This is a genomic window from Sporosarcina sp. P18a (assembly GCF_002743135.1).
In the GTDB taxonomy this organism is placed as follows: Bacteria; Bacillota; Bacilli; order Bacillales_A; family Planococcaceae; genus Sporosarcina.
On sequence record NZ_PDYQ01000004.1, the window covers coordinates 171703 to 212395 of the forward strand.

Below are 40693 nucleotides of genomic sequence, written 5' to 3' on the forward strand. Positions count from 1 at the left end.
AATCGGCTCGTAAAAGAAAGTGTCTGTTGAGCGAAGCGAAAAATTATCAGAAACAACGTATCGTAGTCGCACGCATCCAAGAAACTATCGCCAATAAAAGAACAGATTACTTGCATAAACGATCAACCGAAATCATCAAAAACCACGATGTCATCGGAATCGAGGATTTGCAAGTAGCGAATCTGCTGAAAAATCCCCAATTGGCGAAAGCAATCAGCGAAGTGAGCTGGTCACAGTTTCGTTCCATGCTTGAATATAAGGCGAAATGGTATGGCAAACACGTGGTAGTCGTTGGAAAAACATTTCCTTCCAGCCAGCTTTGTTCGGGATGTGGGGCTAGAAATCAAGACGTGAAGCATCTTGCCTTGCGTGAATGGGACTGTCCGAATTGTGGATGCCATCATGACCGGGATCTGAACGCGAGTATAAACCTTAAAAACGAAGCCATAAGACTTCGAACCGCAGGGACTGCGGGGATCGCCTAATCCATAACTAGTGGTTACGCTGGTGTTCTTAGGAATCTCCTTCTTCTAAACGCAGTGAAAGTGGGAGTAGTTCAAGGATGTAGTCTGTAGATAGCGTATCATCTTCAAAAGTGAATGTATAATCTCCGCAAGAATAATCTCATAAAAAGAAGTTGCCGTTCAACATATACCGCAGCTTCTTTTTCGTATGTAGTTTTCATGTTATTTAAGAAGTAATTGAACATGTATATTTTATTTGAATAAACTCTCTATATGTATATTGAGAAACTAATTAACATGAATGAACAGGGGACAGATATAGGTAGTAGAGGATTGTCTGTAATAACTCTGTTTATGTGTATTTCATTAGACTGCTATAATAACAAAGAAATCGTTCATAAAATTGAAGAATTTCAAGACTACCTAGGCATTTCGAACATTTTCATAGACATAATCAGATGGAGTGCTTGGGTATTCGTTAAGTTACACTCTATTTAAGCACTTATCAAAAAAAGACTAGCCACACCCCGCTAGTCTTCTGGTACCGCCCTATTTCCCATTACTACAAATAACTTCCGCAACTGCTTTTGCCGCAACGAGTAAGGCATCTTCATCAATATCCCATTTCGGATGGTGGTTGAAATAAGCCTTTTCCACGCCTTTCGGCTTGCTGCCAATAAAGAAAAAGCAAGCCGGGAATTTTGCCGCGTAGTACGCAAAATCCTCTGAGCCTGAAAATGGTGGAAATTCAACAATCTTTTTGATTTCCGGTTCACTCGAACTTTCAATCGCCCTAACAACACCGGCTGTAATTTCAGGATTGTTGTAAAGTGGAGGATAATCCGGAACATACTCCAGTTCGCATGTAACGCCGAATTCCGCTTCAATGCCCTTTACAATACGATGGACTTCCTTGTCGATCAATTCCTGTATCTCAGAAGTCATATAGCGCACATCACCCTCAATCTCAATAGAATCTTTGATGACGTTAAATTGACCTTTACCATCGAATGATCCAATTGTAATCACGCCCATGTCAAACGGGTTCAATCGACGGCTGACCACCGTTTGAACGGCCGTCACGAAATACGCACCCGCTATAATAGCATCATTCGCTAAATGCGGAGACGACCCATGACCACCGACACCTTGTATCGTTAATTTGAAATAGGTTCGGCCTGCCATTGCATAGCCGCTACGATAACCCACATCGCCAGCAGGATTTGTTGGAAAAAGATGAATACCATATACCGCATCCAGATCATCAAGAAGTCCGGATTCAACAATACTTTTTGCTCCACCAGGCGGTACTTCCTCCGCATGCTGATGAATTACTTTATATGTCCCCGATAATTCTGATTTTAGTTGAATCAAGCAATCCGCAAGAATGAGTAAATACGCTGTATGTCCATCATGTCCGCAAGCATGCATAACGCCTTCATTTTTCGATTTGAACGGTACATCCGTTTCCTCATGGATGGGCAGTGCGTCAAAGTCCGCACGAAGACCAATTGTTTTACCGGGCTTTCCACCTTTGATCGTAACGATGATTCCGTAGCCATTCCCAACATTCGTTTGAATTTCAACGTCTTTCCCTTTGTAAAAATCGATAATATATTGCGCTGTCTTGTCCTCTTTAAAGGATAACTCCGGGTTTTCATGCAAATAACGTCGGATTTGAATCATTTCTTCTTTTCTTTCCCCAAGCATTTTCATTAGCTGATTTTTCATCATAAATCGCCCCTTCGTTTACTGGTTCGCTTCTTCTTTTGTTCCTGTTTTATTCGGGATAAGAAAAATTATGGAGAGTAATGCAACGACAGCGAAAATAACATTTACAACAATCCCCGCAGATGCCCCTAACGAGACATTGCTCACTGCGGATATTGTAGCGTAGGCAGTTGCGGAAATGGCCACGCCAAATGCACCTCCAAGGGAACTTGCCATTTTATATATTCCTGAAGCTGCACCAATTTTATCATCCGGCGCATTCGTAACAGCTGTATCCGTAGATGGCGTCGCATACATCCCCAATCCGACGCCGAACAAAGCAAAACCGAGAAATACGACAATTGTATAGAAGATCCCGGGTAAGAAAGTGAGTCCCATGATACCGACACCAATTATCGTTAATACCGTTCCCCATACCATCGGTTTCTTTGCTCCTATTTTTTGCAAAATTTTCTCACCTACGCGAATCATCCCAAGAACAGCAACTAAATAACCAAGTGATAATATACCCGATTGGAAAGCTGTGAAACCTCTCCCGACTTGGACATACGTATTTGCAACGACAAGTGTTCCCGCGACCGCATTCAGGAAGAAGTTTGAAACGGTAGCTCCTGTATACGCCCTATTTTTGAATAAATCAAATTCAATCAATGCGCCGGCTTTTCCTTTTTCTATTTTAATGAACAGGATGATCCCGGCGATGGCCACTACAAGAAGCGTCAAAGTGAGCAAACTCGTCCACCCAAGATCAGCGCCCTGTGTGATGAAAATATTTAACGCCACCATAGTAATGATAAAAACGATCAAACCACTGACATCAAACTTCGTTTTTGATTTCTCACCTTTACTTTCAGGAACATCTTTGATTAACAACATGGCAAGTAGCGCAAAAATAATCGAAAAGATGAAAATCCACTTCCACCCCAAATAGGTTGCAATTGCGCCACCCGCAAATGAACAGACACCCGATCCGCCCCAAGAACCAATGGACCAATAACTCAGTGCACGTTGCCGTTCTGCACCTTCGAAATATGCTTTGACTAAAGCAATGGTTGCCGGCATAATACTAGCTGCTGAAAGACCCTGGATAATTCGACCGACGATGAGTAAAAATGCACCAGTTGCAAAAACTAAACATAAAGAACCGATGATGCTTAACACTAAACCGATAAATGTCATTTTTTTACGACCGATCTGGTCAGCAAGGCCGCCCGCTGCTACAATGAAAATACCTGAAAATAAGGCGGTTAAACTAATGGCGATGTTCAAAGTTCCCGCCGAAACACCCAAATCGGATTGCACTGCTGGAACAACGTTAACCATAGCTTGTGCGAAAAGCCAAAATGTAATGACACTAAAGACAATACCAGTAAGCATCTTATTGGTACCTTTGTATGTTGTCGCGTCCATTGTAAACCTCCCTCACAACCAAAATTGTAATCAGTCATAAGTATCCAACAAAAGCGACCTTTTATACGAAATCGGTGGAGGGAAATTTTACCGTGCAATCATTTCTGGGATATACTCAGAGTATTAACAATTATCCCCGAACTAACCTATCACCAATAAACCTAGACAAATCAAAATAAAATAGTTTAAATCTATAAACGGTAATAATAGATTTATACGTTCAACTGTAGAACCTTTCTCCACGTTTTTATCAACTTTGATATTACTAGACCTCCAGAACTTAATTTGTATCCATCCATCGACTCTAACCAATCGTAAATAGTGATAGTCGTAATATCATCTAGATACTTTGCAGCAGTAACCTTTTGGTAATGACTCCTATGCCTTTCATAGTCATCAATTGTCCTCCGTCTGAACCTAGTTACCTTCATCTGTCTGCCATAGGATTGTTTTACTATTTGAATAGGAGTACACACTGTAGAAACATTTCCTTGTGTAGGTCTAATAAATTCTGGCATCAGTAACTGGTAGCTATTAATTTTTTATTTGAATCAATTTCATAATGCGTACTTTTAAAAAATCTGAATTACGCCATCTAATTGGAAGGATTGGAGAATTGTATTGCGCCATGATGACAGACGGACATCTCGCCCGCGAGACGAACCAATATGGTTTCGACGTAGTGAGCCAAGGACGTATGATTAGTGTTTAAACGACTGCGCAACAGAGTAATGGTTGTATAGTGTTTAATAAGAACACATTTGAGAAGTTCGATGACGAGTTCGTTGTCCACTACCGCGATGATAATTTCCACATTCTGTACTGTGGATCGAAAACACCTGTTGTAGAAATTTCGCGAACTTATAAAAATACGTATGAAGTGGATGTAGGGCAATTGAAAAGTTGAATTCGGGAAGAGGCTACAATAGGTTGGGAAGTACAATTTAAAAACTCATCTAAAACGTTAATTTAAAAGAGAAAGGCACTGTTCCTAATTAGAATAGTGCCTTTTTATATAAAAAATTATCATTACATATTGAAAGTGTCGGACCTGGAACCAGTTCTCAAATGTTTAATTTGTTTCACAACAAGGAAAGTTAGAAAGAAAAGGGGGGAGTCCGATGATGGAACCTGTACTTGCATATAACAATTGGACATGGGTCCGTATTGATGCAGCCACTCAACAGGAGATTAACGAGTTCCCAAATATTCCATCTTCTAGTAAGCGCTGGGCCATGTCGTTGGCTGAACATCAAAATAGTAATCTGGAAATGGACGGAAGTGAAGATGGAAAGGAATCGATGTGAGGCTCCTTTGTCTATTCCCAGAACGTTGAAATTCGCAGCGAAAAGACCATCCTTCATTATTATCTTACAAGAGATACCCTTCTGACATCCGGCATTGATCCGACGTTTTTTACGGGGGCTGCTGAACAGGAAGTACTTAAAATACATGGACAAAGCAGAGAATGCAATTGAAGGATTCATGGTTCTCATCGGAGAAATTACGAGCGTGTTCCTACAAGAAATTGATGGCTTTGAAGACCGGATGCATGATTTACTGTGGAGCGTCAAAGCAAAGAATGATGAGCCAGTCTTTGAACAGATTATGGATAACCGGTATGAAATTCTAGTTTGGAAAAAAAACATCATTCAGTTCATGGAAATTCAGGAAGCTACAGTGGAGGCATTCGGGGACAACATCTTGGAAGGGGATTTCTACAAACGAACCTGTCGGCGTATCCGACGATGCTGCCAGACGATCCAAGAATACAACGAAGAAATAGGGCAACTGATCGATCTTGAATCTATTATCTCCTCCTATCGAGGCAATGAAATCGTCAAAACGTTGACTGTCATCACGATGCTTTTTACGCCAGTAGCGGCTTGGGGTGCCTTATGGGGAATGAACTTCAAATTCATGCCGGAACTCAATTGGAAATACGGCTATTTGGGAGCGATCCTCGTCATTGTTCTTTCTACGCGGGGTTTATATTACTACTTAAGAAAGAAAAAATGGATCGGAAACGTATTGAAAAGCTCGAAGGATAAGAACTTTTAATTTGCTAGGAAACAAGCTAGTAATCTGCCGATCCAAAAGGGAAAAGTGCTATCCTAGAACGGAACAGCACTTTTAATCATTTGATATTTAGGTAAATCAATTATTTGTATTTTGTCGTTATACATACGTGGATTCAATTAAATCCACAGTTGCATCTCCAACCTCAATAGTTGAAGCTGTACCACCTAAATCCAGTGTCAATGCATTGGCTTTACCAATACTAGTCAACGTCTTCCTAAGGTCTGAAGCTGTCTCAAATGCATAGCGAATAATCCGCACCGTTCCTTTACGAGAGAACACACCTGTCTGCAACACCACTTCCTCCGGCTTGCCCTTAAACAGCCAATCACCGGCTCCCGCATATTTACCTTCGCTATTTTCCCTAATATAATAACATATCAATCGTTTCTTTTGTCTCATTCTCAATAGGACACGGCGCACCGTTCAACAACTGAATCGGTCGGATATTGACATATTGATCAAACTGCTCTCGAATGATTAACAGTAAATCCCACAATGAAATATGGTCAGGCACTTCAGGGAAACCCCATTGGGCCTAAATAGATTGCATCAAACTTCGTCAGTTGTTCCATTCCGTCACTCGCTTCATGACTTTGACGCCTTAATCGATTACTTCTGAGCCGATACCGTCTATTTGAATGGTTTTATTTGGTCAATATTTTCTGTGTAGTGTTGATTCTGTTTCAAGGTTATCATCAAAGTGAGTGTTTGCACATTCGGGGTGATAGTATGCAAATATACATAGATGTTACGAGTGAAATACCTTTACGACTAGGTTGTTTCAAAATCTGTAATAAATTTGGTCATTTCAATAACATCATAAAAAAAGATGTTGTTGTCTTCAAGTTATAAGATAAGTGCCTCAGAAAAATTAGTGAGCCAATGATGAGGGTTCCTAATTTGTATATTCATCAGGTACAACTTCTTACTGTTTGTAAAATTTCATTCTATACGAGTAAACCTGAAAACATCCTAATGAGTGGGAGTTATTTGAAAAGTACAATTCACTACCAATCTTTAGGTGAATTTGGAACAACTCTTTTCGCAACACATGATCACATCTTCGGATGAATAACAAATGCAATTGGTGTTCACGCTGAAAAAGCAGAATTGAATAGATGATTTATTGAAGAGCGCTAAGAATTTGAAGTGCCACAGGGAGATAGTATCAATATTATAAATGATTGAGGATGATTCCCAAGTTATGTGGGATCTAATGCTTTCTTTAATATTTACGTAATGAAAGCTTGTTAGATTAGTTTTCGTGTTCTTGTTAGAGAAAAAAGTATGTATTTGGCAGTAGAAGATAGGAAAGGATTGTTAGCTTAAATATATTACCGAATCCTAAAAAAACACATGATATTAATTATGAACAAGTTATCACTAATTACAATTTAAGAAAAGGAATTTTGAATGGGAGAGCCATATAATGTTCATAGTGGGAGTTATGCTAGACTAAATATTAGAAGCTATTTTATTGCAGAGAGGGATATAACATGTGAAATCATGAAGAAATGGAATCTTAATATCATGGCTAAATACTGACCGTTATAATCTTCAGCTTATAGAAATATTAAAGAATGCGAAGCAGAGTTAAATCAAGAGAGACAACATGTGATTACGCAAATGGAAAGATAGTAAGTTAATTATACGCTATTTACCGAAAAGGTTGTAATGAAGCAAAATCTTGTATAGATAAAAATGAGATTATTGTATATTCCATGTACGTTAACCACATTAAAGGATGAGAGTATTCCTGTTGTGAAAAAAATGGAGATAGAAGAGTGAATCAGACAGGATTTCGTGAAGCATTTAAGTGAATTTTCGCTGTACAATATTCTTATCAGGTATTTCAATAGATAATTGAAAGTAAAGCCTAATTCGTCGTATGTAAGATGTATCACAAATATGCTGAACTATGGACAATAATAACTATTAATAAAAATCATATTACTTACTGATGTTTGAAGTGAATATAAGTGTGTGTAATGATATAAGGAGAATTTAAATTCGGCTTGTTGAAATATGTATATATTAATTAGACGTATTATAAATTAATTGTTATCTTTAATAATATCCCATATTTTTTTCAGTTTAATAAGATCTTTTTCATTATGATTATACAAATCTGAAATCCAGGTATTTAAATCAGGACAATGTGTGCTATTTACAATTTTTGAATCAGAAGGATTGTTGGTGTTTTCGAGAAGGTAATCAATTGAAACATTGAAAAAATTCGCCAACTTTCTCGTGGTTTTGTGGTCGGTTTCCCTTTGATTATTTGTGCTTTCATAATAACCATATGCTTGCCTTGTTATACCTAACATTGCTGCCATATCTTCTTGTGTTAAACCTTTATTTAATCTTAGCATTTTTAATCTGAGCTGAAAACTCATAAAGCATCTCCTTCCAAATCTCCTATTTATTATATAGTAACAAGATGTTGCGATATATTCATAGAAACAATTTGTTTCATTTGCTGTTGACAGAAACGTAATGTTGCTATATTATAGTATTTAATATAGTGGTTTTGAAGAAAAAATCACACAATGTTTTCACATAAAGGAGATAACTATGGAGAATATAGGAACTCAAATCAGAAAATCGAGGAAGAAAATAAACCTAAGTCAAGCAAAGTTGGCAAAAGAAGCTGGAATTGTTCAATCGTTACTTTCTCAATGGGAACTTGGAAAAAGGCTACCGAGTGATGATGAATACAATTTGCTTATGAAAACGATAGAAGACTTGGAAGATAGCGTTAAGAATGGAAAGATTAGACTCAATGAAAAGAAGTTTATTAATACAGTATATAAACGTAATAATAAGGCAGTAATTAAAACACCTGAAGAATATTATGAGCAATTGAAAAATATAAAACATGATTATTCCCATGAAGAAAATGAAAAATATGTAAAAACGCTTGGTGAACTGAATAAAAGTAGAAGATTTAAAAGTAATGAAGAAGCAGCTAAACTCAATGCTATTGCATTATTTTCTGGATGTGGTGGGTTTTCCCTAGGTTTCAAGGCTGCCGGTGTGAATATCTTAGGGCATGTAGAAATTAATCCAGCAGCTAGAGCGGTTTATAGCGCTAACTTTCCTGATAGCATTTGTTTAGGAACAGATATTACTGAATTAAAGTCAGACGATATCGTTGATTGGAAAGAAAGATTCGGACATATAAATATTTTATACGGTGGGCCACCATGCCAAGGTTTTAGTCTTGCTGGAAAAAGAGATCCAGAAGATGAAAGGAATATTTTGTTTGAAAATTATTTAGAAATTGCTAAAATAATTCAGCCAGATGTTTTAGTATTTGAAAATGTAAGAGTTATGACCTCACTTAAAACAAAATCAGGGGAACTATTTATTGATCAATTACTACTTCAATTGGAGGAAATTGGATATTCATCCGAAGTTGCAGAATTAAATGCTAAAGATTTTGGCGTTGCGCAATCTCGTGAAAGAGTGATACTAATAGCAGTAAATAAAAAACTAGGAGTTAGCAGTCCTGGAATGCCACATAAAACGAATGGTAGAGAAGAAGAAAAAAACTTGTTTACGGCTCAATTAGAAAAACACGTCTCTTTCAGGGATGCCGTAGGAGATTTAAAGGGAATAGAAATGGGAGAAATAGATAGAGATGATCCTTTACATTGGTCGATAACTCATCCAGATCACGTAGTGGAATGGTTGAAGGTAACCCCTGAAGGCAAGAGTGCTCATGAGAATGAAGATATTACTAAGAGGCCAAAGAGTGGTTATAATACTACTTATAAGAGGATTTTTTGGGATGAACCATGTTCTACTATAGGAACAAACTTTAGTATGATTTCCGGCAGTAGAAATGTACACCCTGAAAAGACTAGATCTTTTACTGTAAGAGAAGCGGCGCGGTGCCAGTCATTCCCTGACGACTTTGCATTTTTTGGATCTTGGGGAGAAATTAGAAGTATGATTGGAAATGCAGTTCCGCCATTGCTTGCGTATAAATTAGCTGACTATATAGTTGTTAATATTCTAAAAGAGAAAGTGAAAAAGGTAGGGGGCTAAGAACCTACCTTTTCGGTTATATTAACTCCTAGATTGAAAAAGAAATGTTTAAGTAATTATTCAATAAGTCTTACCGAGAATTGTAAATCATGTGTAGTGAAATAAAATATTACAATTTTAAATACAACATTTGACATCGGTTTGGAAGGAAAACTACAAAGGTCTTAGTTACACTTTCTAAAATATCCAGCTTGTAGATTAAATTGTAATTGTGTTGGATGTTGCTTATTTCCGGCTCTTTGAAATTGAACAAAACCAAACCTTGGTGCATCGTGAGAATGAGGATCATTTTTAAAGCTACCTTTTCTAATTTTATAAGGTTTTATATGAAATCCTTTGAAATCTCTAGAATAATTAATTAACTCATCCATTGTAAATAGAGCTATTTCACAGTTATTTATATCATCATATTTACATGTTTGATGTAAGACGAAATTTGGTGGATAAGGATCATTGAGATAAGCTTTTTGTAATAAAATTCGTGTTATTTCATCTTGGTATTGATGAAATAGATTCTCTAGATCCTCTAAGCTTTCTTTAGGAATTTCCTCCCAGAAAAATCGCGTCGGATCTGAAAGCCTGCTATCCAAATTTTCTAAAAGGTCAATAGGTCTAAATCCGTTGTCACCGCAAAACATTTTTAATCCTACTTCGGCTTGCTCACTAACGCTAATTTCATTCTCACGTAGTATTCTTGAGAATGAAGAAGCTGTAGTGAAGTAGAGTTGAGCATTTCCCGGTTTTTTAGAGTTACAAGTTTTGACGGAAATTCCCCTACTGATTATCCCTGTCGAAGTTTCGAATTTAATAACCACGTCAGACTTGCATTTAGTTATAATATTTTCTGATTCGTCATATAAAACATCACCTGCACCGGAAGTCGCTAGTCCTCCAACCCACCAAGCTTTAAAGCTAATTATATCAGTAATGTTTTCTTTTTGTATTATATATTTCATTAGGTTTATTGCTGGGTTACCAATTACAACATTCTGATTAATTGTAGGTAAATCCATAACAACATTAATATCAATCGAATTAATCATTTTAGTGATTGTTTCTTCAAATTTATGTCCCGCATTTCTTCCAGCAATACCAGCTAGTTTTTGTAATTCCAAAGTTTCCCTGAGTGATTCAGATAACATATTAAACCTCCTATAATATACATGTAATAAGCCAATAATACCTATTATTTATTTTATTGTAAACCTAATTTACAATTCATGTGAAATACAGATTGATTTATATAAAACATTGATTTTAAAGACCAAAAGATGAGATGAACTTGTAAATTCTGAGAGTTTTATATATATTATGTGGAATTCAATTTAGACAGCATTAAAAAATTATTTACGAAATTTAAGAACAACAATTCGTGACTATATACTCGGTTGAATTAGAGTTTAAGAACTACTTGATGAATTTAATTTAAATCTAAAGAAAGTATCCTGGTCTAACGCCAAGTGATGTAAACATAAAATCAAGCGCAGACATTGATGATAAATTCTCGATGAACCCCTTAGCCTCTTTTGAGTTATTAAAAGCTAGTGTTTCAAGACCGTGCTCTACTTCTCCATTTATAGATAAGTATAGGTATAGGAATGTTAAGCCTTCTTTACTACCATCTATGTTATCACCTAAGATTAAAATCATAATATCATCATCTATTGGATTAAATATAGTTGTCACGAATTCTTTACCATCCAATTTAAAATTTCTTTCATTTTCCTTTAAATACTTTAAGAAACCTCGAGTGTCGTTATAATTTCTATATTTCCAGTAATTCCAATTACCCATCTAACATACCTCCTTATAAAGTAGTGTATTCGACATAAATATACAAAACCCTTTATCGAAGTTCTGAATCCCTAATAATTTTTAAGCTGAAAAAATTTAAATCAGTAGGGAATTAATTGAAAAATTATGATCAAATAAAATTGATGCTTGAAGGAAGAGAGAGATCATTACCGCAAGTGATTTGAGACATCAACTTCAATTATTGCATGGTACAAAACCGGGAAGCGTGATTCCATCAGACTTTTGCTATAACCGCTTTAATAATGGTATTACATTTACTAAACATCTATTCGAGTATCTTACAAAGAGTACATATAAGTATCTGGGAGAAAATATTAAATACACAGGGCTGATTTTTCATAAGGCGAAAAGTACACAAGATGAAGTAGTTATTGGGGAATGGCGTGATGGGTGAAAACCATTTATCCATCAGAAATGCAGGACAACGATACTATTAGTGCCGATCAGATTAAACATCTGTATGAAGAATATATTCGAGTGCTGCGTTTTGAGTTACATGTTTTGTCATGCCAACCAACAGAGTTACGCCATCTAATTGGAAGGATTGGAGAATTGTATTGTGCCATTATGACAAACGGACATCTCGCTCGCGAGACGAACCAGCATGGTTTCGACGTAGTGAGCCAAGGACGTATGATTAGTGTTAAAACGACTGCGCAACAGAGTAATGGTTTTATAGTATTTAATAAGAACACATTTGAGAAGTTCGATGACGTGTTCGTTGTCCACTACCGCAATGACGATTTCCACATTCTGTACTATGGATCGAAAACACCTGTTGAAGAAATTGCGCGGACTTATAAAAATACGTATGAAGTGGATTTAGGACAATTGAAAAAGTTGAATTCGGGAAAAAACTGTAGCTCGTTAGTAAGTACAATTTAGTAGTGGCGTATGGTGTAATTTGGATAAATAAAAAGAATACTATTTAGCATCGCTGTCACTCTAATTTCTTAAGTGTGGAGATTGAAAAAAGATTCTTATTTAGAAACTTAAACATTACAAATACAACTCTTTGCGTAAGTAGTTAAAGAGTTGTAGCATATATCCGACTCACACAAAAAAGTTGCGCAATAGCCACAACTTTTTTGTGTGTTAAACAGAACTCTTCCTCTCAAAATACCAATGCAACCGATACTCACAAATCTCCCGTACCCAGACAAACAAAACATCCTCATGCTGCTCCTCAATTTCTATCTGCGTACCAAATACATCCCCCTCAAACACAAACAACTCTTTCGAAGATCCACTCCACTTCGTCATCGGCATACTAGCAATCAACTTCGCCGCTTTACCTTCATCGTATTCCCGAAGTAACTGACCTGCCTTATCCGATAGGTCCGTATCACGGCGATAAGGCTTCTTCATCAAGTACGCATGGAAGAAGGGGGCGACTTCATTCGGTGTCACAGGTTGATACCAGTTAGATGCTCCTCTTGTCAGCATGTACTTCAGTAGAATCATCTTATAGCTTTTATTCATTAGGGTTTTATTGATATCAATGAGTAGGTCTCTATATTGCGTGAGTACTTCTTTCTCCAAGTCACTCAGTTCATCCGCATACTCCAACAGAATCGGATATGTTTTGAATTTCTGCTGGATTGCTTTGGCATCTTCATTTGCTTTTAAGTGATATTCGAGATACGTCGGGCGGTGTCCTAATTCTGCTTTTAAGTCGAAATAGGCGTTAATCAGTCGCTGTTGAATCGGTTCATTTTGTTTCATTGCTTCGAGTAGGTCAATTATAGCTGTTTCGAAATGGAACTCGAAATAGCCTGATTCGGTAAATGTTTCACTGCTAATCTTTGTAGGTAATTCTTGGTTCTCGTTAAAGACTTCGAACTTTTTCCGTGCGTTGCGGTAGTTTCCGATTAAGTCGATGATTACGCAATGGGTTTTGCCGTTTGCCAGGCGCAAGCCGCGTCCGATTTGTTGGGTGAAGACAGTCAATGATTCGGTAGGACGAGCGAATAAGAGTGTGTCTACACTCGGGATATCGACACCTTCGTTGAATAGATCGACAGTGAAGATGATGTCGAGTTGGCCTGTTTCCAGCAAGTTGCGTGCATTGATGCGTGTCTGCCGATCCGTGCTGCCGTGTAAGGCAAGTGAGTGGTAGCCGGCTTTTGTGAAATAGTTGCTCAGGTATATGGCTTGCTTAATGGAAGAACAGAATCCGATCGTGCGGATCTTTTTGTGTTCGTTCCATGCATCGAGTACTGCTTCTGCATAACTGTCTCGTGCTTGCAAGCGTAATAGTTCTTCTTCGTCATAGCGGTTATTGCGCCACTTCAGTTGGCTATAATCGGTTTCGTCCAGTACGCCGTAGTAGACGAAAAGGGAGAGCCAGTTTTGCCGGATAGCGTCAAGGAAGTGAATCGAGATCGCTTCGTTGCCTTCGCATAGACTGTAGACGTCTTTATTATCGAGTCGGTCTGGTGTTGCGGTTAGGCCGAGCAGGAATTCCGGTTTGAAGTAGTCCAGTACTCGTTCGTATGTCGTAGCGGCCGCATGATGGAATTCGTCCACGACGATTAAGTCAAACGCAGTCGGAGAAAATTTGTGCAAGTGGTATTGTCTCGCGAGTGTCTGGATCGATGCGAAGACAAATTCCGTGTCTGCTTCCTTTTGCTGGCTGTTGAAGATTCCGCTTGTACGATTCGGGAAGACGCGTGCGAATGAAGCTTGCGCTTGAGTGAGTAGTTCTTCACGATGCGCGATGAATAGTACGCGTTTATATGATTCTGCAAAGAAAGCGGCTAGATACGTTTTTCCGAGCCCTGTCGCTAGGACGACAAGTGCTTTTTCATAGCCGGCTTCAACGGTTTGATAGAGCGCAGTGAGAGCCAGTTGTTGTGCTGGTCGTGGATCCAAAACAGATGATTGATAAGGTGCTGTTGGATCGACGGTGCTACTTTCTTCTTGTTCGGTTGCACCAAATGTCATTTCGATTTCAGTTTTAGGTTCCCATACTGAACTAAATGGTAGTTTACGATTCGTTTCTTCGTATCGTGTTCTATACAACTCTATTTGTTCACTGTTGATCGGTACCGTGTTCGGAGATAAGAACATCTTCATAAATTCATCCGCAGACGTTTCGAAGATTTCTTCATCTACTGTCGATGGTGCGTAGAGGTTCCATTCGATTCCTTTCGTTAAAGCGGAACGTGATAAGTTAGACGATCCTATAATGACAGTGGAGCAATTTTGTGATTTGAATAGATACGCTTTCGGATGAAAAGAAGTACCTCCGCTTTCAATCATGCGAAGTTCGGCAGTGGGAAGTCCGTCCCTTAATAATTGCAGTGCATCCGGTTGTGTAATCGATAAATAATCACCGGTCAGAATTTTGATATCAGCACCACGCATAGAGGCGTCGCGTAAAGCGGGAAGTACTTCGTTCACCCCGGACTTCATCATGAACGCTGTCACCCAGTAAATCGTATCCGCCTCCGCCGTCAGCCGCTTCAAGTCATCCAGCAAATTTTCCGTCAGTAGGCGCAGTTTAGTCATCCGCCACTTCCACCAGATAGATCCTTTCATTAAATCCACCTCGTGCGTTCGCTTTTTCCGCGCGTACGGTTTCTAGCTCATCTACTGTCACACCGTGATAGGCAGCTGCTGCATGAATCAGTTCTAGTAAATCCGATAGTTCTTCGACGGCATCTTCCGCAGTATTTGCTTCTTCGTACTCCGCCAACTCTTCGTGCATCTTGCTATTTAGTTCTACTATATATTGTGAATCATTCAATATGCGGGTCACGCAAGTTTTTCCGTCGGCCTCGATGATCTCTGGGATGAGGTCACGGACGAGTTTATTATAGATGGGCATCAGTATCTCTCCTCTAGTTTTGTAATTTGCTTTATTCTACCATACCCCACCAGTAGCAGTGATAGCCCAATAGAGTTTGTCATTGGATTAATAAAAATATTGTATTCCAATCTCATTACTAGTAGATTAAATTGCCAAATGTCCAGAATACATTCAAAATTGATTGACTAGCATAGTCGAATAGTAAATAATAAGTAGTAAGCAACTCGTTTTATGTAATGTTAGCTGTAAGTACTTAGAATCATGATAAAGTATGAATTTCCCTTTCTACTAGGGTAAGGAGGTGGGACGGATGTTTTCGACACCAGACTACCAAGACTATACACAATTGATGGGTTCCTTTTCACCGAAAATGATACTCGCATCATTTCTAGTGATAGCTTTCGCTTCCTATACCACACTCGTATTATATGATCGTATGCTAAAGCCTAGTTTCTTTAAGCGGGAAGTATGGCTTTTATTGGCTTCACTGGCATTGTCGTTTGGGATTTGGGCGACCCATTTTCTTGCGATGAATTCACTCTTGTTACCGATTGAAATGCATGTGCATTATGGGTGGGCATTCGTTTGTATATTACCCATTTTCTTTGCGGCATTACTTGCGTTCCAGCTTGTATGTAGCCCGATGAAAGCTTGTTGGCGTCATGCAGTAGGGGCAGCGTTGATTGCGCAAGGTACGACCGCTATGCACTTTGTAGGCATGAAAGCGATGAAGGTGGATGCTGTAATCGTCTACGATTGGAAATTACTTATAGCGGGGAACGTGATTGCTGGATTGCTTGCCTATCTGGCATTGCGAGAAATCAGCAATCTAGAACGTATTTCGGCATCAAAAGTGCTGGCGACGTTTTTCCTGACTGTCGGGACACTTTCTATGCATTATCTAGGCATACTCGCTACTACGTATTATGTAGAAGAAGGACAAGCAGTAAGTGAGTCTGTTATGCATATGCAAGTGATGAATATTTTGATCGGTGTTGGCTCTGGGCTTTTGCTTCTCGGCATGTTATTGATCTCCTATATTGACGGCTATCTCGATTATTGGCTGAAGTATTTTGATGTCTTGACAAAACTACCGAATCGCCGGAATTGGGAACGTTGTTTGACCGATGAAGTCGCAGCGGGAGATGTCGCGATTTGGAATTTCCCTGATTTGCCGCGTATCAATCAATTATACGGGTACTCAGAAGGCGATAGAATCTTGCAGCAAATCGGTGAGTTGCTTGCGAAGTGGAAACCTTCCTATGCACAGTTGTATCGTGTCAGCGGAAATCGTTATCTATTTTGTGTGGAATCTACGGGACGCACCGCAGATTTTTATAAAAACTTGGTAGTCATGCAGCGCGATATGGATCAACTATTACCTATTAAAAACCAAGAGATGCGCTATGCATGTGGATTAGCTAAGGCTGATCAAAACAAATCTGTGAAGACGTTATATAAGGAAGCGTTGATGGTTGTGGAACAAGCGGCAGCTTCACATGAGTGGGGATTGGTGACGTTCGATCCAGTGACCCACGGAATGTCGTATGAGCAAGATGTCTTGCGCGATATTTCCAAAGCGTTGGATGAAAGACATATCTATCTCGTCTATCAACCGAAAGTAAAAGGGGCTAGCCATGAGTTTGTCGGTGTGGAAGCATTGCTTCGTTGGACGCATCCAAAACTTGGCGCGATCCCCCCAACGACATTCATTCCGATCCTAGAGCAAGAAGGGCGAATGGGAGAAGTGACGGACTGGGTTATTCGCGAAGTGTGCAGACAGATTCATAACTGGGATTCGCAAAGTATTCATGTACCGCAAGTAGCCATTAACATTCCAGGCGAATACGTGACAGAACCACATTTACTCGATCTGTTATGGAAAGAAACCACTGCGTATCGATTCGATCCAAGTCGTATTGAACTGGAGCTAACGGAAACGAGTACGGCGAAGTCCACTAACCAGGCTATTGCGGCTATGAAACGATTCAGGCGCTATGGATTCTCAATCGCGCTTGACGATTTCGGGACTGGCGTGTCGTCGTTGTCCTTTTTACAGCAGATGCCGATTACGACGCTAAAAATCGATAAGTCCTTTACAGACAGAGTACCCGCGCCAGCGAAGAACAGTGCAGTGCTAAATGCCATCATAGCGATCGGATGCTCGATGGATCTGACAATCGTCGTTGAAGGAGTAGAGAAGGTAGAGCAAGTGGAATTTCTGCTTGGTTTGAAGTCTGATTTGACTTTCCAAGGATACTATTTCTCGAAACCCTTGACCGTTCCACAACTCGAAAGCTGGCTAGCAGAGTCAAATACGCGAGGTTTCGTACATCCTTAACTCGAACTCATTACTAGATTTATTTATATACCCATAGATTGATAGTCAATTGGTGTGATATACTAGTTCTATCGCACCAATGAATTATATATTCTTGAAATACATATATTAGCAATTGATCATATCGTCTGAGAGGGTGGAAGAGCGTGTCCAATGATTCAGGAATTTTATTGGAAAGTGGCACAAATGAGCTGGAGATTGTCGGATTTGAGATGCAAGGGAACCGTTATGGCATTAACGTGATCAAAGTGAAGGAAATTATCATGCCATTGAAAATCACGCCGATTCCCCATGCACATTTTGCGGTGGAAGGAATTATTCAGTTGCGTGGTGAAGTATTGCCCGTCGTCAGTATGGAGAAAATTTTAGGAATGGCTCCATCAAGCCATCCAGAAGATGCAAAGTATATCGTCGCATCATTCAATAAACAAACGGTCGTTTTCCGCGTACATAACGTGACGCAAATCCACCGCATTTCTTGGAATCAAATTGAGAAACCTTCTGGCATTTATGCAGCAGAAAACTCTCAAGTGATTGGCGTCATCAAGCTCGATGGCGATATGTTGCTGTTGCTGGATTTCGAAAAGATCATTGTAGATATTAATCCGGAAGCAGGTATTAACGTGGAGCAAGTGAAGAAGCTTGGGAAGCGTGAACGATCAAATAAACGCATTTTGATTGCGGAAGATTCCCCGTTATTGCGTAAGTTATTGTATGATACACTCAGTGAAGCAGGCTACGCGAATCTCGACTTCTATGAAAACGGTAAAGATGCGTTTGATTATTTGGAGACGCTAGTGGCGGATGGTGTTGATGTGAAGGAGGAAGTCCAGTTGGTCATCACGGATATCGAGATGCCTCAAATGGACGGACACCATTTCACAAAACGAATTCGTGAAACGCCTCAACTTGCGGGACTGCCGATTATCATCTTCTCTTCACTCATCACAGATGACTTGAAGCATAAAGGAGATAGTGTTGGAGCTGACGATCAAGTCAGTAAGCCGGAAATCGCAGAATTGGTATTGAAGATCGATAAGTATATATTGTAAAAAAGACTTACGTGTACTGCTAACGGGTTCGGAACACGGGGAGAAAGCAGTAAATAGCATACCAATTGGGGACGCGATTCGCATATGAATTAGCGTCCTTATTTTTGTACCTATATCCATGCTTAAAGCGGTTATCAGCAAAAAAATAACAACGCAATGGGTAAACCAATAAACAGCAACACGTAAATTTATGTCGCTCTGCTAATTGCACGGCTGATAGGAGTTTCGGACATGGTATTTAAAATAACTGATACCATTGAAGAGAATAAATGATTTTATGAAAAAATAGAGATATAAGAGGTCGGCTTATTCAACAAACGGGCCTGATTGTGAAGTTAAGGATGTGACATGTGATGCTCTTCAGAAAAATGAATGATAGACAAGTATTCAACTCTAAAAAAGGGTTGGTTTTTGGTTTTTTTACGTACATGTTAGTTTCGGCAATCGATTATTTTTATTATTTATTTACATCAACTGGCTTGTTTTCTCCAGTTTTTATTTTTTGGAGTGGATTGTTAGCTTTTTTCATGTTTGAATTGGTTTTAAATTGTAAAGATAGATTAGCTGGAAAAATGTAAGCAATTGAGCGTTACAATTCCAGAATCGGGCGCAATTCTTGACGAAGGATTTGCATCCTTTCCACAATAGGACCATTTTCTAGTAAAGGGAGGTAGTCAATTGTTCAAGTGTACGTTATATTGTTCTACTTGCAATCGAGAGGTTAAACCTGGTGAAGAAATCTATGTGGAAATGAAAGTTCCACAATATGTTGGCATGGTAGAAATAAAAGCGTATTTGAAAAATGAGGGCAAAATTCATTGTACAGATTGTTCTACACACAATTAAATAATGGTAAGTTAATTCAACAATCGGTCCAGAATGTGGAGCAACTCCTTTAAGGAATATTTGATCTCTTTGCAATATTTTAAAGGGGATTGTGAAATTATGTACTTAAAGTAACGAGGCAGTTTAGTTGAACAAGCATAGTATGAATAATGTGAAATGCTTACCATAATTGAGAGGAATCTAGATATGTCTAAATTTTTTTATAATGGAGAGAATTTTTGGAATGAAAAGGTACCACCTGTTAGTGTTGAAGTAATAGTAAAAGCAGAGAAAATGTTGGGAATAAAGTTTCCCGAAGAATATACTTCATTACTGAAAGAGAGTAATGGAGGTACATTATGTTATTATTATGTGGATAAAGAAGGTTTTGAAGAATATAGAATGCAAGAAATGGCAGGAATTGATTTTGAAAATCCAGAAGAGGGAATATTCTCCTTTTGCGATGATATAAAAGAATATTCACTTCCTGAAAGCATTGTAATACTAGCTTGGGAAACTTATCCTCATTCTTGTTTTGCACTTGATTATACGCATTGTACAGAAAATCCACCAGTAGTGTATTTTTATGAAAACTATCCTGAAGAGGGGATAGTATACTCTAAAACAATCGTTGCACCTACTTTTAAAGAATTTTTGAAGTTATTATTTTATCGACCATTATTACCCCCTTCGCAACTAAAGACAAGTTGGAAAAGAGCAAATAAGACAGAGTAATCTACTTCAACTAACGGGTAGCTTTACTTTAAGAACATTGGGCTACTGAGACGGCTCAATGTTCTTATTGAACTAACGGGGCAGGTTAGTTGAAGATGAGAATGAGGGGGTATGTCGCATTGGACACATACTGTGCAACTACTTATTAAATAAAAAGCCTCTACTTCAGGAGAAATAGAGGCAGTAAAATCAATCTGTTTTTAGTTTAGAGAAAATTTTTATGTCAACAAATTTCCCTTTAGATTTTTCACTTTGTCTTAATGTCCCTTCTAAAGTGAAATTTAATTTTTCAAGGACTTTTATAGAACTTATGTTTTCAGGTTCTACTTTGGCTTCAACTCGATTGAGATTTAGAGAATCAAATGCGTAATTCAATAAAGTCGATACAGCTTCTGTTGCGAAACCATTGCCCCAATACTTTTTAGCTATATCGTATCCAATTTCGGCTTTAGCATTCTCAAAATCTAATGAATTATATCCGCATGAACCAATCACTTCATTAGTCTTTAACTCAACTATGGAGAATCGATTCGCTTTATTATCATTAGCGAGTTTATTAATGTGATTAATCATTTCTTTAGCTTGTTCTTCATCCGTAAAATAATCGACGTTCATGAATCTAACAACATCGGGATCAGACCATATTTTGAATAAGCTAGCTGAATCAGCGGTTGTAATTTTTCTTAAATGTATTCGTTCTGTAAATAAATCTTTAATCAATACTTTTACCTCCCAATTAGTGATTTATGGTGGATTAAAAATACTGACATCTATCTGCGCATAGTTCAGTCCTTTCCATGTTTAGGAACAACCTGATTATAAAATATACTCATAATAATGTAAATGTAAAATAAACGTTTCAGTACGAAGATGAGAACTACAAGACAGATTAGGCGTTATAAAGAAAGGGTGATGAATCTTAAAGTATTAGGAGTAACAGATAATCAAACATACTTTGCAACGATATATCCTAAGACTAATTGCATTGGAAACAGATATAGCAGGGGAGAATCGACTATTAGATAAAATTACGAATGAAATCGGAGAAATGAAAGAAAAACACGGAATTCGTTAATGCATATTTCGACGATAATATGTAATAAAGAGAATTGCCTTATTCAACTAACGGGTGCTTTACTTCAAGAAGGAGTAAAGCATTTTTTCTTATTGAACTAAAGGAGCAGGTTCATTCAATAAATATTTTATTTGTTACACCCCATATATAAAAACGTACAAAATAAATTTTTTAGGAGGCATTAGATGAAACCACGGATTTCGGTTATAACATTGGGTGTAGATGATTTGGAAAGGTCATTGAAGTTCTATCAGGATGGACTCGGATTACCAACAGAAGGAATAGTAGGCCAAGAATTTGAGTATGGTGCAGTTGCATTTTTCAATTTACAATCAGGCGTAAAACTCGCCATTTGGAATCGTAAGAATATAGCCTATGACACAAGCATAAATCAGACACCAAAAAGTCCTACCGAATTTACGATTGGTCATAATGTTGGAAGTAAAGAAGAGGTCGATAGGGTAATGGAACAGGCGGAGAAAGCTGGTGCATTTATTACTGTTCCGGCACACGATACCTTTTGGGGAGGGTACTCCGGATACTTCCAAGACCCAGACGGGCATTTGTGGGAAGTAGTTTGGAATCCAGCTTGGGAATTAACAGAATAAGGTTTTATATCACTTCATTTTCAACTAAGGTTGCTTTAGTTCAATATCGATCTTCAACAATCGGGCGCAATTCTTGACGAAGGATTTGCGTCCTTTCCACAATAGGAGCATTTTGTAGTAAAGGGAGGTAGTCAATTGTTCAAGCGTACGTTATATTGTTCTACTTGCAATCGAGAGGTTAAACCTGGTGAAGAAATCTATGTAAAAATGAAAGTTCCACAATATGTCGGCATAGTAGAAATAAAAGCGTATTTGAAAAATGAGAGCCGAATTTATTGTACAGATTGTTCTAAACGCAATTAAATACTGGAAATTATTCAACAATCGGGCGTGGTAATCGAATAACGGCATGCTGAAAATTGGGTCAGATCGTGAAATATTTAAAGTAGCGAATCCGTGATTGTACGAGGAGCGATAATATGAAAAACAGCACTAAAGGAATTATACTACTAAGCACTTTGTCTTTTGTAATGATGGCAATTTTAATTACTACCCAATCGTATTTCAACAATAAGGAAATACGTCTTGCGAGCGAAGGATGTTATGAAGTAGATGGGATACCTGAATTACAAGGGGGCTTTTTGAATTTAAATTATTCGTTTTCTTGCCAAAAAAACGAATGAAAGTATAAAGTATTCGTTTTTCAATTAACGGGCGTGATAACTGAATAAGGATTTCCCACAATCGAGTCGGATTGTTGAATTTGACCGAAAGAAGGGGGCATTACCTGATGATTTTTTATTCAAAAATGGGTGTATTTCGTCGTAATTTTTTATTGATATTGATATTAATAGTTAGTGTAGTGTAGCAATCAATTATGGGGGTGAACAAAGTGGCTGATGAAAAAGTTATTATAGGTTCAGAAACTGCACATCAATTGAACGGAATCTTGACCATTCCTAAAGAAATAAACGGATTATTTCCTGCTGTTGTATTGGTTCATGGTTCTGGTCCAAGCAATATGGATGAAAAAATCGGGAACGTCTATCCATTTAAGGATCTTGCTGTGGGTTTGTCGGAAAAAGGAATTGCAGTATTGCGATATGATAAAAGAACATTTGTATATGGAAAAGAAATGAGAAGTGATAGTACACTGTCGGTAAAAGAAGAATGCATAGATGATGCTATTCTCGCTGCTGATCTTTTGCGAAGGGACTCACGTATTGATTCAAATAAAATTTTTATTATTGGTCATAGTTTAGGAGGAATGCTAGCCCCGAGAATAGATGCAGAGGGCGGGTACTTTGCTGGAATCATTATTATGGGCGGGTCTCCACGCAAATTTGAAGATATTCTAATGGACCAAAATAACGAAGTTTTGAATTCCTTGAATAAGTTTTTGAAAGGCATTGCCAGAAAACAAATTGCAGCATTATCATCAAAGTTTGAGAACATATACAATCTAAGTGATGAAGATGCAAAATCAACTAAAGTTTTGGGGAAACATGTTAGAGCCTACTATTTCAAAGAAATGGGCGAACATCCTTCTACTAATTATCTGAGGGCATTAAATAAACCCCTATTCATTCTGCAAGGAGAGAAAGATTTTCATCTCTCGGTGCAAAAGGATTTTAATGGGTATAAAAAAATATTGGAAGATAAGCCAAACGTTTCGTATAAACTTTATCCAAACCTAAATCATGCCTTTATGCCTTCTGTTTATGGTGAGATACGAAAGGCGAAAAAAGAGTATAAAGTCTCTCAACATGTCGATAGGCAAGTCATATATGACATTGCTGATTGGATCTTTCAACAAGGAGATCTTGATAAAAGTGTAAAAAACAAAAAGGATAAAGTTTAATGGTTAAGAAAATTCGATCAAACGATGCTTATGTAATTAATCAAGAAGAGGCAGTAGATTTTCGGGCGCTATTCTGTAATAAAGGATAGCGCTTATTTTTCTTTTAAAGGGACATTTGATGAAGGAAGAAACCTAGGCAAAGTTGCGTATTTACGTGAATACTAATATGTTGCATGTGAGATATTGCACGTATACTACGGGGAGAAAATAGTAAATAGATACCAATAGGGGACACAATTCGCATATGAATTGGTGTCCTTATTTTTGTACCTATAACACTGCTTAAAGCGGTTATCAGCAAAAAATAACAACGCATTTGGTAAACCAATAAATAGCAACACAGAAATTTATGTGTCTCTGCTAATTGCACGGCTAATAGAAGTATCGAACATTGTATTTGAAATAACTGATACCATTGAAGAGGAAAAATGATTTTGTGAAAAAATAGAGATATTAGAAGTCGGCTTTTTCAACATTCGGTCCAGATTGTGGAAATAAGGCTTATTAAAGCCTTTCTATGGCGAGAGATACAGCAAATTAATAAGGGAGCACCTGTTAATTGCTGTGGAAGCTGTAATGTTTAATCAAGTATTGCTGTGTTTAACAAAATTGAGGCGCAAGCTTTACAAATGGCGGACACAATAACTGATGCGATTGTGAAACAATCCCGAAAAAGTTTCAAATTAAAAGTTGCTGATTTACGAAAGTGAATCATTCAACTAGTAAAGACAAACACCTAATTGAATGATATTACATATAGTAAATTTATAAGAACTAAAGTTTTTGGAGGGATGAATGATGTGGCAAAATAAACAGTGGTATTACGGTGGTTACCCTTATTATCAACGTAGTTGTTTAAACCCGGCATGTTTAAACCCTTATTGTCAATGTGGAGCGAATTGTAAATTTGACCATAATCCTCAATGTCATGAGGGATGGGGTGACAAACCTATTTATAATCAACGGAAAGATAGTTTAAATAATTCCATGCGTTTAGTTTGGTTACAACACGTATACTGGACAAGAATGATAATAAATAGCATTGCTTTTAATTCACCTGATATAGATGCTGTTACCGCACGTCTACTCCAAAACGCTACAGATAATGGAAATTTATTGAGACCTTACTATGGAGATAAAATAGCCGACATGTACAGCAAATTAATAAGGGAGCACCTGGTAATTGCCGCGGAACTTGTCAAAGCTGCAAAAGCCGGTGATCAGAGAGCTGTAGCAGCTATAGATCGAAGATGGCACGAAAATGGAGAAGAAATTGCTGAATTTCTAAGTAAAATAAATCCTTTTATTTCAAAAGATAAATTCCAAGCAATGTTTTTCGAGCATCTGGCTCTTACTAAACAGGAAGCAGTACTTATACTCCAAAACAATATTCAATCAAGTATTGATGTGTTTAACAAAATTGAGGCGCAAGCTTTACAAATGGCGGACACACTAACTAATGCGATTGTGAAACAATTCCCCCAATTTTTTTCAGGATAAGAGTTGTTGATTGCACAATCAGGTATTAAATGGAACTAATTATAATTTCAGTGCCTTATTAATTTAGTTTAACAATGGCAAGAATGTATGCACATAAGAAATATTAACGCTTGTAAGTTAATATCAGTTAATAAAAGCTCATTAGTTATTCAACAAACGAGCGCTATTCTGTAATAAAGAATAGCGCTTATTTTTCTTTTAAAGGGACATTTGATGAAGAAAGAAACCTAAGCAAAGTTGCGTATTTACGTGAATGCTAACATCTCCCAATACACTAAGGAGGCTAGCCGGACCCTTGCAATGAATAATTACATGCCTTTGAATACCCTTTACCATGTTGATCGTGGATAGTTGGCTAGAATTCAGAACCATCAACTGTTTGGTTGAATCTTTTTCTGAAAGGCCGTTTAACAGTAAACTTAGCGGTTAAGATACCAATTAAAATAAGAATTGCCCCTACATATCCTGTAGCTTGTAGTGTTTCCTGTACGAAAATAAAAGCAAATAATGCTGCAAAAACGGGTTCTAATGAAAATATGAGACCTGTATGTGTTGGTGTAGTATACTTTTGTGCGCATGCTTGACCAATAAATCCAATTGCACTGCAAAGTATGCTTAAAGCCAGTATAGAAACCCATGATTCGGTTGTGCCAGGAAGATGGGGCCTTTCGAGAAATAATGAAAATAGCAGCCCCCATGCCCCGGTAAAGCCGAGTTGTATAATCCCGAGTGCGATAGAATCAACGTTTTTCGTAAACCTGCCTGTCACAATGATGAGAATGGCATAAAATAGTGCCCCTAAAATGATTAGGAAGTCTCCCGAATTGATCGTCAATTCATTAGTTAACGTCAATAGAGCAATCCCGGTAATAGAGATGCCCACGCCTAAAATCACGTTGTTTTCAGGTTTTTTTCTAAATAGGATGGCTAGTAACAATGGAACAAATACAACGGAGAGGCTGAATAAAAATCCTGCATTTGAAATAGATGTGAATTTTAATCCGATCGTAACAACAGTAAATAATACGAACAAGATGGACCCTAGTAGAAATCCATAAAACACTGTCTTGAGATCTACACGTATTAACCGCTTGTAGAATACAGCGCCGGCTAATATAAAGGCAATGCCAAAACGTAAGGCTATCAGGTTAAACTCTTGAATAGAACCAAGACCTATTTTTGTAAACAAATAGGATGAACCCCAAAGCATCGTAACAATCAGCATCATGAAATTTGCCTTTAATTGAGTATCTGAACCTATCCCATTTACTACCCCGGACAATTTATTCCGATTCATTTTGATCACCTATCCCATCACGAATTGATTGTTTATAAGTATAGCTGTAAACTGAAGATTAGAAAAATGAATGTTTGTGAAGAATGACATGAATGATTTTCATGCAAGAGGAGGGAGCAAAGTGTCTCTAGTGAAGTTTGAGATATTCAGTACAGTAGTGGAATTAGGGAGCCTAACGAAAGCGGGTGAAACAATCGGTTTAAGTCAATCGGCTGTGAGTCATGCCATAGCCAGCCTTGAATCAGAATGGGGATTTACCTTACTCAATCGAGACCGTTCAGGTATTCAATTGACCCATAACGGAGAGCGCATATTAACATACATACGTGAAATACTAAAATGGAACGAAGAGTTGGGTCAAGAAATAGCCAGTATCAATGGGTTGGAAATTGGTACAGTACGTATTGGTACGATTTCTAGCGTGTCTGTACACTGGTTACCTGAAATCTTGAAAAAATTTACTGACCATTACCCGTCGATCGAAATCAAATTGATGGAAGGGGACTATGACGATGTCGAGCATTGGATCGCAACTGGCTTGGTTGATTTTGGGTTTGTGTCCCTACCGACTTCGCAACACTTTGAAGTGATTCCCTTAAGAAAAGATCGAATGCTCTGTATCCTTTCAGATGAGCATCCTCTTGCCGATCAAAATGAAATTAGTTTTGAAATGATTAAAGGGGAGCCTCTCATCAAGTCGAAAAAAGGGAGTGATAACGATTTAATAAGAATTTTAAAAGAACACCATGTTACAGCTAATATAAAATTTGAACTTACAGATGACCAGGCAATTATTGCAATGGTCGGAAATGGTATGGGAATCAGTATACTTCCTGAAATGGTTTTACATCGGATTCCAACAAATGTTCGAGCCCTTACATTAGAGGGAGAAAATTATCGAACAATTGGTATTGCGGTTTCATCTTTTAAAACCCTTGCTCCATCTACGAAAAAGTTCATTGAATATCTGAAATCATGGCTAAGTGAGCCTCCAAAGTTCGAGTAGCATTAGCTATATCTTCAAAAATGGGGCGCGCTTATGTAATAGATTGATTTAAGATACTGGGGACGCCAGATTGTGAGAAGATGAAAAAAATGTATCAATAAAATATACTTCTTAAAAAAAATGAACTTTTGGCTAGACGTAATCAAAGATTCACGTTGTCTGAAGGCGAGTTTTCATCTTGTGTAACATCGTCCATGATAAATCTCTATGATAGGGGGTTGTATTTTTTTGGAAGAGCAAAGGTATCATAATCTAAAATTAGGTGAAAGAGGAGCCTATCTCAGTATAGTCGCTTATATATGTCTATCCATTTTAAAATTATTTATAGGGTATCTGAGCGACTCTGAAGCCCTTAAGGCAGATGGTTTAAATAATACAACGGATATTATAGCATCGATTGCTGTCCTGATCGGACTAAAATTATCGAGGAAACCCGCAGATAAAAATCATAAATATGGCCATTGGAAAAGTGAAACAATCGCATCGCTGGTTGCCTCTTTCATTATGATGGCAGTGGGTATACAAGTTTTAATTAGCACAGCCACTTCCTTTTTCCAGGGAGGAAAGGAATCGCCAGATATCATGGCAGGATATGTCGGTATCTTCTCCTTTATAGTCATGTACTTTGTTTATCGATACAATAAAAAATTAGCATTAAAAATAAACAGCCAAGCTGTCATGGCTGCTGCCAAAGACAACATTTCAGACGCCTGGGTCAGTATCGGAACTGCTATAGGCATATTCGGATCACAGTTAAATATGCCATGGCTTGATACTTTGACTGCATTAGTAGTAGGATTTCTTATTTGTAAAACAGCATGGGATATTTTCAGAGAGGCTTCTCATGATTTAAGTGATGGTTTTGATGAAAATCAAATTGAAATTTATAAAAAAACTATTCAAACCATAAAAGATGTTCAAAAAGTCAAAGAAATTAAAGGTAGGTATTACGGTAATAATGCAGTAGTTGATATTGTAATTCTGGTTCAACCAAACTTAAGTCTCAAACAAGCACATGACATTTCCACCTTAGTTGAAAAAACATTAAAAGAAAAAAATGATGTATATGATGTTCACGTTCATGTAGAACCAAATACCACGTGTAACGAAGGGGAATAAGCACGGAATAACGGACCATAGTGGGAGAAAATTAGATTGAACTTCGAAAGTTACCTACAAATGGTGGAACAGATGTAGTTGAAATGGCCAAGGTCATTTTTACCTCTTCTATAGAGATACGGATAGTAGGGGATGATATACTAACATGTACTATTTCACTACGAGCATACGACGAAATTTAGTATATTGAAAACATATAAATAGAGGGTGGAGTTTAATGCAATTTATGCTAGACCGTTCAATAAAAAAACCGATGTATAGGCAACTTGCGGAACAAATAGAGAATGGGATACTATCGGGTGATTTATCTCAGGACCAGCCATTGCCATCTGAACGTGAGTTAGCAAAAAAGTTAGGGATCAATCGGAGCACAGTTGTGACGGCTTATGATGAGTTAGAGGCGAGTGGATTAATTGACAGAAAAAAAGGAAGCGGCACGTATATCAATACGGATATATGGGGACTAACTCATAAAAGGGTCCCGAATTGGGGTAGATATGTGGAGGATGGATCATTTCTTCCGAATCTTCCTCTGGTACAGAAACTTCGTAATGAAACGGAGCAAGAAGGAATGATTAACCTATCAAGCGGGGAACTTGCAGCAGATTTACAACCTAACGCCCAATTCGCTAGGATTCTTAAGGATTATGCGTTTGATGCGAATTTAGGGTACGATCATCCTTTAGGCGATGTGGAATTACGGGAGACCATTTGTCAACATGTAAAAACCTATAAAAATATGGTTGTGGAGCCAAACTCCATACTGATTACATCGGGCGCTCAGCAAGCCATCCACCTAATCGTTCAATGCCTGTTAAAACCAGGTGATACAGTAGCCATTGAAGACCCATCCTACGCATTCTCTTTACCGATCTTTCAATCGTTTGGTATTAAAACGCTATTACTCCCAGTTGATCAATATGGCTTAAATCCCGATGATATTGTCGCTTTACAAAGAAAACATCGTATTCGTATGCTTTTTTTAAATCCTGATTATCAAAATCCTACTGGCACAAAAATGTCTCTAGAACGTCGAAAGAGAATATTGGAATTATCCTCAACGTACGGTATTCCCATAATTGAGGATGATCCGTATAATTTGACGTCATTCGATGGGGACATTGGACCCACGTTAAAGTCAATGGATGATAATGAAAATGTTCTATACATTAGTTCCTTATCAAAAGTGGTTGCATCAGGATTACGCATTGGTTGGATTATTGGACCAGAAAAAGTGATTACGCGTTTATCAGACGGCAAACAGCAAATAGACTTCGGTCATAGTGTTTTTCCACAATGGATAGCAAATCAATTTCTAGATTCCCCTCAATTTGATAAACATGTTTCAAATTTAAGGATCCAACTGAAGGAGCGTAGAGATGCGTTAATTTTAGCATTGGACAGTTTAACTAAAAATGAAATTACATATGTAGTGCCACAAGGCGGAATTCATTTATGGTGTAAAATACATCACGAAATGGATGAATATAAGTTACTTGAAGAATCTATGAAAAATGGCGTTTCATTTGTACCTGGGAGACTAATGGGTTCAAAAAATGGATACGTACGGTTTACTTATGGTAAAGGTAACGGAGCTTCCATACAAGAAGGCATTTCAAGGTTCGCCTCCGCGCTAAGAAGTTATAGGGGATAATGTTTGAAGAATACCAATGAATTTTTGGCTGCCACATTTGCTCCCTAGAATTGTGTCGTTGTCGTACTGTAACGTCAACCACATAATTCAGGGAACGATGATGAATAATCCACCCCTCAGTCAAAAAGTCTTCAGGGAAGAATCTACAGAATGTATTAGTGAAATACGAACGTATTCAGTGGGCGTAGACGGTTCCTGAGATTTGAAAAAACATATGCCTTTTCACTGGACCTGAACCGTCCACCGATGTTAATAAAATATAAATATAGATACAAGAGTCAATATAACAATAACTGGGAGTGATAAAACATAAATCCACAGCAAATTGGAAAAACTTTTTTTACTACTGTAATCTTTATTCATAGAATTAGCAGTGGATATGGTCAAAATTAGCCCGACCGCTAAAATAATGACCACGAGAATCATTGATGCAATAAGGAACACCTTTACGCCTTCCTCCTTTTTAGAAATACATTTCTTCATTCTATACATTATAATTCTATAATACAAAGCATTTTCGGGGACCATCCACTTGGGGGTTATTTAAACCAACCACTTTTAATGTAGCGGGTATCTTGTCGTTGAGTACCAGTCACTCACATAACTATAAATGTAAAAGAGATTAAATTAAAAAGGACATCTGCAATTGGGCGCGATTCTGTAATAAGATTAAGCGCTGCATTTCAGTATGAGGATCAATTTTTGTGAAAACATTTGTCTAAGCGTTCTAATTATTTGTTTTGCACTTTCTGATATATACATACAATCCCTTGTCTACCTTTATGAATATCGTAATTGTAGGGGGGTGAAATAGTATGTGCAAAAAGAAAAAAACAGGTTGCCGTTGTAAGTGTAAAAAGAAATGTCCACAACAATTAACCCGGTGTGAAGGAAGTCAATGTCAACAAATCAGAAGTCGGATTGCTTCAGAGGGTTATGATGCTGCTACTAATATAGTTTATAACTACACTCAATTAAACAGATGCTTTCGCCAAGCAGTTGAATATTGTCAGAGTTTAGGGGATCCTTTTCGTATCGCTACTATAAGCGAACTGGAACTACTCGCTCATCTGTTCACATATATCGATGATGATGGCAATTTAAAAAAATGCCCTACATTAGTTTGGAGCAGAGATGTAAATGGGCAGCCCATTATTGTTCGCATTGCGCCATGTAACGGTGGGCAAATCAAGATTGTAAGAAAATCAAATCTAAAAAAATGTAAGGTTCAAGTTATTTGTGTCGCTCCTGCGGGAGGGTAACTTTATATTACAAATACTAGGGACAATGCAACAATCAGGTGCGATTGTTGAATGAAAAAATGCTCAGGCTTCTATGCCTAAGCATTTTTTCTTGCTTTTTCTACTATCAATTCGGTTACAAATCATACGCTAAATGGATTGTTAATTGGGTTACGTTTTCGTGTTTTCTCTCCACCTACCGAACCCGTTAGTGTACTACGGAATTCTTTTTTTTGTTCCCTCAAAATAACGCGCCACTTCCCATGAAAGAGGAAAGCAGCGCGTTAGTTGTACTATGGAATTGTGCAGTAAGCAACTAGATTATTTATTGTCGTCAGATACATTCTCTTTGTGTTCTTCTGGAGTATCTTCAGTAGATGTTTTTTTCCTAATATCATAATACTTTTCCGCACCGATTCCGCCTTCGCCAATCATTTTGGAAATTTCCTTCGACCGCATTTCGTTCTTTCTGATAATCTCTTGTCTGTCATCTTTAGTCATTTGTAATTCCTCCTTATACTAAACAATAGTGTTCTTTTTAAGAAAGAGAATGTGACTCTATTCCATTTTATCATATACGTATGAACAATTCGAATTATTGCATATATCGCTAATTTTTATTGTAGAATAGTACCTAACCGGTATGTAATATTTGGAAGTGGTGGTATATTCATTGGAAGTGTTTATGCAATGCTTATGGAATTAACTTGAAAGGGGACGTATATAAAATGAGGAAATTATTCGTGTTGCTGATAGTTATGGGTGTGTTGGTAGGGTGTGGCGAGAAGCAATTATCCTATTCTGATGTGACCATCGCCCAAGTGAATGCAGATGTGAAAAGTTTCATTGACGGTATAGAAACTTCTGAAGGGCCTGAGGGAAATGGCATCTATATGTTCAATGAAACAGAAGTAAAACGATATTTGTATCTAAATCAAGATTTCCTGGAAAGTGGCAAAGGATTTGGCGATATGGAGATTAAAACGGATGAGAACTCTATCCAGATATACTTGCAGGAGAATGATGAACCGACAGAAGACGAGTATAAGTTATACAACCTTACATTGGATCGAAAATATGAATATATGCAAGTATTTAAAAATGATGAAGAAACACATTTCCAACTGATTGGATTATGACACAGAAGGAATCATAGTGGCGGCAAATCTGTCGCTACATGCGGAGTACGAGGAGAGATGGTATGAAGTTGGTAGGGTGTATTTTAGTGGCGGGGATTTTAGGAGTTTTGGCGTTTACGGGACCTATAGGTTGGTATATGTTAGCTGCCATCATCGTCGGAGTGATTTTCAGGTCGTTTTGGTTGTTGAAGGAAATACATCAACATACCGTCCCAGTCGATGCGTACGATGGCGTGAAGGGTGCATACGAGAGATATATTCTTGAACGAGAGGAACGGGAAAAGTCGGAGCAAGATGGTTGAGGCTAGAACTTCAGTTGGGAAGAAGTGAATGACACAGCGTGGTGTATGTGTATCGACAGTTTGTGGGAATGGGTGAGCGCGTGTGAAATGGATTGGCATGATCGTGGCGGTACTTGTAGTTATGGTGTCTGTGTGGATCGTTGTGAATAAATCCTACTATCCTTCTCTACCAATAGAAAATCTATCGGCGAAAGAAGTCATCAGACAATTGAATGATTCCGATCAAAAGATTGTAGAAATTGCTGCAGAGGAAGACTCCGCGTGGTATATCACAAGAAGCCAGAACAAAGGTATTTCAATAGCTGATGAAACGATTAAAGAAATGATCGGCTCTAAAGGGTGGGCATTTAAAACAAAAGAGGGTTCAGGCCTTTTCTTTGAAAAAGAAGGTGAAACCTTGCTCGTTACGACGCAAATGTGGACGAAAAAGTATGTTCTGGTTCATGTGTCAAATCAGTTTAAGGAAATGTGAAGTGGTTGTGCTTTTGATATGAATTTGATGAGCTAGAAAATGATGTGATTGTCGTACAACGTATACAAGGAACCGGCCAATTTAATATAGTTAGGGTTTTTTTAGAGATTGCAAATTTTAGCAGACAAAGGTTGTGAGAAAATGAAATCTATATTCTATTTACTCATATTGATTTCAATTATATTGGCTGTGGTTACATCTAGTTTAAATATTCATACGGATAGTAAATCTGTGATCTATGGATTGTCAGCGGTAGGTTTAATTTTAGGAGCATACTTCAGTATTAAAAAACCAAAGGAAAATAAAGGATTTTAGAAAGTATATACTTCAACCAACGGGGACCATTGTTGAATAAGAATTATGCCTAAATCGGGTCATTTTACAGAATAGAGAGGAGATAAAATGACAAAACAATGGACGTACTTCTTAGGTTTCTTTGTACTGTTTCCAATATTTTTCATGATTATCTCATTCTTATGGAAATATGTTTTCAGAGGCATTGAGCTAGGGGAAGTGTTAACGGACACCTTAGGCATATTGGCGATTTTTTATTTTATAGTGAGTGTCTTCTTTAGTTTTCGGATGCGGCTGCAATGACACATTGCGTTATACCTGAATCTGGCGCGATTGTTGCACAAGTGATCGCGACTATATCGCAATCGGACCAGATTGTTAGAAAAGGGGAGAGTAAGTTGGATAATAATAAACATCCTAAAAACCTTATTATCGTACGATTGGTAGCGACAACATTCATACTTCTGTCTTTAATATTGCCGTACTTCGGGTTAATGGAGCATAGTACAACTCCAATTGTGATTTTCATAATACTTTTTGTTTTTTACGTTATGGAAAATAAATATTGTGAAAAGACCGCGAGTGAATAGGTTTATACAAGAAGTTTTATACAAGAATAGGGCGCGATTCTTGTATAAGGGACCTGCACCCTATTAAGTAATAGGGCCATTTTGCGAAATAATTTATGCTTGGAGGGGAAGCAATGAAAAATGCATTTCTAATTCTTGGTATGAGTATGACAATAATCGTTGGTGGAGGATTTCTTATTCATTTAATAAGAGATTCTGACTTTTACATAGCTGAATTCATAGTAGGGATTATAGGCATAATTATGTTAATTTCTGTGATATTTCTTAAAGGCGGATCGAAATCTCCTGACAATAAATATGTGCAATAAACGGGGGTGTTTGCTGCACGAGTAATCGCCCTAATATCGCAAACGGGCCATTTTCTGAATATAGGGTGATGGAGAAGAGGAGGGGATAATTATGCCACGGTGCACTAACTGTAATTATAAGTGGAATGCCAAAGACATAATCGCTCTTGGATTTTCAAAGAAGGGAAAAGACTGTCCCAATTGTGGTGACAGACAATACATCTCTGCTGAATCGCAGAGATTATTAACTTTTGGATGGTTAAGTCTAATATTTGTTCCGTTTATTATTTCTAAAATTGAATTAAATGGAATAGATGAGCCCGTTTGGTAATTCCATAAATGGACGCGATAACTAAATAAGGATTTTCCACAATCGGGCCAGATTGTCGAGCAAATTGGAAAGATAATCTAGGTGATTAGGGGTGTTACTTTGAAAAAAATGATTTTAACTATACTGCTTTTCATAAACATATTGTATATAGCTAATTACCTTATTAATTTTGAAAGTTTCACATTAAATATTTTGTGGCTGATCTTTTTTATCGCCAGTATATGTGTATCCCTTATTTTCCTCTTTAATTCAAAGGAAAGGTCAGATTACAGACCTTTAATCTTATCGGTTATGGTTTTAGTAATTAGTATTGGTTCGCTAGGGTCATATGGTTTTCTATATTTTATAACACATCTTATGGGTTAACTTTTTTCTCGCAATAGGGTGCGATAACTGAATAAGGATTTTCCATAATTGGGCCATTTTGCAGATAAATGGGGGTGTTTTGATGAAAAAGAAATCTCTCTTTTACTGGCGAATATTCGTACTTGCCGTTATGCTCTTGCTTTTTTTAACGAAAGTAATAAGTCTAGACACCTATTTAACCATGATAGGTGGAATACTAGTCTTTGTCGGCATCCCTGAGATTATAAAGGCAATAAAGGAAAAAGACAGAAAAGAAAATCCATAAACGGGAGCGATCCTTGTATAAGGGATCTGCACCCTATTCAGTAATCAGGCCATTTTATTAAACGGGAAAGGCTGAAGTAAATGAGTGACAGAATTAAAATAAACGCTAAGTTTTTGAGCGTGCTGTTTCTACTTGTTGGTTCAACTTTACTTGTACAAGTAAGCCTTAGGAGTTTTACTGACTTGCCGAGAATGGTTCCATCGGTATTACCTGTGATAACTTGGATTATTCTCATCGTGTGGTTTTACTTCTACAAACGAATAAGGGATTAGAAGGAGGAGATTATCATCAAACATTTTATAGGTGCTTTACTAATGACTAGCCTTTTGCTCTTATCTGCTTGCACTGAAGAGAATAATACAAATTATTTCCCAACACCAGAAGCTGCTTTGGAAGATCTGATTCAAAGCGAAGGAATTAAAGGAAGTATTGACTTGATAACTACAACAGACGAAATGGAAATATTAGTGATTGAACAAAATAAAAACAGTTATTTTGTAGCTGAATTGCTAGAAGATAAAAAAGGCTACACTGCCAATAGAATATCAGCAAATGTAGTGATGGAGCTAGGGGGAAGTTGGGAGTTAAAGACCAATTCGAAACACAAGTACACCATCTTTTTTGAAAAAACACAAGAGAATCAAAACTTCTATCCTTTATCGAATGAGGATTATTATATATCACTTGTAGAAGGCCATCAGGTATTAAAAGAAGACTCCATTACTAGGAATTCAATAAAAGATATTAGAGCGGTAAAGGATTAACTACGTGATGGCTAGTGGTCACTAACAATATATTCGATTATCAGGTGCAGTTGTTGAATGAGGACAGGACACTGCAAACATATGAAGTGTTAAAGACTCAACTAGTAGGGGATGATTGGCGTGTGGAAAAAGATACTACTAATTTTAACGGTGGCACTAGGCGGAGTTATGCTATCAGTCACGATTGACAGTTTGGGAGATCAAGATAATAATACCATGCATCTAGTAGGTGGATTGCTGTTGTTCATGGGAATACTAACACTTTTTCAATTGAATAGAAAAGGATAGTCAATTATCATACGAGATTGTCAAAGCTGAAAAAGTGTTGGAATGATACGAAATATTCATTCTCCTGTTAAGGATATAAAACATTAGATGAAAAGCCATCCGACGCTTTCGATATTTGCGGTATTTGTTTTTGGGAAGACGATAACGTTCAATTTGATGATCCAGACTATACTGGCGGAGCTAATGAGCCGTCGTTACGAGAAGCACAAAAGAATTTTATCGAATTTGGTGTAGCAGAAAACAGATGTGGGTTGGAAACCATTATATAATCAGAAGTTATTTTAGAATCGAGTGCGATTCTATAGCAAGGAATTGCGTTTGACCTACATAAGGGCCACTTAATTACATACAGTATGTTGAAAAAAATGGGGGATAACAATATGGAATTTGATTTAATTTGGATTGGATTAGGAATTGCTGCAGCTGGATATTTTATAGGAGATGGGCTCAAAAATTTTAAAAATCCGAATGCTAAAGATAGTCTCAGCGAAATCTTTAGCGATGATGATGAACACGAATTGATAAGGGAAAATAATGTTCATTACTTCATGGGGATTTCCAAAGAAGATGCGAAACACTTGATTCAAGAATATCCAAACATACCACGCGTAGTTATAAATAATAAAATATATTACCCTAAAGCAAAACTTCGTAAATGGTTATCTGATTTAGGGGCGTGAACGATCTAGTAATTTGGCCAAATTGTTCGATAGGTAAAGTTATCAATACAAAGGGGGAGAGGTAAATGATTCTTGGATTGCATCATGCGCAGATCACAATTCCGAAAAATGCAGAAGAGGAAGGTAAGTATTTTTATTGTGATGTATTGGGATTGAAAGAAGTAGAAAAGCCAGAGTCACTTACTGGTCGTGGAGGATTTTGGTTAAAAGTCGGCGACAGAGAGGTTCACGTAGGCACAGAAGACGGTTTTAACCGATTAACAACAAAAGCGCATTTAGCTTATCTGGTAGAGGACATCTTACATTGGAAAGGCGTGTTAGAACAACATACGATTCAAATCATTGAAGGCGTACCAATTCCAGGTTATGACCGATTTGAATTTAGAGATCCGTTTGGGAACAGAGTAGAGATGATTCAAGAATTATAAGTACAGGGTTCAGCAAATGGAAGCAGTTGTTGAATAAACACCGTACCAGCAGCGGGGAAGCTTTGTATAAGGAATGGAGTGAGAGTTAATGGCAAGTCAGGTTTTTGGGATGATTATTCTCTGGATTATAGGATTATTCATTCTTTATCTAGTGATCTATAAAGCAGTCAAAGAAGGAATTAACAAGTCTGTAGTGGGACAGTCAATAGAAAGAACAGCCGAGCCTGTAGTAAATAAAAAGTCATTTATTGATGATGATTTAGATAATTAAAAGGTTTACATGCAAATGAGTGCAGTTGTGGAAGATGAATTATTCCCGATTAGCGAACAAGAAATTGGAGAAAGATAGGTTGAAAAATGGAGAATACCGATTTAAAAGTATTAGAAATACCAAAGTGGGGGCGCTATTTACGAGGGAAATGGCTTGAAAACTTTGCTGGGCATCTAACACATGATGAACAAAAGGAAATATACATGTATTCATTTCTTTGGCATTTATGTAGTTATGAAAAAACGGTATGTCTTGAAAAAGAGGAGGCAGTAAAAGCATTTGAGAGGCTAAAAAAGCATAAATGTACAATTTTTTATCAATTTATACATGATGGATTCTTAGTTCAAAACGCAGAAAATCTCAAAGTACATGATTTACCGTATGACGAAGAGGGAGACCTGGATTATAGAGATCTGTACGTAATGGATTGGGAAGGTAAATGGACATTTATTATAACGCATGAAAACAATTGTCTCGGACCGTATTTTATTCAAAACTCCTAAACTCGATTTAGTAATGGGGTGCAGTTCTGTGGAGATATTTGCGCTTGTTCAATAATAGGGCCATTTTGTTTAAGAAGAAAAAGGGTGTGGGTTATTTGCTGATTTTATTACGTTTAGTTTTCGCAGGCCTAGCTGCGTTATTTGCGGGATATGGAATTATCACTCAAGACTTTAGGCTATCTCCGTATATGATACTGTTTTTAGGTTTAGCGCTATTGGTTATGGGGTTAGAGGAGTTTCAAAAAGATCGAAAAGTGTCTGGCTCTTTTTGTATTGTTGTTTTTTTATTTTCGTTATATGTTTCAATCGAGGGGGTTATATTGAATTAGCGGGTGCAGTTGTTGAACAAACGGGTGCGATAACTAAATAAGGATTTTCCACAATCGGCAATTTAGTATTATTGTTCAGTGATACATTCCCCATATTCCAAAATGAGGGAGTATTAAATATGTCTAAAAATATAATGTTGTTAATTTCAGGAATCTTATTTGGTTGGTCAGTAATTAGTATCATTACAAAAAACTTCGACGGGGATTTCTTGCTTATACTACTGTTGGGCGTTTCTATAGGATATGGCGTCGGGAAAAAAGAGCAAAAAGATTAACTTTCTTTGTAACTCATTGCTATAAATATGTGCAATTCTTTGATAAGAATTTGCTCACGTTTCAGTAAAAGAGCCAACTTGTCGCATAGAATGATTTATAAAAAAGAGATGTGAATTTCGGATAGTAGAGAAAAATAGAATACAACGTTTGAGGAGGGATAAAGTGGATGTATCGGAATGGGATATACAAGAAGTAAAGCAACTTAAGAAATTGCAATTGGTACAATTCAGTATAGTGATGTTGGGTATATTTACCCTGTCTGTTCTTTATGTAAAAGCAGAATGGCCACTTTCTATTTTCTTGACATTAACTTGCATACTATTATGGTTTTTCGCTGTACACGCACTTTATATCCTCATAACAGAAAAAACAACGGGCACCAAAACAAATAAGCTTGTTCAGGCATTTGATAAAGATCGTTGGGGAAAGAAGCGATGGAAGAGAAAAAAGATAACTGAGGTTGTTATTCTCAGCATCGCAAGCAGTATGTTCACAGTATTCGCCATTACTCTAAACACTAGCTCCGAATCGCTACAATTTTATAACCTCTTGCCATTTATCGGAGCTTGGATTGGTTCTACCTTGGGTACTATGGCTAGAATTAGTAATTTAGAATAGGTATATACCATTGTCTTATAGATCATCAAAATTTTAATTAACTTGTTAAATTCGTTAATAATGTAAATCAGTAATTAATAATAGAGTCAATATATGCTACTACTAAATCTGGAGGATACGTATGAATGAGATTTTATTGCAAGGTGTTCAAGTTACGCTGAGACCGATGAAAAAAGATGATGTAGAAGCTCTTTACGGTGTTGCGCAAGATGAGCGAATATGGACGCACATGACTATTTCAATGAAGACCCGATACGACATGGAAAAATACATTCAAGCAGCTCTCAGTGCAAAAGAGCTTGGGAGTGAGTATCCATTTGTTATTATTCATAATGAATCAAACAAAATCATTGGTTCAACTAGATTGATGGATATTGCTTTGGCACATAAGCGCTTGGAAATTGGAAACACTTGGCTACACCCTGAGTTTTGGCAAACTTCCATCAACACGGAATGTAAATATTTGCTGTTTACTCATTGCTTTGAAGAATTACAAATGAATCGTGTCCAAATGAAAACCGATCATGAAAATATTCGTTCCCAACGAGCAATTGAACGCATTGGTGCTATAAGAGAAGGCGTTCTTCGCAATCACATGATCCGGATAGACGGAACAATTCGTCACACTGTCATGTTCAGTGTTACCAAGGAACAGTGGGCGAGTGTGAAAGAAAGTATCAAAGCCAAAAGGTAAGGATTCACAGTGATTAGGGGTGTTAACTTGAAAAAAATGATTTTAACTATACTGCTTATAATAAACATACTTTATATAGCTAATTTCCTTACTAATTTTGAAAGTTTCACATTGAATATTCTGTGGCTGATCTTTTTTATCGCCAGTATATGTGTATCCCTTATTTTCCTCTT

The 40693-nt window shown here is 37.4% G+C and carries 41 protein-coding genes and 3 pseudogenes (1 of these 44 cut by a window edge); 33 read left to right on the forward strand and 11 right to left on the reverse strand.

The genetic code is table 11. The annotated features are described in order from the left end of the window. On the forward strand, window positions 1-485 hold the final stretch of the coding sequence (tnpB, locus tag CSV75_RS12445) for an IS200/IS605 family element RNA-guided endonuclease TnpB (RefSeq protein ID WP_099676084.1). It extends 673 nt beyond the left edge of the window; 485 of the gene's 1158 nt are visible here — the last part of the coding sequence; its start codon lies off the left edge, out of view; its stop codon occupies window positions 483-485. A 528-nt stretch (window positions 486-1013) separates the two neighbouring features. Here tnpB and CSV75_RS12450 read toward each other — a convergent pair. Continuing rightward, complete coding sequence (locus CSV75_RS12450) at window positions 1014-2195, reverse strand: amidohydrolase (RefSeq protein ID WP_099676137.1); 1182 nt, start codon at window positions 2193-2195, stop codon at window positions 1014-1016. Window positions 2196-2213: 18 nt separating this feature from the next. After that, window positions 2214-3605 (reverse strand): MFS transporter, encoded by a 1392-nt coding sequence (locus CSV75_RS12455; RefSeq protein ID WP_099676085.1) that lies wholly within the window; start codon window positions 3603-3605, stop codon window positions 2214-2216. A gap of 1121 nt (window positions 3606-4726) precedes the next feature. Between CSV75_RS12455 and CSV75_RS12470 the strand changes: the two genes are divergently transcribed. Beyond that, entirely contained in the window at window positions 4727-4912 is a 186-nt protein-coding gene (locus tag CSV75_RS12470) for a hypothetical protein (RefSeq protein ID WP_099676087.1), read from the forward strand. 145 nt (window positions 4913-5057) lie between these two features. Further along, window positions 5058-5666, forward strand: coding sequence for a magnesium transporter CorA family protein (locus CSV75_RS12475; RefSeq protein ID WP_099676088.1), 609 nt, complete (start codon window positions 5058-5060; stop codon window positions 5664-5666). A gap of 186 nt (window positions 5667-5852) precedes the next feature. On the opposite strand, the pseudogene CSV75_RS12480 reads toward CSV75_RS12475, so the two are convergent. Continuing rightward, window positions 5853-6265, reverse strand: a pseudogene (locus CSV75_RS12480) (isocitrate/isopropylmalate family dehydrogenase); the annotation flags it as partial. A gap of 1476 nt (window positions 6266-7741) precedes the next feature. Then, window positions 7742-8083, reverse strand: coding sequence for a helix-turn-helix domain-containing protein (locus CSV75_RS12485; RefSeq protein WP_099676089.1), 342 nt, complete (start codon window positions 8081-8083; stop codon window positions 7742-7744). Window positions 8084-8261: 178 nt separating this feature from the next. Here CSV75_RS12485 and CSV75_RS12490 point away from each other — a divergent pair, with 178 nt between their 5' ends. After that, entirely contained in the window at window positions 8262-9740 is a 1479-nt protein-coding gene (locus CSV75_RS12490; RefSeq protein WP_099676090.1) for a DNA cytosine methyltransferase, read from the forward strand. 164 nt (window positions 9741-9904) lie between these two features. On the opposite strand, the gene CSV75_RS12495 is transcribed toward CSV75_RS12490, so the two are convergent. Next, on the reverse strand, window positions 9905-10882 hold the full coding sequence (locus CSV75_RS12495; protein WP_099676091.1) for a hypothetical protein: 978 nt from the start codon (window positions 10880-10882) through the stop codon (window positions 9905-9907). Window positions 10883-11171: 289 nt separating this feature from the next. Next, on the reverse strand, window positions 11172-11534 hold the full coding sequence (locus tag CSV75_RS12500; RefSeq protein ID WP_099676092.1) for a hypothetical protein: 363 nt from the start codon (window positions 11532-11534) through the stop codon (window positions 11172-11174). 163 nt (window positions 11535-11697) lie between these two features. Between CSV75_RS12500 and CSV75_RS12505 the strand changes: the two are divergent. After that, a pseudogene (locus CSV75_RS12505) lies at window positions 11698-12440 on the forward strand (DUF7225 domain-containing protein). 210 nt (window positions 12441-12650) lie between these two features. Here the strand turns inward: CSV75_RS12505 and CSV75_RS12510 are convergent. After that, complete coding sequence (locus CSV75_RS12510; protein WP_099676093.1) at window positions 12651-15068, reverse strand: DEAD/DEAH box helicase family protein; 2418 nt, start codon at window positions 15066-15068, stop codon at window positions 12651-12653. After that, entirely contained in the window at window positions 15061-15387 is a 327-nt protein-coding gene (locus CSV75_RS12515; RefSeq protein ID WP_099676094.1) for a nucleoside triphosphate pyrophosphohydrolase, read from the reverse strand. Before CSV75_RS12515 ends, CSV75_RS12510 begins: the two co-directional genes overlap by 8 nt. Window positions 15388-15679: 292 nt before the next feature. Between CSV75_RS12515 and CSV75_RS12520 the strand changes: the two genes are divergently transcribed. The 3 genes from CSV75_RS12520 to CSV75_RS12540 all read left to right on the forward strand — a co-directional run bounded on the left by CSV75_RS12520 (window position 15680) and on the right by CSV75_RS12540 (window position 20322). Then, window positions 15680-17710 (forward strand): bifunctional diguanylate cyclase/phosphodiesterase, encoded by a 2031-nt coding sequence (locus tag CSV75_RS12520; RefSeq protein ID WP_099676095.1) that lies wholly within the window; start codon window positions 15680-15682, stop codon window positions 17708-17710. Between the two features lie 146 nt (window positions 17711-17856). After that, window positions 17857-18762: a chemotaxis protein gene (locus CSV75_RS12525; RefSeq protein ID WP_099676096.1), complete on the forward strand. Its 906-nt coding sequence runs from the start codon at window positions 17857-17859 to the stop codon at window positions 18760-18762. Between the two features lie 1032 nt (window positions 18763-19794). Beyond that, on the forward strand, window positions 19795-20322 hold the full coding sequence (locus CSV75_RS12540; RefSeq protein WP_158231660.1) for an SMI1/KNR4 family protein: 528 nt from the start codon (window positions 19795-19797) through the stop codon (window positions 20320-20322). Window positions 20323-20511: 189 nt separating this feature from the next. Here the strand turns inward: CSV75_RS12540 and CSV75_RS12545 are convergent, their stop codons facing one another. Continuing rightward, on the reverse strand, window positions 20512-21042 hold the full coding sequence (locus CSV75_RS12545) for a GNAT family N-acetyltransferase (protein WP_099676100.1): 531 nt from the start codon (window positions 21040-21042) through the stop codon (window positions 20512-20514). A 540-nt stretch (window positions 21043-21582) separates the two neighbouring features. Here CSV75_RS12545 and CSV75_RS12550 point away from each other — a divergent pair. The 4 genes from CSV75_RS12550 (at window position 21583) to CSV75_RS12565 (ending at window position 25306) form a co-directional block, all read left to right on the forward strand. After that, complete coding sequence (locus tag CSV75_RS12550) at window positions 21583-22005, forward strand: VOC family protein (RefSeq protein WP_099676101.1); 423 nt, start codon at window positions 21583-21585, stop codon at window positions 22003-22005. Between the two features lie 135 nt (window positions 22006-22140). Then, complete coding sequence (locus CSV75_RS16125) at window positions 22141-22308, forward strand: Fe3+ hydroxamate ABC transporter substrate-binding protein (protein ID WP_144034783.1); 168 nt, start codon at window positions 22141-22143, stop codon at window positions 22306-22308. A 529-nt stretch (window positions 22309-22837) separates the two neighbouring features. Continuing rightward, a complete protein-coding gene (locus CSV75_RS12560; protein WP_099676103.1) occupies window positions 22838-23806 on the forward strand; it encodes an alpha/beta hydrolase family protein in 969 nt (322 codons plus the stop codon). A 798-nt stretch (window positions 23807-24604) separates the two neighbouring features. Continuing rightward, entirely contained in the window at window positions 24605-25306 is a 702-nt protein-coding gene (locus CSV75_RS12565) for an acetylglutamate kinase (protein WP_099676104.1), read from the forward strand. 355 nt (window positions 25307-25661) lie between these two features. Here CSV75_RS12565 and CSV75_RS12570 read toward each other — a convergent pair whose 3' ends face one another. Continuing rightward, a complete protein-coding gene (locus CSV75_RS12570) occupies window positions 25662-26603 on the reverse strand; it encodes a DMT family transporter (RefSeq protein ID WP_099676105.1) in 942 nt (313 codons plus the stop codon). A 121-nt stretch (window positions 26604-26724) separates the two neighbouring features. On the opposite strand from CSV75_RS12570, the gene CSV75_RS12575 reads away from it, so the two are divergent. From CSV75_RS12575 to CSV75_RS12595, 4 genes are all read left to right on the forward strand, one after another. After that, a complete protein-coding gene (locus tag CSV75_RS12575) occupies window positions 26725-27609 on the forward strand; it encodes a LysR family transcriptional regulator (RefSeq protein WP_099676106.1) in 885 nt (294 codons plus the stop codon). A 228-nt stretch (window positions 27610-27837) separates the two neighbouring features. Further along, the gene (locus CSV75_RS12580; RefSeq protein ID WP_099676107.1) at window positions 27838-28728 is read left to right on the forward strand and encodes a cation diffusion facilitator family transporter; all 891 of its coding nucleotides are present in this window, start codon (window positions 27838-27840) and stop codon (window positions 28726-28728) included. A gap of 217 nt (window positions 28729-28945) precedes the next feature. Beyond that, a complete protein-coding gene (gene pdxR / locus CSV75_RS12585; RefSeq protein ID WP_099676108.1) occupies window positions 28946-30382 on the forward strand; it encodes a MocR-like pyridoxine biosynthesis transcription factor PdxR in 1437 nt (478 codons plus the stop codon). An 815-nt stretch (window positions 30383-31197) separates the two neighbouring features. After that, entirely contained in the window at window positions 31198-31644 is a 447-nt protein-coding gene (locus CSV75_RS12595) for a hypothetical protein (protein ID WP_099676110.1), read from the forward strand. Window positions 31645-31944: 300 nt separating this feature from the next. Here the strand turns inward: CSV75_RS12595 and CSV75_RS12600 are convergent, their stop codons facing one another. After that, window positions 31945-32124: a hypothetical protein gene (locus CSV75_RS12600; RefSeq protein WP_099636207.1), complete on the reverse strand. Its 180-nt coding sequence runs from the start codon at window positions 32122-32124 to the stop codon at window positions 31945-31947. Window positions 32125-32351: 227 nt separating this feature from the next. Between CSV75_RS12600 and CSV75_RS12605 the strand changes: the two genes are divergently transcribed. From CSV75_RS12605 to CSV75_RS12695, 17 genes and pseudogenes are all read left to right on the forward strand, one after another. Continuing rightward, window positions 32352-32762, forward strand: a complete 411-nt coding sequence (locus CSV75_RS12605) for a hypothetical protein (protein ID WP_099676111.1) — start codon at window positions 32352-32354, stop codon at window positions 32760-32762. Window positions 32763-32824: 62 nt separating this feature from the next. Next, complete coding sequence (locus CSV75_RS12610) at window positions 32825-33064, forward strand: ATP-dependent Lon protease (protein ID WP_099676112.1); 240 nt, start codon at window positions 32825-32827, stop codon at window positions 33062-33064. An 82-nt stretch (window positions 33065-33146) separates the two neighbouring features. Continuing rightward, on the forward strand, window positions 33147-33536 hold the full coding sequence (locus CSV75_RS12615; RefSeq protein WP_099676113.1) for a hypothetical protein: 390 nt from the start codon (window positions 33147-33149) through the stop codon (window positions 33534-33536). Window positions 33537-34533: 997 nt separating this feature from the next. Then, entirely contained in the window at window positions 34534-34728 is a 195-nt protein-coding gene (locus CSV75_RS12635) for a hypothetical protein (protein WP_099676117.1), read from the forward strand. Window positions 34729-34819: 91 nt separating this feature from the next. After that, window positions 34820-35038: a TIGR04104 family putative zinc finger protein gene (locus CSV75_RS12640; RefSeq protein WP_099676118.1), complete on the forward strand. Its 219-nt coding sequence runs from the start codon at window positions 34820-34822 to the stop codon at window positions 35036-35038. A gap of 448 nt (window positions 35039-35486) precedes the next feature. Beyond that, window positions 35487-35669: a hypothetical protein gene (locus CSV75_RS12645; protein WP_099676119.1), complete on the forward strand. Its 183-nt coding sequence runs from the start codon at window positions 35487-35489 to the stop codon at window positions 35667-35669. A gap of 314 nt (window positions 35670-35983) precedes the next feature. Beyond that, a complete protein-coding gene (locus CSV75_RS12650; protein WP_099676120.1) occupies window positions 35984-36433 on the forward strand; it encodes a hypothetical protein in 450 nt (149 codons plus the stop codon). A gap of 120 nt (window positions 36434-36553) precedes the next feature. Continuing rightward, entirely contained in the window at window positions 36554-36721 is a 168-nt protein-coding gene (locus CSV75_RS16340; RefSeq protein WP_158231662.1) for a hypothetical protein, read from the forward strand. Window positions 36722-36792: 71 nt separating this feature from the next. Beyond that, window positions 36793-36990: pseudogene (locus CSV75_RS12655) on the forward strand (CPCC family cysteine-rich protein); the annotation flags it as partial. A gap of 111 nt (window positions 36991-37101) precedes the next feature. Then, the gene (locus tag CSV75_RS12660) at window positions 37102-37401 is read left to right on the forward strand and encodes a DNA-binding protein (protein ID WP_099676121.1); all 300 of its coding nucleotides are present in this window, start codon (window positions 37102-37104) and stop codon (window positions 37399-37401) included. A gap of 65 nt (window positions 37402-37466) precedes the next feature. Next, window positions 37467-37829: a VOC family protein gene (locus tag CSV75_RS12665; RefSeq protein ID WP_099676122.1), complete on the forward strand. Its 363-nt coding sequence runs from the start codon at window positions 37467-37469 to the stop codon at window positions 37827-37829. An 88-nt stretch (window positions 37830-37917) separates the two neighbouring features. Beyond that, the gene (locus CSV75_RS12670) at window positions 37918-38100 is read left to right on the forward strand and encodes a hypothetical protein (protein ID WP_099676123.1); all 183 of its coding nucleotides are present in this window, start codon (window positions 37918-37920) and stop codon (window positions 38098-38100) included. Window positions 38101-38186: 86 nt separating this feature from the next. After that, window positions 38187-38603 carry a DUF4275 family protein gene (locus CSV75_RS12675; protein WP_099676124.1) on the forward strand — a complete coding sequence of 139 codons (417 nt, stop codon included), beginning with the start codon at window positions 38187-38189 and terminating at the stop codon, window positions 38601-38603. 188 nt (window positions 38604-38791) lie between these two features. Then, window positions 38792-38932: a YczI family protein gene (locus tag CSV75_RS16585; RefSeq protein ID WP_255406648.1), complete on the forward strand. Its 141-nt coding sequence runs from the start codon at window positions 38792-38794 to the stop codon at window positions 38930-38932. Between the two features lie 119 nt (window positions 38933-39051). Beyond that, window positions 39052-39207: a tRNA U-34 5-methylaminomethyl-2-thiouridine biosynthesis protein gene (locus CSV75_RS12685; protein WP_099676125.1), complete on the forward strand. Its 156-nt coding sequence runs from the start codon at window positions 39052-39054 to the stop codon at window positions 39205-39207. 163 nt (window positions 39208-39370) lie between these two features. Next, on the forward strand, window positions 39371-39826 hold the full coding sequence (locus tag CSV75_RS12690) for a hypothetical protein (protein WP_099676126.1): 456 nt from the start codon (window positions 39371-39373) through the stop codon (window positions 39824-39826). 121 nt (window positions 39827-39947) lie between these two features. Then, on the forward strand, window positions 39948-40520 hold the full coding sequence (locus tag CSV75_RS12695; protein WP_099676127.1) for a GNAT family N-acetyltransferase: 573 nt from the start codon (window positions 39948-39950) through the stop codon (window positions 40518-40520). Window positions 40521-40693: the final 173 nt, after the last annotated feature.

Bases quoted from the DNA above. Each gene is read 5' to 3' on its own strand.
- CSV75_RS12450 (WP_099676137.1), bottom strand. From the start codon at position 2,195: ATGAAAAATCAGCTAATGAAAATGCTTGGGGAAAGAAAAGAAGAAATG.
- CSV75_RS12455 (WP_099676085.1), bottom strand. From the start codon at position 3,605: ATGGACGCGACAACATACAAAGGTACCAATAAGATGCTTACTGGTATT.
- CSV75_RS12470 (WP_099676087.1), top strand. From the start codon at position 4,727: ATGATGGAACCTGTACTTGCATATAACAATTGGACATGGGTCCGTATT.
- CSV75_RS12475 (WP_099676088.1), top strand. From the start codon at position 5,058: ATGGACAAAGCAGAGAATGCAATTGAAGGATTCATGGTTCTCATCGGA.
- CSV75_RS12485 (WP_099676089.1), bottom strand. From the start codon at position 8,083: ATGAGTTTTCAGCTCAGATTAAAAATGCTAAGATTAAATAAAGGTTTA.
- CSV75_RS12490 (WP_099676090.1), top strand. From the start codon at position 8,262: ATGGAGAATATAGGAACTCAAATCAGAAAATCGAGGAAGAAAATAAAC.
- CSV75_RS12495 (WP_099676091.1), bottom strand. From the start codon at position 10,882: ATGTTATCTGAATCACTCAGGGAAACTTTGGAATTACAAAAACTAGCT.
- CSV75_RS12500 (WP_099676092.1), bottom strand. From the start codon at position 11,534: ATGGGTAATTGGAATTACTGGAAATATAGAAATTATAACGACACTCGA.
- CSV75_RS12510 (WP_099676093.1), bottom strand. From the start codon at position 15,068: ATGACTAAACTGCGCCTACTGACGGAAAATTTGCTGGATGACTTGAAG.
- CSV75_RS12515 (WP_099676094.1), bottom strand. From the start codon at position 15,387: ATGCCCATCTATAATAAACTCGTCCGTGACCTCATCCCAGAGATCATC.
- CSV75_RS12520 (WP_099676095.1), top strand. From the start codon at position 15,680: ATGTTTTCGACACCAGACTACCAAGACTATACACAATTGATGGGTTCC.
- CSV75_RS12540 (WP_158231660.1), top strand. From the start codon at position 19,795: ATGTCTAAATTTTTTTATAATGGAGAGAATTTTTGGAATGAAAAGGTA.
- CSV75_RS12550 (WP_099676101.1), top strand. From the start codon at position 21,583: ATGAAACCACGGATTTCGGTTATAACATTGGGTGTAGATGATTTGGAA.
- CSV75_RS12565 (WP_099676104.1), top strand. From the start codon at position 24,605: ATGTGGCAAAATAAACAGTGGTATTACGGTGGTTACCCTTATTATCAA.
- CSV75_RS12570 (WP_099676105.1), bottom strand. From the start codon at position 26,603: ATGAATCGGAATAAATTGTCCGGGGTAGTAAATGGGATAGGTTCAGAT.
- pdxR (WP_099676108.1), top strand. From the start codon at position 28,946: ATGCAATTTATGCTAGACCGTTCAATAAAAAAACCGATGTATAGGCAA.
- CSV75_RS12595 (WP_099676110.1), top strand. From the start codon at position 31,198: ATGTGCAAAAAGAAAAAAACAGGTTGCCGTTGTAAGTGTAAAAAGAAA.
- CSV75_RS12600 (WP_099636207.1), bottom strand. From the start codon at position 32,124: ATGACTAAAGATGACAGACAAGAGATTATCAGAAAGAACGAAATGCGG.
- CSV75_RS12605 (WP_099676111.1), top strand. From the start codon at position 32,352: ATGAGGAAATTATTCGTGTTGCTGATAGTTATGGGTGTGTTGGTAGGG.
- CSV75_RS12610 (WP_099676112.1), top strand. From the start codon at position 32,825: ATGAAGTTGGTAGGGTGTATTTTAGTGGCGGGGATTTTAGGAGTTTTG.
- CSV75_RS12635 (WP_099676117.1), top strand. From the start codon at position 34,534: ATGAAAAATGCATTTCTAATTCTTGGTATGAGTATGACAATAATCGTT.
- CSV75_RS12640 (WP_099676118.1), top strand. From the start codon at position 34,820: ATGCCACGGTGCACTAACTGTAATTATAAGTGGAATGCCAAAGACATA.
- CSV75_RS12645 (WP_099676119.1), top strand. From the start codon at position 35,487: ATGAAAAAGAAATCTCTCTTTTACTGGCGAATATTCGTACTTGCCGTT.
- CSV75_RS12650 (WP_099676120.1), top strand. From the start codon at position 35,984: ATGACTAGCCTTTTGCTCTTATCTGCTTGCACTGAAGAGAATAATACA.
- CSV75_RS12660 (WP_099676121.1), top strand. From the start codon at position 37,102: ATGGAATTTGATTTAATTTGGATTGGATTAGGAATTGCTGCAGCTGGA.
- CSV75_RS12665 (WP_099676122.1), top strand. From the start codon at position 37,467: ATGATTCTTGGATTGCATCATGCGCAGATCACAATTCCGAAAAATGCA.
- CSV75_RS12670 (WP_099676123.1), top strand. From the start codon at position 37,918: ATGGCAAGTCAGGTTTTTGGGATGATTATTCTCTGGATTATAGGATTA.
- CSV75_RS12675 (WP_099676124.1), top strand. From the start codon at position 38,187: ATGGAGAATACCGATTTAAAAGTATTAGAAATACCAAAGTGGGGGCGC.
- CSV75_RS16585 (WP_255406648.1), top strand. From the start codon at position 38,792: ATGATACTGTTTTTAGGTTTAGCGCTATTGGTTATGGGGTTAGAGGAG.
- CSV75_RS12685 (WP_099676125.1), top strand. From the start codon at position 39,052: ATGTCTAAAAATATAATGTTGTTAATTTCAGGAATCTTATTTGGTTGG.
- CSV75_RS12695 (WP_099676127.1), top strand. From the start codon at position 39,948: ATGAATGAGATTTTATTGCAAGGTGTTCAAGTTACGCTGAGACCGATG.